Below are 57,671 nucleotides of genomic sequence, written 5' to 3' on the forward strand. Positions count from 1 at the left end.
TCCAGGACCGATACGGCGATCGTCGATTTCGATGCGGGCGCATCGATCACCGCGCTGGCCACGGCGGCCGGCTACACCACGGCGGTGGTGTCGGAGCCGCACCTGCTGGCCAAGACCCTCGGCGACGCGCTGGCGGGTAGCGGACCACGGCTGGTCGTGGTCCGGCTGAACGACCGTCCAGCATTTCCGCCGGGCGCGCACGGCTGATCTGGTACCCGAAGTAGTCATAAAGGAGGACGACGGCGGCGGGCCTGCGACGGGACCATGAGCACTGTGGAACGCGGGCTGCGCGTCCTCGGGGTGGCTTTCTGAGCGAAAGGAATTGGTGCTGTGAAGGTCTCGGCAGATCCGACGGCTCCGGTGTTGCGGTTGCGTGGTGTCACCAAGAGCTTCGGTAAGAAGGATGCGTCGGTGGTCGCGCTGGACAATGTCGATCTGGCCATCGGCGCCGGTTCGTTCACGGTGGTCATGGGGCCGTCCGGTTCGGGGAAGACGACGCTGGTCTCCTGCCTGAGCGGACTGTTGCGGCCGACCAGCGGGGAGGCTTTCTACGGCGACCGCAATGTGTACGAACAATCCGATCGCGACCTGTCCCGGATGCGGCTCGAGCACTTCGGCTTCGTGTTCCAGGAGTACGGGCTGCTCGACTCGCTGTCGGCGCGCGGCAACATCCTGCTGCCCGCCCGCGCCGCCGGGAAGAAGGTCGACGAGCAGAAGCTCGGCGCGCTGTGCGCGGACCTGGGGATCGCGCAGTACCTGCGGATGTTGCCCGACGAGCTGTCCGGCGGCACCCAGCAGCGGGTGGCGTGTGCGCGGGCGCTGGTCGCCGAGCCGGACGTGATCTTCGCGGACGAGCCGACCGGCGCGCTGGACTCGCACAACGCGGCCCGGATCCGGGAACTGCTGCGCCGGATCGTGGACGAGCGCGGGATCTCGATCGTCACGGTGAGCCACGACCCGCAGTTCGTCGAATACGCCGACCGGGTGCTGCTCATCCGCGACGGCCGGATCGAGCACGACCTGGTGGGCGCCACGGTGAAAGAGGTCGTGGCGTACTCGCAGGGCCGGGTGGCGGTGTAGCCATGCCACGGGCGCAGATGATGTTCGGTCTTGCCGTCGGTCAGCTTCGGCGGTTCCGGCGGCAGACCTTCCTGGTGCTGGTTATCTCTATCGCGCTGCTGGTTTCGCTGCTGATTCCGGCGGGGCTGTATATGTCGTACCGGGACAAGATCTCTCAGGCCATCGCGGCGACTGTGTTGCCGGGGGAGTTGATCGTCACCGCGAGCACGGCGCTGCCTGCCGCCGCGGTGACCGACGCGGTGGGTGCGGCACCGGGTGTGTGCGCGTTGTCGCAGTTCTCCGGTCAAGTGGTGATGTACGCGGGAGATGTTGCCTCACAGTCGATTCCGGGGTACTTCGAACGAGCAGACGGAGCCTGCGCCGATCCGGTCGCCGCGCCGGTGTTCGGTGCCGCTGACATCGTGGCCCACCCCGCGGCCGGCCGGGGCAGCGCGGAGGTGATGGGGATCGGCGGTGCGCGGAGTCCGGTAGAAACGAACAGTCCCGTGCTCGCGGAGGCCACGTCGGTGCGCTTCACCGATGAGCAGATGGCACGCGAGATCCTCGGCGCCGCAGACGGATACACGACGGTGGCGCTGAGCGGATCCGGTGCACGTGCGGCCGCCGACCGGCTCGCCGCCGCAGGCGCGACGGTCAGCACCCGCGCCGACTACCTCGGCGAGCTGACCTCCCAGCAGATCGCCGCGATCAGCTTCATCGGGGTCATCGCCATTATCTTTGCCGCGGTGCTGATCTGCGGTTTGACTGCGGCGCTGGTGTTCTCGCTGGTGCTGCTGGCCATGAGCCTGCGGCCGCAGTTCGACATCCTGCGGCGGATCGGGGTGCCGAACCGGGAAATACGGGCCGTCAAGGCTATTCAGGCCGGGGCGATGGTGCTCGCCGCCGCGGTCGTGGGCACCGTCATCACGCTGGTCGTCGACGCGTTGCTGCCCGCGAATCGGTTGCTGCTCGGGACCTTCGCCGTCGACGGTGTCGCGGTCGACGGGTGGACGTGGGCCGGTGCTGTGCTTGTCCTTGCGGCCGCGATCGGCGGCGCCTGGTTCCTCGGGGACGCGATCTCGGGTCCGAAGCGCGCGGAAACCACCGGTGCGGCAGCGCGACTCGCGCTTGTCCGCCGGGCGGTGCTGCCCGTCGTCGCTCTGGCCGCGATCGGGCTCGGCATCTGGTGCACGGTCGCCGAGCGCTTCGGCTTCACCGGGCTGGTCGTCGGTTACTGCCTGGTGCTGTTCGGGTTGTTCGTCCTTGCCGCTCCCGCGCTGCGGGTGTTCACTCCGTTCACCGAGGTGGGCGGGACGCGCGGGGTGCTGCTGCCGTGGTTCGGGCTCGGCAGCGTCGGCCGGGTGCGCACCCAGGCCGCAGTCGCCGTGTCCTGCATCGGTTTCACCGCCACCCTGGTCGCGATCATCTCGGTGTTCGCGACCTCCACCGACACCTCCATCAATCGCCAGATCGATGCGAACGTCGGCGCACAGATGGTGGTGGAGCCCAAGACCGGCTTCGCGATCTCGGCCGACGACGTCGCCACCCTGCGCGGTGCGCCGGGGGCGAGTGGTGTGGTGGCCGTCGCCCCGCAGAACGGCGTCGAGGTGTCGGGCCGGACGAGCAACGGTGTGGCCGTGGACGGTCCGCTCGGCAGCGGTGCGCTGCAGCTCACGATGGTCGGCGGTACCGCGACCGTGGACCGGGAGCACGCGATGATCTCTGCCTCGGAGGCGGCGAAGATCGGTGTCGCGGTGGGTGATTCGATTCGGCTGACGGCGGCGTCGGTGCAGGTTGCCGGGATCTATGCCGACGCGCCGACATTGGGTGACTTCGTGGTGTCGTCCGACCACGCCGCCGGTGCCGGATTCCAGTACGTGCTGATCCGCGCCGAGCAGCCGACGGCCGTCGCCGAGGTCGGTACGGTCGCGGCCGGGCTGCCGAATCTCGTGGTGCGCTCCATCGATGACTACCGGGTCAAGCAGAAGGCCGAGTCGAGGACCATCATCGCGGCGCTGACCCAGCTGTCCGGCGTGGTCGGGGCGGGGCTGCTGCTTGCCCTCGGCGTGGTGCTCGGCGTGCTGACCGGCGGCCGGGCCAAGGAATGGGCGACGTTGCGGCAGATCGGATTCAGCCGAGGGCTGGTGCTGCGCAGCGTCGGTGTCGAGGCGACGGTGGTCGCCATGGTCGGCGTCGTGGCCGGGCTCGCGGTCGGTTCGGCGTTCGGTTACGCGGTCTGCAAGTACCTGAGCTGGGCCGGGCTCACCGATGTCGTGCTCGATCCGGTCACCTCGGCCGTCGCCGGTGCCGGGTTGATCGCGGTCGGGCTGGTTGTCTATCTGCTCGCATGCTCGAGCACACTTCGACAGGTGCGGTGATATCGATGATGGTGACGGTCATTCTGACCTGCGAGGTCGCGTTCTGGATCCTCGCTGCGGGCGGGCTGCTGTTGCGGTACGTGGTGCGCTGGCGGCAGGCGAGTTCGGTTGTGCTGGCGATGGTTCCGCTGATCGACGTGGGTCTGGTCACCGCCGTGGCCATCGATGTGTACCAGGGTGCGGAGGTCGGCGGTATACACCGGCTCGCGGGGATCTATCTGGGCTGGACCATTGTCTTCGGTAAATCGACCATCGCCTGGCTCGACAGCTGGTTCGCGTACCGGTTCGCCGGCGCGCCGCGCCCACCGAAGCGGCCCAAGCAGGGCGACGAAGCGGTGAAGAACGAGACGAAGTCGTTCGTCAAGTGGTTGGTGGCGGCCGCGATCGCGCTGGCCGTGTGCTTCGGCCTCTCGGTGACGGTGGCCGACGCGCAGCAGGCCGCCGCGTTGCGCGAGGTGGTGCAGCCGTTGGGGCTCATCACCGTTATCTGGTTCCTGACCGGCCCGGCGTGGGTGAAGGGCTCGACGGAGGCGCGGCGGTGACGGGCCAGCGACCGCTGGCGATCGTCACCGGCGGCGCCCGTGGCATCGGCGCCGCCTGCGCCGTGCGGCTCGCCGCCGACGGTTACGACATCGCGTTCTGTCATCTGCGGCCGAGTGCCGCCGCCGACGCGGTCGCCGCCGACTGCGAGGCGCGCGGGGCGCGGGTGTATCGAGCGGTCTGCGACGTCGGCGATGCTGCGGCCGTCGCGGATTTCGTCGGGACCGCGCAGGATCGGCTCGGCGACGCCGAGGTGCTGGTGGCCGCGGCGGGAATCACCAGGGACGGACTGCTTTTCGGGTCCTCGGAGCCGGACTGGGACGACGTGCTCCGCACGAACCTGTCGGGCACGCGTCATGTGTGCAAGGCCGTGGTGCCCGCCATGATGCGGCGCCGGTCGGGCGCGATCGTCACGCTGTCGTCGGTGTCGGGGCTGACGGCGGCGCTCGGGCAGACCAACTACGCCGCGACAAAGGCGGGCCTGATCGGTTTCGGCAAGGCGCTCGCGGCCGAGGTCGCGCGGTTCGGTATTCGGGTGAATACCGTCGCGCCCGGCTTCATCGCCACCGATATGACCGAGGCGCTCGATGACGCCGCGGCCACCGCTGCTCGAAAGTCCATCCCGCTCAGGCGTTTCGGCCAGCCACGGGAAGTGGCGAACTTGGTCGCGTTCCTCGCCTCGGCCGAGGCCAGCTATATCACCGGGCATACGTTCTGCGTAGACGGTGGACTCACCGCCTGATCCCGATTTCCGGGTCCGTTAATTTACCTTTCTGGCTCGACGCTGCCCTTTTTCGGCCGTCCAATAGTCGGGGTTTGTGAACGTTGACGGTGTTGCCGGGGGTTGCCTAGAGTCGGATATGAGGGTTTCGAACGGTGAAACTCATTCGCCGGTATGGCAATACGGCATATCGCCGATCTGTCGATATGCTTTGTGGAAGGGAATTCGGGTGGCTGGTCTGCGGTCTAGATCCATTGGATATGGCGGTCGATTACGCGCGAATGTCGCGTCGGTCGGCGAGGACGGTCCCCGCATCACGTTGATCCCGTCGGTCGGCGAATATCCGATCTACGACGAGCTGTTGTATTCGATGATGACCGCGGACGAGGTGCGGGTCTCGGCGTTCGATCGCGCCGTCCGGCGCTGCGCGCCCGGGCGGACGGTGGTCGATATCGGGACCGGGGCCGAGGCGAACTGGGCGATCGTGGCCGCGGAGTCGGGCGCGACCAAGGTGTGGGCGATCGAAGCGCTGCCGGAGTCGGCGGAGAAGGCGCGGGCGGTGGTGGCGGAGCGGGGCTTCGCGGATGTCATCACGGTGCTCACCGGCGACTCGCGCGAGATCGAACTGCCGGAAAAGGTGGACGTGTGCGTGTCCGAGACCATCGGCGCCATCGCAAGTTCCGAGGGTGTGTGCGAGATATTCGCCGACGCGAAAAGGCGTTTGGTGCGCGAGTCGGGCATTTTCATACCGCACCGAGTGGAAACCGTTGCGGTGCCTTTCGATTACGCGGCGGTGCTCGGTGATGTCGGCCCGGCATTTCAGGCGGAATACGCGACCTATGTCGACCGGGTATTTCAGGCGGTGGGTAGGCCTTTCGATCTTCGCCTCTGCTGGACCGAAATACCGCCCGAGGGCAGGCTGGCGGAGCCGACCACGGTCGAGGTGCTGGAATTCGGTGTCGCGGAATACGAATACGCGGTGCACGAATCTCGGGTGCGGATAACGCGGCCCGGGCGGTTCGGCGGCATCGCGCTCGGGATCCGGCTGTGGGTGTCGCCGGACGATCGCGATCCCATCGATTCGCTGGAACAGCAGACGTCGTGGCTGCCGGTGTTCGTGCCCGCGTCGGTGGAGCAGCAGCGCGCCGTCGCGGTCGGTGACGAGGTGGCGTTGACCTTCACGGTCGGGTTGAGCTCGGACCGTATCCATCCGGACTATTGGCTGACCGCGCGCTCCGCCGATCAGTCCGAGGCCGAAATCGATTGGGATGGAACGTATCTGGGTGGGCTGGAGTTCCGGTCCAGCCCGTTCTATCGCGAGCTGTTCGCGCCGTATCCGGCTTCGTTTCGAGGAGAGTGAACGTTATGTGGAAGATGCGGATCGCATTGCCGGTGGTCGTGGTTGCCATGGCCGCCGGGCTGATCAACTCGGCACCCGAGGGGAGGGCTGAGCAGTCGCGCGGCGAGATCGGTTATGCCGCTGACGTTGTCGACGGGGCGGTGGTGTTGCGGACCGACGGCGGATCGCTGAGCGCCGATGCCACGAGCTTCCGGATCAATGACGACGACGGCCGAGCGATGATCGAACTCCCGCTGTCCTACGTTCGGGACGGCTTGCGCTGGCCGATCGCCGCGTCCGTCGACGGCAATACCGCCACGTTGCGGCCGAGTGTCGACCCGAATGCCGCAGTGCCCGAACCCGAGCCGATCGCCCAGCCCAGCGACATCGGGCTCGACCCGCGGTCGGCTGATTTCAACAACGCGCTCATGCAGTTCTCTACGCAGTTGAACGTCGGCGTGATGCTCGGCACGCTGCTCGGCACCGCTGTCGGCGCCGGGATCGGTTGTCTGGTGGGCGGTGTCGTCGGTGCGGCGGCCGGGCTGGTCGCCACCGTCGGCGTGCTGGCTATTCCCGGATTCCTCGGTGGTTGTCTGGCAACGGGATTGGTGGGATCGACGATCGGTGCGGCGGTCGGCACCATCGTGATCGGGCTGCCCATGGCGGTATTCGGTGGGTTGCTGTTCCTCGATGCGCTCAACCGGCCGCCGACGAAGTGAATTGCTGACTGCTGCAACGGCATTAGGAATGTGGATGATGTCGAGTGAGCTCGCGGTCGTCGCGGAGGGGCTGTGCAAACAGTACGGCGCCAAGAAGGCCCTGGACGGTTTCGATCTCGCCGTGCCGCAGGGCACCGTCTGCGGTCTGCTCGGACCCAACGGCGCCGGCAAGTCGACGTCGGTGCGGATCCTCGCGACGCTGCTGCGCTTCGACGGCGGGCAGGCCAGGGTGGCCGGCTACGACGTGGTCCGCCAAGCGGGCCTGGTGCGCAGCAGAATTGGGCTGGTCGGCCAGCATCCGGCACTCGACGAGGTGCTCAGCGGCCGCCAGAACCTGATCATGTTCGGCCGGTTGTTCCATCTGTCCCGGCGGTCGGCCGTGCGCCGCGCGGCCGAACTGCTCGAACAGTTCGATCTGGCCGACACGGGCGACAAACCGGTCAAAGCCTACTCCGGCGGCATGCGGCGTCGCCTCGATCTCGCGGCGAGCATGATCCTGGCCCCGGCGGTGCTGTTCCTGGACGAGCCGACCGTCGGCCTCGATCCGCGCGGCCGCAACGAGGTGTGGCAGGCGGTCCGCAACCTTGTCGCGATGGGTACCACCATGCTGCTCACCACCCAATACCTGGACGAGGCCGATCAGCTGGCGAACCGCATCAATGTCATCGACGCGGGCAAGGTCGTCGCGGAGGGCACGCCGAGCGAGCTCAAATCCCGAATCGGCGGCGACCGTATCGAATTCGTGGTGCACGGCCGGATCGCGGACGCGGCCGCGGCGGTCGCCCGGCTCGGCACCGCGGATCCAGTGCTCGATCTCGACACCAGGCAGGTGAGTCTGCCGGTCGCCGACAAGGCGAGCGCGCTGTCCGCGGCGGTCCGGGCCCTGGATGACGCGGGCATCCAGTTCGACGACCTCATCCTGCGGCGTCCCACGCTGGACGAGGTCTTTCTGCACCTCACGGGAAGCCAAGCTGAACAGGTGGTTACCGCATGAGCGAGCGAACAATGGACACGGCCGAGCACTCGCTCGTGCCCAGCGTTAGCGAGCGCAGCGTGATACAGCCTGCCGTGCACATGTCGGAGCCTGGCGTCAGCGTGGTAGCGGTATGAGTACGACTGCGCCGGTTGCCATTCCATCCAGTGGTGGCATCCGCTGGATGCTGCTCGACAGTTGGACACTCACGCTACGAGGGTTGGCGCACTGGCGGCGCAATCCGGGGCCGGTGGTCTTCGCCCTGGCGTTCAACATCGTCGTCGTGCTGATGTTCGTCTACCTGTTCGGCGGCTCGATGCGAGTGCCGGGCGGCGGCGACTACCGCGACTACCTGGTGCCCGGAATGTTCACCATGACAATGCTTTTCGGCATCGGCGCCACCGCGCTGGCAGTGACCACCGACGTCGACCGCGGCGTAACCGACCGCTTCCGCTCCATGCCCATCTCAGCGGCCGCGGTACTGATCGGCCGGGCAGCGGGGGACATGCTGCTATCCGTGCTGACACTGACAGTGATGATGCTGACCGGCCTGGTCCTCGGCTGGCGCCACCACGGTTCACTCAGCGACCTCTGCGCCGCAATCGCCCTAATCCTGTTACTACGGTTCGCCCTGATCTGGATCGGCGTCTACCTGGGCCTGGCCTTCACCAGCAGCGCAGCCATCATCGGCGTACAAACCGCCGAATTCCCGATCGGCTCCCTATCCGGCGTCTTCGTAGCCACCACCGCCATGCCCACCTGGCTACGCACCCTCGCCGACTGGAACCCGTTGTCCGCCACCGTAAACGCCACCCGCAGCCTATTCGGCAACCCAGGCGTAGTCACCGACACCTGGGTCACCGCCCACTCCACTTTGATGGCCATACTCTGGCCGGTAGCACTGCTACTGATATTCATCCCGTTGTCCATCAACGCCTTCCGCAACCTGAGCCGCTGAGCCCGTCCGCCAACGTGAGCTCGCCGCTCCCGAACGGCAACGCGCCTCGCCAGAATCCGGCGGGGCGCGTTTCGTCGTTTCCGGACTCAACTACCGACGACTTCCCACCGCTCGATGTCGGCGGCGGGCGAGGACTTGCCGTTCCACAGGTGGAGTTCGTAGTCGCCGTCTTTGAGTTTCGCCTCGGTCTTGTAGTTCGCGCTCGTGTCGGCGACGTACAGGGCGAAGGTTCGCCCGCCGAGGTCGGTCGTTTTGAGTGACGAGGCGATCGTCGTCGCGATCGGCCGCAACGCGTCGGCCGACTCGGCGCCCGGCACGCACAGGTCGAGGGCGACACCGACCAGGTTCTAGGATGCGGCGGTTACGAGATGCCCATGCGTTCCATCCCCCAGTCCAGCGCCGCGGGCTCGTTATCTGCCGAAATGCGCCGGGTTGAGTGCAGAGGTGGGGTTACCAGCGGGAACCGGCGCCACCCCTGGATAGAGCGAACTGTCCACCCCCAGCCGAACTCACGCCGGACCGGGTAGCTCTGGCCGCCTTTCGGCGGACGCAGGTTGCGGACCACACGCTCGAGATCCCGGCCCCACCAGCGCAGGCGAGCCACTACGCTTCGCATCGTCACCGGAGCCTCCCTAACACGTGATGAGCGCCGTCATGCTCTTGCCGTTCTCGGCCCGAGTGTATCCATCTGCGGTGTCCTCGTACATGTCGTACTCGGGCTGCCACGCACCCGGAATACAGTCCAAGGTATGCACCGCGAAATTTAGCCGGTGCGGGCTCGGCAGAGCGGTCGAGTCGTCCGCACGCAGCACCCACCCACTGCCGGACGCCTTGTGCCACAAGCGCAGGCGAATACGCAGATTCATGGGCGCGGTGCCGCATACGGCGTAGCCACCACTGATCACGGCCCCGTGCTGAACGAACGGTGCGGACGGTTGAAAGTTCCAGTTGCACAGGCTGACCGGAAAATCGGCACGTGCGACCGGGCTCGCCGTGAACGACGTGAGGTGATAGTCGCGCTGAGCGCAGCGATAGGAAATACATAGCGGTGCAATAGATTGCGCATGATTCCCCCCAAGGAATCTCGGCGTTGATCGGACCCGGAATGGTGTCCGTCTGCTCAGATACGCACCGCGCGGGCTGCGGTGCCCCCTCGGCGCGAGTAGAAATGTATCCCCGCTGGTCGGGGATAGCCCATCGAAATGCGTTGCTCTGGCAGTCAATTGGCAGGGGATGCCCGCGCGCCGTCATCTACGCGCGCACCGATGATCGCCGTCATCGTCATGTCCTTCGACTGGCCCGACGCCGCACGCTTCCGGCCGAGCCACGTCGGTCAGAGTGGACGACGACGCGCCGCAAGGTACGAGCCGCCGCGAGAACTCATCCCGTCGAATACGACGACGGGATCACCATGCGCATGATCTGCGCCCTGGCCGGGCTGGCCCGCGTCCTGGCCGAACTTCGCGAATTCCCACTGGTGATCGCCCCGCACGAGTCCCGCCTGGAGCTGTTCCATCCTCGCCCGACCCTCGCCCCGATGAAGTGGGAGGGCATTGCGGGCAAGCTGGGCGCCTGAACGCCCGGCGCGTACCCGGCAGGGCGGCCCCCGATTCGGCGCGACCACCATCGGCGCACCCGGTTGGCCTGGACCGATCCTGGGTTCATACGTCGTTAGCTGGGGGAAGCTGGTTGACGCCGAAGGCGATCAGTTGGCGGATCGGGTCATGGTAGGTGGTCCACTCGGCGATCTTGCCGTCCCGAAAACGGAATATGGTGAGGTAGTCGTTGCGGTAGGGGAGCCCTGTGCTGCGGACGAGCAGGTCACCTTTGACCGTCGCCAGCCAAGTATTCGGATCGAGCAGCGGCTCGATAGAGGTGACGATTTGCCGGTAGGAGTCGTACATCTCCAAGGCTTCCGCCGCTACGGCGCGTAGCACTTCCTTGCCCTTGATCTCACGCACGGAAACGATGGGGTCGAATGGAATGCGCGTCTGTAGATCTTCGGTGCACAGCTCTAGCACACCGGTCATGTCCTTGGCGGATGTGCGCTCGTAGAAGGTCTCGATGACTGCGCGCATCCGTGCCCGATCTTCGTCAAGTTGTGCGTCAGTTGTAGTCATGCATCGAGACTAACAATAAACACGATCGATCGTTCATATTGTTGGATGGATCTCATCTCGACGAACGGAAGTCGTCTTCAGGCGACGGTTAAGCAGGAGCGCCGAGCGGTGGGTGCTCGAGGACACGGGGCTTGTATTCGACGAGTCCGGCACGTAGCAGGGATCGGCACAGGCTCAGGCTGCCGATCGTGGTGAGAAGGCCCGAACCACTCGATTTCATGGCCCGGACGGCTTCGATGGCGTCGTCGCGGACGAGCGTGGAGTTGGTCCACGTCAGTGGCTCCTCGAGTGAGGAGGAGAACACCACCTTGGACGCTTTGGTGAGCCCGTCGACGGACGCCTCTTCTTCTGGCCTGAACTCGCCTTGGCTATCAGGGTTCTCGCCGGCGGGGTGTCACGAGCTTTGACTGGCCGGGAGCTACAAACTCATCGGTGCGGGCAGGCAAGCTACGCCGGTCACTGCGTAGGTAGTTTTGCCGCTTTCGGTCTGTGCGCCGACGATCGATTTCAGCCACGGTAGTTCGATCGGGCCGCGAATCTTGTGGCCGGTGATGAGGTCGTACTCGGCGTATGTCGGTGTGTTGTGGGAGTCGATGTGTGCGACCGTGGTGCCGGTGACTGTTGTTTGATGTCCGAATCCCGTTGCGTCGAGGTCCCATTCTTTGCGGACTTCGGATGGCTGATCCAGCGGTATGGAAAGTACTGCCCCGTCGTCGCCGTTGAACCAGTACAGCCGATCCCCGATCCGGGTCAGCGTGTTCGGCCGCGACCATGCGGAGTGCCCGGCCATATCCACGTGTGACTGGATGCGCGCGGCGGTGCCGGTATCGAGTTGCACTAACTCCAATCCGAGCCCGCCGGTCCGGTCGTAGCTTGCCTCGACCGAGCCGTAGAGATTGAACAGCGCCGAGCCGTCCGCCGAGCATGCCGAGGTCCGTGACTGGCTGCGGAACATGTTGGGCCACTGCCATTCACCGCGCAGGACGGGTTCGCCACCGTCGATGGGGAGTTCGAACAGTCGGTGTTTGATCATCGGTTGGTCCGAGGTGAGGTCATCGAAAGTGACGACGACCCCGAACGCGCGCTCGCCGCAGTGCGCCGCCGAGAGCATGATCCCGGGGACTGAACCCGGCAGTGGTGCTGTGTCCGGGGAGGTCAGGACGTAGTCGTGCCGGTACTGTGCCGCTGTTCCGCCGCGGGTGCCGGTGTTGAACCAGACCAGGCTTCGGCCGGAGGCGACATCGTGAGCGATGCCTTCGACCGCGTCCTGGTTGTTCGCGAGCATGGTGCGGCCGGAGGGACCGACGGTCATCACCGAATCGGCTGTGGCGAAGGTGAACCCGCGATTCCAGCTGACAATGCGTGCAGAGTCGATCGCGCCGCCCTGAAGTTTGCCGACGAGGTTGCCGTTGGCGTCGATGGCGAAGGCCGAGGTGTGGTCGGTCTTGGTCATGATCGGAGGTTGTGACGGACCGACCGTGACCACGGCGATCGCCTCGCTCGGCACCTTGGTCATCTCGGCCGCAGTGATCGGAGCAGAATCTTGCCCGCAGGCCGAGGTGGTGATCACCATCGCCGTCAACGCCACCAGGGCAGGTGCGGACGGCCGTACCACGCCGGCTCGCCTTCGGCGTCCAGGGGGCAGGACTCGGCTCGGTGTCATCGCCCCACCGTAGACGAGGAAAGCTCCTGTAATCGCGGACGGCGCAGGGGATTTCGATGCCGTCGTGGTAGGTGATGACGGGCGGGTTCGGAACTGTGCGATCATGAGAATTCGGCGGGTGAGCGGGCTGTGGGCATTGGAGTTCTCACTGTTGCCGAGGCTCAGGGGGTGCCGCGAGGATCAAAGGACTCGTGAGCGATGCAGGGGCTCGGGGACAACGGCGTGCACCACTGCCCGGCAGCGCGGGAATGAGCGGGTAATTCGGTAGATCACCCTTCGGTGAAAGGCGCGCGATCGTGACGTCGGCAACGCTCTCCAGATCTGCAACAGAACCACTGAAACCCACTGTCCAGCAAGGCTTTCTGGTTCAGCCCTTTACTCGGCACTGTCAGGTCGTCCAGCGCGACGGTGATCACGCCGTCATCGGTGTGTCGCCGGGAAACAGCTACTTCTCCGGCCGGCGCATCCGGGACCTCGCGAGGTGGGGTCTGGCGCACTTCGACCGGGTCGACATCGTCTACACCGATGTGTATGTGGCCGAAATGTTCTCGGCCACGGGATATTCCGAGCTCGATGCGCGCCGCAAGGCGGACAAGAATATTCGCGGTGTTCGCGCTAAAATCGTTGCGGCCGTTGATGATGCGGACCCGGGAGGCCAACGACTGTCCGCGAAGGCGATGTCGGAATTCCGGTCCAGCGAAGCGTACCGGGACCTGCACGCGGATCTGCTCAGGCGATCGGCCGACGACGAGGAATTCCGTGCGGTGTGTGAGGCGCTGGTGGCGCGGTTCCTGTCCTCGAAGGCTCAGGATGGGGTCGCACCCACCCCGCGCCAGCACGAGGTGTGCCTCGACTACATTCGCGCCGAGGTCCCACTGTTCCTGGACACGCCCGCGATCCTCGGCGTGCCGTCGTCGCTGAACTGCTATCACCAACTGCTGCCCATGGCGGAACTGCTGTATGCGCGCGGATCCGGGCTTCGCGCATCCCGCAATCAGGGACACGCCATCGTTACTCCCCTTGAAGGAGGCACCGCATGACGACCGTCGACACACCGCTCGCCTTCCCGTTCTCCGCCCGTGGCGACCGAATTCCCCACGAGGTCAACGCTCTTCGCGAAACCACGCCGGTACGCAAGGTACGCACCATCGCCGGTGACGAGGCCTGGCTGGTGAGCTCCTACGCCCTGTGCAAGCAGGTGCTGGAAGATCGCCGGTTCTCGCTGAAGGACACCTCCGCTCCTGGAGTGCCCCGCCAATACGCCCTCACCATCCCACCGGAAGTGGTCAACAACATGGGCAACATCACCGGTGCGGGCTTGCGCAAGGCGGTGATGAAGGCCCTGAACCCGAAATCGCCTGGCCTGGAGGAGTTTCTGCGAACCACGGCGACGCGGCTGATCGACACCCTCGTCGCCGAGGGTGCGCCCGCCGACCTACGCAACGATTTCGCCGACCCGTTCGCGGCCGCACTGCACTGTCACATCCTCGGCATTCCACCGCAGGATGCGCCAAGGCTGATGCGCAGTCTGCACATCGCGTTCATGAACTCCGCGGAGCCCATCGCCGCCGCCGAGCTCAACTGGAATCGGGATATCGCGAACATGGTCGAGCGCCTCGACGACCCGGCCACCTCGGGGCTGATGGCCGAACTCGCGGCATTGCGCGACGATCCGGAATATTCGCAAGTATCGGAGCAAATGCTGGCCACCGTCGGGGTCACCTTGTTCGGCGCCGGTGTGATCTCCACCGGCGGCTTCCTCACCATGGCACTGGTTTCGCTCATGCAGCATCCCGAACTGAAAGCTCAGCTGCTGGCAAACCGGGCGTTGATTCCTGCCGGAGTGGAGGAGTTGCTGCGCATCAACCTGTCCATCGGCGACGCGCTGCCGCGACTGGCGACCGAAGACGTCGAGCTCGGCGACGTCCGGATCGGCAAGGGTGAATTGGTGTTGGTATTGGTGGAAGGCGCCAATTTCGATCCCGCCGCGTTCCCCGAACCCGAGACGGTCGACCTGCATCGCCCCAACGCCAGTGCGCACTTATCCTTCGGCGGCGGTCAGCACTTCTGCCCGGCCACCGCACTCGGCCGCAGACACGCCCAAATCGGCCTGGAGGTGCTACTGGACCGCATACCGGGCTTGGAACTGGCCGTGCCGATCGACCAACTCGTGTGGCGCACCCGCTTCATGAAACGGATCCCGGAGCGCCTACCCGTTTTGTGGTAGCTGCCGATAGGTAGCCGCATAGGAGTGCGGTTTCCGGCACGCGGCGCTCGAGCACCCGGAGATGCGTGAACGGAGTTCCCCGGCGATCACATGTACCTGGTCGATCACGCCGGCGAGATCCTGGATCTGATCGAGCACGAATCCGCCCGCGACGGTTCGGACGTGTGAGCGCACCGCCCGAGCATTCGGGCGGTGCGCTCATCCCGGTATCAGCCGATCTTGCGCCGATAGGCCACCATCGCGACCGCGTAGGCGACGACGAGCAGGCCGGCCAACCAGGCGATAGCGATCCAGATTTCGTGTCCGACCGGCTGCTGATCCAGCAGCGCCCGAATCGAGTTGACGATGGAGGTCACCGGTTGGTGCTCCGCGAAGGCCCGCACCGACCCCGGCATGGTGTCGGTGGGGACGAACGCCGAGCTCAGGAACGGCAGGAAGATGAGCGGATACGCGAACGCGCCCGCCCCCTCCGTGGTGGAGGCCGTCAGTCCGGCGATTACCGCGACCCAGGTGAGCGCGAGCGTGACCAGCACCAGCATCCCGACCACGGCGAGCCAGGCAAGCACCCCCGCCGACGAGCGGAAGCCCATGATCAGCCCGACCACGACGATGACGGCCACCGAAACGGCATTGGACACAAGCGAAGTCAGCACGTGCCCCCACAGCACCGACGAGCGTGCGATCGGCATGGAGTGGAACCGCTCGAAGACGCCGGCCTGCAGGTCGTTGAAGAGCCGATAGGCGGTGTAGGAGATGCCGGTGGCGATCGCGATGAGCAGGATCCCCGGCATCAGATAGTTGACGTAGTTGTCGGTGCCCGCCTTGATGGCGCCGCCGAAGACATAGCGGAACAGCAGCAGGAACGCGATCGGATTGACCATGACCGTGATGATGGTGTCCACGCTGCGTGTCACGTGACGAAGGGAACGCCCGAGCATCACCCCGGTATTGCTGATGACATGTGCACTCACAGCCGCTCCTTCTCGGATTCGCGTGCCTTGTCGTTGCCGACGATGGACAGGAAGATTTCCTCCAGCGTGGGTTGGCGTTCCACGTATTCCACCTTCGCGGGCGGGAGCAGCTTGCGCAGCTCCGCCAGGGTGCCGGTGACGATGATCGTGCCCTCGTGCAGGATGGCGATCCGGTCGGCGAGCTTCTCCGCCTCGTCCAGGTACTGGGTGGTGAGCAGGACGGTCGTGCCGCTGGTGGCGAGGTGCTGGATCACCCGCCAGACTTCGATGCGCGCCTCCGGATCGAGGCCGGTGGTCGGTTCGTCGAGGAACAGGACCGGCGGGTCGCCGATCAGGCTCATGGCGATGTCGAGCCTGCGGCGCATACCGCCCGAGTACGTCGATACCCGGCGCTTGGCCGCGTCGGCGAGGCCGAATCGTTCGAGCAGGCTGTCGGCCACACCGCGTGGGTTTGGCACCTGCCGCAGTTTGGCGATCATCACCAGGTTCTCCCGGCCCGTGAGGATCTCGTCCACCGCGGCGAACTGCCCGGTCAGGCTGATCGATTCGCGCACCTGCGCCGACTGCGACATGACGTCGAATCCGTTGACGGTCGCTGTGCCCGCATCCAGCCTGAGCAGGGTGGACAGGATCCGCACGATGGTGGTCTTGCCCGCGCCGTTGGATCCGAGCAGGGCGAAAACGCTGCCGCGGGCCACGGTCAGGTCCACGCCCTTGATGACGTGCAGGTCACCGTAGGACTTGTGCAAGCCTTCGATACAGATCGCCGCGTTCTGTGTTTCCATACTTCTGCATCCCTCTATGTGATGGTCGCAGCGGACAGATCTGCTCCGAGACCGGTGAGTCCGGCGTAGGTGAGTTTGTCCATCAGCGCACCCTCGAAATTCACCGTCCGAATGGCGGCGCGGTATTTCTTGGTCAGCGCGCGGAAGGACACATCGCGCAGCGTCGCCCGCCGGAACGAGACATTCTCGAGCGCCGTCTTTTCGAAGTTCACGCTGACGAAGGTCGACGCGTCCAGCTTCAGGCCGCGCAGATCGGAGCCGGAGAAGTCGACACCGGTAAAGGTGCAGCCCTGGAAGACGGTGTGCCGCAGGTCGGTGTTGCGGAGCCGGACGTCGGTGAGCGCGGCGTCGACGAACCGGGTCTCGATGAGTCCCGACGTGCTGAAATCGGTGCGTACCAGGGTGGCTTCGTGGAAGCTTGCCCTGGTCAGCTCGGTCGACGTCATCGTGACATCGGTCAGATCGGCGCCGTCGAAGTCCGCGTCGGTCAGATCGCTGTTCTTGAACGAGCTGCCGGTGAGGTCGGAATGCGAGAAATCGCTGCCGCGCAACGCACTCCGCTCGAATTTTCCGTTCCGCGCCGCGACATGGGTGAGATCGCTGCCGGCCAGGTCGCTCTCGTCGAATCGGGTCATCATGCGCCGTTCGAGTAGCCGGGAGAGATTGGCGACCTCGTGCACCGTCTGCTCGATATCGCCGATGCTGTCGATGGTCAGCTCGAAGGCCGACGCGTCGTCCTTGCCCTCGGCGCGGAGCTCGCGGAACCGTTCCCGAAGGTCCGCCAGGAGGTCCGCTTTCAACTCGCCGACGCTTTTCGCGCCCTCGTACGGCGCGAAAACGCCGTCGACGTACTCCTGTAGTTTGTCGTTCATCGTTGTCTTCCCCTCACAGCAATGTGTCGAGCACTCGCTTCGCGTACTCCCAGCCGGACTTGTTCCTGGCGTAGGTCGTTCGCCCTTTTTCGGTGATCCGGAAGTATTTGCGCCGCCCACCCTGTGATTCGTTGCCCCAGTACCACGTGATGTCGCCCTCGGTCTCCAGGCGTCGGACGCTGGAATACATGGTGGCTTCCTTGAGCTCGTATTCACCCTGCGAGCTCTCGGCGATCAGTTTGACGATCTCGTAGCCATAGCGATCCGCTTCGATCAGCAATCGCAAGATCATCGTGTCTGTGTGGCCACGGAGCAAATCGGATGTGATCTTGCTCGTGCTCATATCAACACCTCCGCCGATAACGTTATGTCCAAGTACTGTGACCGTCAAGGTACTTTATGAGTCATAGTAGATTGACGGCGGTGGTCCGCACGGCGAGCCGGTCGACGATCACCACGTCGGCGCCGGCCAGCCGCAACTCGCCGGCCAGCATCAGACCCGTCGGTGTGCACCCTGCGACGTCGTTGAACCAATTCCACGCTCACGGAAGGGGATCAGCCGGTCAAGAGGTGGACCGAGGCGTCCGCTGGCGCGGATGTTCTCGACAGCTGTCGCTAATGTGCACCCATGGATGCGCCAGAGTTTCCTACGCTTCGCAGAGGCAGCTGGATCGGACGGCTGCGACGAGGCGGTTGTGGGCGTGGGCCGAGTCTTCGAGGAAGCGACTCGGTGCGGCGATTGAGCACCGGCTTGCCGGGGCGTGCTTCGGCGTCGGTCGGATCGAGGGTGAGGATCGTTTGACTGCACAGATCTCGGATATCGACTCGGCGAATGTCCTGCGGCTGAACGTATTAGGGCCGGTCGAGGTGCGCCTGGCGGAGCGGCGGCTGGATATTTCGGCGCCACAGACGTTGGCGATTCTTGCGATTCTCGCGGCTGAGTCCGGGCGGACGCTGTCGACGACGGAGTTGGCTGCGCGGCTATGGGCGGATCGGACGCCTATCTCGGCGGTCAATGTAGTGCGTAATCATGTGCATGATGTGCGCAGGCAGTTCGATACGCATGGGCATGCGGGGGCCGGGGCGGAGTGGCTCGGGTCGACCATCGGCGGGTATCGGCTCGGGCTGCCGGTGGAATCGGATGTGGCTGCGGTCGAGGAGTTGCTGGTGGCCGCTGAAGCCGACCGCGCCTCGGGTGCGGCTGATCTGGCGAACGAGAAACTTGTTGCGGCGAAGCAACTGTGGCGGGGGGATCCGCTGGTGGGCGTGCCTGGGCCGTGGGCGGATAAGGAGCGGGCGCGCCTGGACGGGTTGCGGTCGGCTCTGAACGAGGCTGCGATAGCCGTCACCCTGGACCTCGGTCGGTATTCGGCCGCTGTCGCGGAGTTGGCGGCGCTGGTCGCGGCCGAACCGCAGGGGGAGCGGTGGTACGAACTGCTGATGGTCGCGCTGTACCGGGCGGGGCGGCGGGCCGAGGCGCTCGAGGTGTATCGGAACGCGCGCCGGCTGCTCATCAACGAACTCGGTCTGGAGCCGAGCGAGCGGATGGTTCGTCTGCATCAGGAGATCCTGTCGGCCACGCCGCAGGTTTATGCGGGTGAATTGGTTTCTCCCGAAAGGGATTTGCATTCGCCGCGGATCCCGGCGCAACTGCCACCGGACGTCGCCGATTTCGTCGGGCGAGACGATCTGCTGGAAGAACTGACCACGGTGCTCGGTACGGACTCCGGGCGTGGCACGGTGGTCGCGATCACCGGGATGGCCGGGCTCGGAAAGACCGCGCTCGCAGTACATCTCGCGCATCGAGTGCGCCGATCCTATCCGGATGGCGTGTTGCATCTCGATCTCGGCGGTACGGACGGCCAGCCGCGCTCGACCGACCTGCTGATCGAGGCGGCATTGCGCGCGTTCGGTTTCGAGCCGAGCGAGCTGCCGCTGGACCGGACGTCGCGAACGGACCTGTGGCGCACCATGGTTGCCCGCAAGCGGGTACTGCTGTTGCTCGACAACGCGCGTGACGTCGAGCATCTCACGCCATTGCTGCCGGGCCCTGGTACGGCGACCGTGCTGGTGACCAGTCGTTCGAGTCTGGCGGAATTGTTCGGCGCGCGGCTGGTCCCGCTGGATGTCCTCACCCCTGACGCGGCGTGGACGCTGCTGGAGCACGGGGTTTCGACGCGCCGGATGTCAGCGGAACCCGATGCGGCGCACGAGATCCTGCGCGAATGCGGGCATTTGCCGCTGGCCCTGCGCATCATCGGTGCGCGGCTGGCGAGCAGGCCCACCTGGCCGCTCGCCGGGGTCGCCGAGCGGCTGGCCGACGAGCGCGGTCTGCTGGCCGAGCTCACGGTCGGCAACACCAGCGTGGAGCTCGCATTTCTGGCTAGTTACCGCAGCCTCGCCCCGGAGCTGGCGAACGCGTTCGTGCTGATGGCGTTCTCGGACGCACCCGAACTGTCCGTCGCCGCCATTGCCGCGCTGCTGGATCGGGATCGGGCGGAAGCCGAGCGGTTCTGTGAAGCCCTCGTCGATCTGGGCATGTTGCAGACGCCGGAACTGGGTCGTTATCGGTATCACGATCTGCTGCGGCTGTTCGGTCGCAAGATGGCCGATGCCGAACAGCGGCGAGAGTGGCCGCAGGCTATGCATCGGCTGGCCGACTTCTATCTTGCCAGCGCGAAAAACATTATGGATCTGCGCGATCCGGGTTTCGGCTCTGATCAATACGCTGCTACCAGCGCGGCTGGGCAGCGGTTCACCACCGGGCAGCAGTGCGCGGCATGGGTTTTGGTCGAACATCGTGCGGTGGTGGCGCTGTATCGACAGGTTGCCGAGGGCGGCGATGCCCGAACCTGCACGCTCGCGGTCGATCTCGCGTTAGCGCTGGCGGTGGGCGGGGATGTGGGTGAGCAGCAGCCTGAGGTGGCGCAGGCCCTCCAGTCGCTGAGCCGGGCGGCCGAAGCCGACGGCGAACGCCGGACCGTGGCAAGGGCACATCTGGCCGCCGCGATGGCTTGGCTGGTCAGCACGGGAGATCTGAGCACCGTGAGCGCACTGCGTGACGCGGGTGCGACCTTGCTGGACCTGGACGATCATGCCTGCGCCAGCATGGCCGAGATCATGATCGGCACCGCCATGGCCTATCAGCGCGACATCGATACGGCGGTGGAACATTTCCATCGCGCTATAGAGCTGGTCAGCCAGGATTGGCCTGCGAGTCAAGGCATCATCTGGGCGACGATCGCTCGCGTCAACTGCGAGGCGCACCGCTGGGACGCGGCCGTCGAGGCCGCCGAACAGGCCCTGCCGTTCGCGCGCCAGGTCGGTAACCTGCGGATCGAGTCGATGGCGTTGCACGAGTTGGGATTCGCGAAACTGCACTGTGGTGATCCGGAGATGGCTCTGGGGTTGTGCGAGCGGGCGTTCGACGCGGCGCGCCGGGATGGGCGCAGGCATCAGGAGGGGTGGGCGCTGGCCCGGTTGGCCGAGGTCATGCTGGACAGCGAGGACGCCGATGCGGCTGTGCTGGACGCCGGTGCGGCTGTGCTGGTTGCTGATGAGGCTGTGCTGGTCGCTGATGAGGCTGTGCCGGTTGACGGTGCGGCCGCGCCGGTCACTGATGCTGCGGTGCGTGCACGCACCGAGGTCTCGGCCGCGGAGCAACGCGTGCGGGCGATGCAGGCATACAGCCGTGCTCTGGCCGCTGTCGGCCGCGGCGAGGAGGCGGCACCGATTCTGCAGAAGGTCGCCCAATGGACCAAGCGCATGGGGCTTGCCGCGCCGGACGCCGACGCGCCGGTCGCCAGCTGACGGGCACCGTTCGCGCTCGGCAGAGTTGAGTCGTGCGCGGCGTCGGCAGGGTTCGCCCATGAGCGCAGTGGGGCGTGAACCCGCGACCACTGGATTATGAGTCCACGGCTCTAACCGACTGAGCCAGCCCGGAGCGCCCCGGATTCGACTGCGCCACCTCACAATCCGTCCGGCTCGATCGCTAGTGGGCCGCTCCGCAGTCCTCGTGGTGTGGGTGCTTGGCATCGGTGCTCCGGGGTGAGGCGTCGGGCGGCGTGGTGCCGGTTACTGCCGTCGATCGGCGCTCGAGTTGCCGTTACGGCCGGATGCGCAGCGATTCAAGACGTTCCGCGAGTTCGGTGACGGCGTTCTCTGCGAGCACACCCGGATACCTGGTGCGGGCGATGGTGACGGCCCGCTTTCGTCTGTCGGCCGCGGACTCACCGCGACGGGGTTCGATCTCGAGCCGTCTGTACAACGCGAACACTGCGGTGGCCACCTCCTTCTCGTCATCGATGAGTCGCTCTTCGAACAAGGCGTTGATGATGAAGCGGCTGTTGAAGTCGCGGTTCAAAGTGATGGCTGCGGCATAGTATTCGAGCACCCTGTTCGACAGCAGCGACAGCGGGAGACCCGGGGGTGCGGGGGCGAGGAGCTCGTCGGGCACGGCCAGACGTGCCGCTAGTTCGGCGACGGCAGTCTCGTCGAGCATGCCCGGATGGTCGCTGCGGGCGACGGCGACGGCGCGCCTACGTCGGTCGGCTGCGGACTCGTCGGCGCGGCGCTCGACTCTGAGCCTTTCGAACAACAGATCCGTCGCGCGTCGTACCAATACTTCGTCGCCGGTAAATCCGATTCTCCTGAGATCGTCGGCTATGAAGCGGCTGTCGACGTCGCGGTTCGAGGTGCGGGCTGCGGCATAGTATTCGAGCACCTTGTTTTGCAGCGGCGGCAGCATGGTGGACGGGAGTGCCGGGGGTGTGTCGGAGGCCCTGTCGAGCAGGCCCAGCCTTCTGGCTTTGGTGATGATCTCGCTGCGCGGGTTAGCGAAACCAGTAAGCCTGAACAGCTTGTACAACCGCTTGAGAGCGTCGTCCACCAGATAATTCCGAGTGCCGGAGAATCCGTCCGCGCGCAGGCGGGCTTCGATTTCGTTGTTTTTGTATCGTGCCGCGACATAGTTCAGGAGAGCATGCTGATGGGGTGTCAAGGCGATGCCGGGAATCGGGGCTGTGTACAGGCCGCCAGTGGACGTGAGTCCCAGCTGGTAGCCGTGTTCGGGGTGGTGTCGGAAGAACGAGACGGGTTGGCCCGGAACAGGTGTCGTGATGACCGAGTGCCGGGTGAACCCGGATTCGATGTCTACCAGGTTGGCGTGGATCAGTTCGGCGGCGACGCGGAGTCGGAACGGGAGTCGAGGGTGTGCCGAGGAGCGGCTGTCGGTGGTGTGACCGGCGTGTAGTGCATCGATCTCGCGCTGAAGTAGTAGCTCGCGCTCGTGCCTTATGCGGTCGCGGAATTCGGCGGCGCGGGCGGATTCGATGTCGATCGGGGTGTTGCGGCGGAAAGCGGGGTTGTTGTCGAATTCCTGGCGGTGGGCGTTTTCGTGAATCTCTTGGGCGTCGAGGTGGTCGGCGGTGATCTGGTCGATGTAGTGGTCACGGTTGGCGTCGAGATGGTGTGCGATATCGACCTGAAGCCGCTGCGGGTCGAGACCGTGGACGCGGGCGAAGGCAGTGAACGGGTCGCGGTGGATGGGGAGCCAGTGGGGCGGGGTGGGTGCGTGGATCGTGACGTGCGGCGGGACGTAGATGCTGAGGCGGGGCAGGAATTGGGCTTTGTCGAAGAAGCCCGATCCGTGGGCGCTGCGAAATTCGAAGTCGCCGTTGGCATGCAGGGCGGCGGTGGCGCCGTCGGGGAGGTGCAGTGTGGTGTGGGTCAGGAGGGTGAGCTGGTTCAACCGGTCGGTGAGATCGGCGATGGTGGTGTGGGTGGTCGGTCCGGATGTGTCGGGTGCGGGGCGGTGCACGACCGTTGCTGCGCAGGTTTCGAGGTGGTCCAGGAGGAAGGCCAGGATCTCCGGGCCGGTGCGGATAGGTTCTTCGTCGCCGGCGCCAGAGCTGTTGTTCCGCACGATGAATCCGCCGTCGGCGGTGATGGTCAGTCGCAATCGGGTGTAGGTGTCGGCGACGTCGGGGTGGAACCCGCTGAGGTAGATGTGGGTGCCGGGCGGGTAGTCGCCGACGCCGGTCAACAGGTAGAGGTTGAGGTCTGCGGGCAGGATGTCGAGATCGGCAAACGCTCGAGTCTGTTGCGGCTGGGCAGATACGGGTGCGGCGGGGCTGTCGGGTACGTCGACGGCGTGATGCGGTGCTGGTGCCTGCGAGCTACTGCCATCGGAAGGTCCAGCAGCCGGGCCGGCTCTGCCGGTCGATCGGTATCCGGCGACGACATCGTCCGATAAGGTACGTGCCACATCCGCGAGCGTGTCCTTCGGGCGCGCCTGGCCGACGCTATCTCGGAGCCACCGGTCTTCGTGAACGCGAAGGTCGCCTAGTATCCCCTGAATCGCGGTGTATGTCATGATTTTAGTGATATCGGGGAGATCCGGGCTTTCGACGGCACCGATGATCTCCTCGTACGAAATTTGTCGGTAACCGTCTTTGCAAATTTCGTAAACGTAGTTGAATATCGCCTTGTGTAGTTTCTCTTGCCGAGGTGGCCGCCTGGACCAGTGCGCCGCGGGCCCGCCATCTTTCCAGAATTCAGCGATGGTACCGGAGTCGGTCTTTCCCTGCAGGGCGCGAGCGAGCTCAGCGACCGTGGCTCGGGCATCAGTGCCGCCTTCCGTACTTCGTACCCAGTCAACTCGGGGTATCCCAAGCCTGTTGAGTATCTCCTCGCATGCGGCCCTTATTCGAGCCGGAGTGATCTCGACAGACTCTCCGCCGTCGAATACCTTGCCTCGAAGGGCAGCGGCAATCGTTGCATAGGAACTGCCGGCATGGTCGTCTCCTAGATTTTCGAATACATGAGCGAATACCGCTCGATGCAGGGGCCGGAGCGAAAGCTCGGTGAACCTCTTCTGGTCGAGCCGATGCTGCGCGCGAGCCTGCGCCACCAGCTGGGCGAGCATGACGTCCCTGTCCCAGGTGTGCGGGATGCGGAACTTGCTGAATAGAGAATTCACGACATCCCTCAATTTGTGCCTAGCAGTAGGCATTCCTACAGCCTCGAGGTGAGCAAGAATTTCATTTTCCTTGTACCCCTTGGCGACGCAGTGAAGTACCTCGTCTTCCACGGGCTCCAGCGTTACGTGCGCAGCCGAGTCGGTGGGGTGCGCGGCAGCGTCGGGCATATGGATATCTGCAGCGTGGGTCGGTGCTGGTGGTGGGGCGTTGCGGCCGTGCGGTGGGGAGGCGGTGTCGGGGCTTGTGCCGGTGGTGTTCTCGGGCCCGTAGAGGCCGTACGCGGCGGGGCCGCCTATTCCGATCGGGTTGAACTTCGGTAGATGTACGAGACGGACCGCGATCATTCCGAGGCGGGGAATGGTGCCATCGGGCGGGTCCTTGCGGGTCGGGTCGTCCTCCCAGGTCGTGCTGCCCGGAGCCTTGCGCATCTTGACGCCGGTCGGCGAAGTCCAGCGCTCCTCGCCGCCGTTGGGGTCCCGCCAGAATCTGCCGGAATCCGCGGAGAATTTTTCCTGCCCGCCGTCCTGGTCGTCGCGGATCCGGGTGCCGTCGGTCTGGACGGTGTACTTGGATCCGGCTGCGGGGACTACGTATTCGATACCTTTCTCAGGAGTTGGGTAGGTGCCGTTGTGTTTCCACGGGTTCTCGAGCAGGAGCCCGATCGGCTTGCCCTTGGCATCGCGAATTACTCCGAGGACCGCGTACGTGTGGCCGCCCACCAAACCGGGTACCAAAGTCACATTTTCGTGGCCCTGCCCGAATTCGTGGGTGCCGAGGGTGACCGTGCCGCGCTGCAGTGCCCAGTCGATCCGGTCGGCGATCGCCTCGGCGACAAACATATAGGCGTCGTCGAGCAGCCGGAGCTCGGCCTTCCCGGTGTACATCGCGTTGAAATAGCGCAACAGGGTCTTCTTCTCGGTTTCCCATCGTCCCGGCAGTCGCTGGTCGAGGTAGCGGCGGAAGCCGGCGGGTGATTCGAGATCGTCGGTACGCATGAACTTGTCCCACGCCGTGCTGCGGGCGGGATCCTTCTTGTCGGGGTGGGCGGCAATTATTGCCTGCCACCGGGTGCTGCGCAGAGTTTCGTACTGGGATTCGAGTTTGTCGAGGGCGTCGCCGAAGTCGCGGTGGGACTCCGGGTTTCCACCTATCAGTCGCCCAAGGGTCTCGAAGTCCAGGTCGAGCAGGAAGAACACAGCCTGGACGACGCGGGAGGGTTGCGGCAGCATGCCGTCTGTGGGGTGGTGGAAGCCCTTGTCGAGATAACCGAAGACGTCCAACTTGCTCATGTCCGAGCTGAGGCTCACGTGGTAGCCGAGGTGCCCGCCGAGGCGCTGTGCGATGGCCTTCGCGATCATGGCGGGCCACAGCGGCTGCCCGAGTTCGTGGTAGACGTAATGCCCGATGTTGGTGTGGGGTGTGACGGGGATGTTCTTGTCGACGAGTTCCCACTCGATGGTGCCGTTGATGCGGAGCCGGACATAGACGGTGTCGTCTTCGTTTTCGTGCAGCATCTCCTCGATCGATGCCGGATCGTGGTGGGCCTTCTGCACGAGTGCGGCGATCAATGCGCAATTGCCTGCCGCGCCCTGTCTCGCGTCTTGCGGTTGTGGTCCGTACGGGCCGTACAGCTTCTCGCTCCGGCGGTCGCGCGGCATCGGCAGTTCGGGCAGCACGTGGTTCGGGGCTTTGACGGCGAGCCAGTCCCGATCACCTTCAGGTCTGGCGATGTACCGAAATTGTCCTGGCTGGGGCATGGCGATGAGGTCTTCTCCGTACCCCACCGAGATGGATTGCTTTGTGCCGCTGCGGTCTTGGCCGAGGAGACGAATTTCGCCCGTTACCTGCCAAGTCAGCGTGCCCGGGGCGGTACCCGTGCCGGGCTGCCAGTCGAAGTCGCTCACGAGCTTCTCGGGAACCGTGTGCCGTCGTCCGTTCGGCTCTACCAAGTCGTAGTAGGGGAGACTTCCGTCTGCCGGGACTCTCAGCTTCGCGGCCGCGCGACCGGTGGCCGGTAGCGTGATGACCTCGCCGCGGTCGTTCACGAGAGTGAGGGCGGGACCACCATCGGGGTGATCGATGCGGCCGGTTTTGACCGAGACCGGGATGGTCGGAAACTGTTTGGCTTTCAGATTCTGCCGGTATTCGGCGGGTGTGGGGGGCTGGAGTCCCTTGCGGTCGAATGAGGTTCGCGGCTTGTTCGTGGAGCTGTTCCGCTCGGATCGGAGCTGGCCGAGCAGGTGATTGCCGAAGTAGGTGTCGCGGCCTTTGGGTTCGGCCGGGGGAGCGCGGCGACCGGGCCGGGCGGGTGGGGCGGCGGAGGTTGTGCCTGCGTCAGGATGGCCCGGTGTGGGGCTCGTCGCGAGTGGGTCGGGATGGTCGGGCCCGTAGAGGCCGTACGCGCCAGGGCCGCTCAGGGCGAGGTTGTCGAACTTGGGCAGGTGTTTCGCTTTGACGGCGAGGATGCCGCCGCGGCGTGGGATGGTCATATCCGGCCGGTCGAGGTCCGGAATGGGCCGCCATACAGTGTCTCCGGGTTGTTTCCAGGTCCGGGTGCCGTCCCGGGTCGTGCGGTATTCGGTGCCGTCGGTGTCGATGTAGTACCGGGTTCGATCGCGGGCATAGCGGTATTCGGCGTAGCGGATTTTACTCGGATCGGCGGAGTCCGGGTGGGGGTCGCGGCGATACCGGGTGCCGTCGGTCGACGTTCCGTACTGGGTGCCGTCGGGCGCGGTGCGGTGACGGGAGCCGCCCGCGGGGACGGGGTGCTCGGGTCGTGGATCGAGACGGTGTTCGATGCCGTCGATCGGCTTGGCATAGTTGCCGTGGTGGTCGTGGGGGTTTTCCAGGAGTAGCCACGTGCCGGTCGCATCATGTTCGATACCGAGGATCGCGTAGAAGTGCCGGGGGAGCAGGCCATGCACGGGCTTTCCGAATGATCGGGTATCGATGGTGACCTTGGTGCCGCGGTCGAGCGCGTAACGGATCTGCAGGGCGATCGCGTGCGCGGCGATGTCGGAATCGGCGGTCAGCACCCGCGACTCGGCGTCGCCGCCGTAGGCGTTGGCGATATAGCGGGTGAGTGCGTCCTTCTCCGCATCCCAGCGATGCGGGTCGCCGGGGAAGCGCTCGTTGAGGTCGGGCGCGAGGATCTCGTCGAGGTAACGACGGAAACCATTGGGGTACAGGATATCCCGGGTGTCCTTGAACTGTTTCCAGGCGGCGTCGCGGGCATTCTCGTCGTTCGGGTGCCGCGCGAAGATCGGCTGCCACGCCGCCTCGCGCCGCTCGGCCCGTTGCAGCGCCCACGAGGTGAAAGTTCCAGCGAGCCTGCGGGAGAACTCGGGGTCGGCTCGGCGATCGTCGGGCAGGTGGGCACGCACCAGACCGTGCAGCGTATCCATGTCGAACCGGAGCGGGTTCAGAAACGTCGGGTCGTTGAGGCTGCGGATCGGTTGCGGTCGGCGGGTCTGCTCGACGTCGACCATGCGTCCGTCGACCCAGGCCCGATACGCTCGCCCGGCCGGCGACCGGTGAAATCCCATGCCCAGGCGTTCGAGCACCCGGGCTGCGGGAATGTTGCCGGGGAAGCCCTGGTAGCCGTCCTCGCCGTTGAACAGCTTGGCGTAGGCCTTCTCGATCATTACGGCCCACAACGGTTCTCCGCGTTCGTGGCGCGCGAAGTGACCGATGTCGGTGCCCGGCGTGACGTAGATCTTCTTGTCCACGTGCACCCATTTGGGCTCGCCCTCGACGAAGAACCGGACGCTGACGATATCGCCGTGGTCCTCCAGCATGTCGATGATCGCCTGCGGGTCGAGCTCGGCCATCTGCTTGAGCGGAGCGACCAGGCTGCAGTCACCGGCCGCGCCCTGACGCGCGTCCCGGGCTCGGGGCTGTCCGTCCGGAGCGTACAGCTTGTCCCCGCTCCGGTCGGCGAGGACGGGCAACCCGCTGAACAACGTGCCAGGAACAGCGACGCTGTGCCAGGGACCGTCGGTTTTCCGCAGCTGCCGCACCGGTCCGGACCCGTCACCGGGCCGCACCACCAAGGGTGCGTCGTACGGCAGCTGGACCAGGGTCGGCGCGGCCCCGTCGCCGGCGAGGATCCGGACCTCGCCACCGGTGTCGGACAGGTCCCAGTACAAGGTGCCCGAATCGCCGGGATCGCTGTGATCACCGACGAAGTCGCGGGTCAGGTCGATGTGGACGAATTGCGGGCCGTTGTCGCGTTCGATCCGGAACAGCGGGCGTCCCTGCGGCGGCTGCACCAGCTTGGCTTCCACCACATCGGCGGCCAGCAGGTGCTGTACCAAGCCCGTACGGCCGATCAGCGTGATGACCGTGCTGCCGTCCGGCAGCACGGGGTGCGAAATCTTCCCCGGCACACCCGGTTGCGGCAGCACGACGTCGCGCTCCGCGGGCGTGAGTTTCGCGAGGTTCTCCGATCGAAGATGTTCGGGCAGAGACGGTTTGTCCAGGGCGCTCAGGTCGTAGTCCGGGTGCCAGCGCTCCCTGGGCTCGGCGCCGGCGGATTCCTCGGAACCCAGTTGGTCGAGCAGGTCATGCCCGAAATAGGTGTCCTCGGCATCATCGGTAGCTGCCTGCGTGGCCGTGAGATCGCGGCTCGGAGGTGCGCCGATGCCGATATCGCCGAGGACTGCGGCGCCGTCGGCTTCGCGATCACTGGTGATGAGGACGGTGCCGTCCGGGTTGTAGATGACGGCGGTGATGGCGCGGAGATTGCCGGCCGGGTGCTTAGCGAGTGGGTAATGGAGTCCGGTGGTCGGCTCGTATACGAGGATGGTTCCCTTGTAGTTCTCGAAAACCACTGCGTGTGCACCGATTCCGTGTTCGTCGACGGGACCGTTGTAGGCGTCGACAACGATGGCGATAGCGCCGTGGTCGCGAAGTTGGTTCGCGATCGCGGCGTGGTCGGCGAACGTTCGTAGGTCGGCACCGGCATGCTGGTTGAACTGCGGGGCGCGCATGCCGCCCAGGCCGACGGAATTCTCGGCCGGCGGATCAATAGGGGCGTCGGGATTTTTGGCAGCGGTATAGTTCAGCGCTTCGATCGCGCAGTTCGGGTCGCGGATGCCGGTGGTGAGGGCCGGGGCGGTACTCGGACTGCTGACGGCCGCGGGCGTCGGACTGCTTACTGCCGCAAGCCTCGAACTGCTGCCGTCCGCAGGCGGCATGTCGGGGTTGCGGGCGATCCCGTGTCCTTCCGCTATCGACACGGACTCGTCAGCCTGGTAGCCATCCGGCGGCAAACCCCACCTTCGAGCCGTCTGAACAATCCCATCGAGATGCCATGCGCCACTGCGCTTCAACGTCGCTGCTAGGTGCTTGACTCGCTTTCTGACGGCAGCCGGACCAACTCCGAGTTCCGCACTGATATCGCGGACAGATTTCTTTCGTGCGAGGTGGTCGAGCAGGAACAACTCGTCATCCATGAACGGAATACGAGCGCCTGTCTCCGGGTCGACACCGTGGTACTCATAATCCAGATCGCCTGGTACCGGCTCTGCGGGCAATAATTTCCAGGCACGGGCCGTCCGCACCCCATCCAGATGCCCAGACGTTCCGAATTTGGCGTATATCCGGTCACAACGCATCCGCATCGCTGTGTCATTGACTGCTGAGTCTTCGCCTGCGGCGTCGAGTTCTCGAATCAGGTCCGAATATTTTTTGGGCTCCATATTCGGCTTACGTCGCGAAACCCGGGCAAGTAGTCTCAGCTGAGCGGGCGTGAACCGTTCGACCTTGCCCGAGTCCGGATGGACTACTGTCTTGTCCGCGAATGAATAGTAATCCATGTCGCCAGGTTGTGGTTCCTTGGGCAGCGCCTCACATTGACGACCCACCCGGACCGCGGCTGCGGGATTGCGTGCAGAGTTTTTCAATCCCAAATTGTCGTACAGTCCTTCGGCGAGATATTCGACGACGCTTTCGGAAACGTCGTGTTTCATCAAGGCGCTGAGCGCCGCGGCTATCTCCGCATAGGGTTTGGGTTGAAAGTTCTGGTTGCTACGTGCGAGTTCGGAGAGCACCATATGTTGCGGAGTGGAAACCGCACTCGAATCGCAATCCACGTCACCCGGTTCCGGATGGCGTGCCAGCAGGCCCCACAAGCGTGCCGACTGGACCATAGCGGGCACATTGCGTGCCGCTCCCGTCAACTCGAACATATTGTACAGCAAATGAACGCTTTTTCTCACCCTTTCTTCGGCGCGCTTATCATCGCGACGCTCGCCGAGTTCCTCGGCTACATCTCTGTAGATCTTTCGCTCCATATCGGACTTTCGCCGCGAGAGCCGGTAGATCAAATCTACGTCGGCGGGCTGGAACGGCACCGGCGTGCCGAACACCGGATGCCGACCGAAATACACAAAGTCCACATCACCGGGCCTCGGACTGGACGGCAGCCACCCGTTATTTCGGGCCGGTCGCCAGTTGGACAATCGCATGTCCTGACCGGTCAACCCCGATTCTTCGTCCACGAGGCTTGCGCGCTCTTGAAGCTGCCAATCTTGGATGTTCAGGATGTCGCAGATCTCCGGATTGGTTTTGCCCTGTACCGCCAGGTCGAAGATTTCCCGCAGACTATCCGAGAGCAGACCGGGGACAAATTCGCCACGTCTGACCACGAACACCTCGACCGCCCCGATGTCCCGCAAGCGCATGCTCATGCCCATCGGCGACACCACGACCGACGATCCCGCGCCACTCTCCTCGACATCGAATTCACCGTCTTCTCGCAGCAGAACCGTCACCACCAGCTCGCCGGCGGCCGACGTCTCACGCCACAACAACCGCGTCCCCGGCCCTACCTCACCAGCAGCGTTCACCTGCAAGAACTGACCCGCATCCCACACCCGGCGCACCCCGGGACCCACCATCGGTTGCACCACCCGCACCAGCCCCTGGGCGCTCAACGGCGGCGCTTTGTGCTGGAACACATCCAATTCGACCACCCGGCTACCGGCGTCCACGCCTACCGACGCCCGGAATACCTCCGCCCCGCGATCGATGAACTCCAAGCGCGTACCTACCGGAAATTCCACCCCGGAGAACTTGTCCTTGAACACTCGCCAACCGAATTCATCGACCCGATCACCCCACTCTGCGGACACGGGGTTGTGGGCGTCCTCGATCACGATGCCGGACGGCGGCGGAGTTGCTCGATGCTCCGGGTCGTGCGAGATGTGCTGGGTGTCGGCGCCGCCGCGGAGCGGCTGGGTGGAGGGGTTGGTGGTGGGTGGGGTGTGGGTGGTGATGGGTTGGCCGTTGGGGTGGATGGCGACGTGGTAGTGGCCGTCGCCGATGTTTTCGCGGAAGAGGCTGTGGGTGGGGGTGTTCGGGGTGCCGTGGTGGAAGTGGTGGGTCGAGCGGTCGGAGTGGTGGATGTCGAGGTTGAGTTGGAGTGTGCGGGCGAGTTCGGGGAGGAGGAGTTCGGCGGCGCGGTCAGCGTATTGGGCGTTGAGGAGGAGGTTTTCGAGTTGGGCAGGGGTGGCATCGCGGAGTCGTTGGTAGCTGGTGTCGCGGTGTTGTTGGTAGGCGTTGTGGCGGTCGGTGTCGGAGAGGTCGGGGTGGAAGTCGGTGGGTGGGTTGCCGGGCATGAAGTGCTCGGGTGGGGTGGGGGAGGTGTAGTCGTCGAGGGTGGTGGTGCGGGTTTGATAGGCGGTTTCCACTGCGTGGGCGCGTAGGGCCATGTGTGCGTCGGGGTCGTTCATGCCGGTTATGCGGGCGAAGGCGTGGAACATGCAGTTGCCGTCGCCTGGTTGTGATTCCCAGAGTCCGTTGTGGGGTGCGGGGATGTTGTCGATGTGGGTACGGCGCGTGGGGGCGATGGTGGGTTGGGTGGCACCGTCTCGGTGGGTATGTGGACCGGCGGACTGGTGAGCGGGGCCTGCCGCAGCGCTGCCACTGTCGAACGCACCCGAACCGTCACCGCTCGTGGTCGGCACCGGCAGCCCCCACGCCTGCGCTACCCGAGCCAGCTCGCGAACATCCCGGTTATCCCCCAACTTCAACTTGGTGAACAGGTTCTCTATGCGCTTCCTTGCCGTCGGGGCGGTAATTCCGAGTGCGGCTGCCATCGCGGGCGCAGCGGCTGATCCTGCCCGTATCAGCCGAGCGATCAAACTGATCTCATCGTCCATAAACGTCACAGGAGTGGGAGACGTCGGATCATTGCCGTGATACTCGTAGTCCAGATCGCCCGCTACCGGGTGTTCCGGCAGCAAACCCCAGACACGAGCCATCCGTACCAGACCGAGATAGCCACGGTCAGCACCCCGCAACGGCAACTTGTCATATATTTTCCGGAAGCGTGTTTTCAGGACACTGTCCGTGTTCCGGGCATCCCCTGCCGCTTTGAGGTCCTCAGTTATATCACTATTCTCTTTGGGCTCCATATTCGGCTTGCGTCGCATGATCACGGTCAGCAGATCTATCTGGCCGGGTATGAACCGCACCACCGCGCCAGTCGCCGGATTCCGCACAGAGTGCACGTAATCCAGGTCGCCTGCTTCCGGCTCTCGAGTCAGCAGCCGCCACGCGCGAGCAGTTTGCACCGCGACCAGATGATCACGATCTCTGCCTGTCAGACCGAATTTATCGTATATCGCAAGAACAAGATCGCGGACCTCATTCGCAGTGGTACGAGTACCGCTGGAAGCATTGAGCTCATCGGCGATGTCCTGATATTTTTTGCGCTCCATATTTGGTGTACGCAACGCAATTCGGGAAAGCAGATCGACGTCACGGGGTTGGAATGGAACGGGCTCACCGGATATCGGAAGCCGCCCGAAATGCATATCATCCGCAGCATCGGGCGCCTGAGGCATATCTCGTTGCACAGCCACGGCTTCCACCGCGTCCACACTCAGTAAGGACGGCCCCAGTTCCACCGCTGACAAAACCATCGGCGCACCATCGTCGGGCCCGTGGAAATCGAACCGGCCGTCTGCCCGCGCCACCGCCGACAGCACCCGGTCCCCGCCCCTCGGACGCCACGACACCACGGTCCCCGTACCGAATCCACCGGCAGCCGCCACATGCAGGAACCGACCTGCCTCCCATACCCGGCTTACACTCGCACTCTGCGCAGGTTGCACTATCCGCGCGACAGCCTGGGAACCCAACTGCGGCAACCCTTTCCGCAAACCCTCCCGGAACGCCTGCACACTCACCTCGGGGCTGTTCTCGCCCTCCCCGACCCGGACATGCCGAGCACCGTCGCTCGCCTGCACTACCCACGCCGTGAATGCTCCGCCGGCCGGATCGGTGAACTCCAACCGCGTCCCCGCCGGAAAATCTACCTCCGAGAACTTCTCCCTGAACACCCGCAAGCCAAAGACATTCCCCCGGCCCGCATCCGAAATAGCCTCGGGCGCAACGGCAGGCGGGGTGAGTCCGGTAGCACCGCCGCGGAGGGGTTGGGTGGAGGGGTCGGTGGGCGTGGTGGTGCGAGTGGCGGGTAGGTCAGTGCCGAGAGGGCTGCCTGACTCCGGGTAGCCGGGCGGATTCACGGAGCGGTCTGTTGCCGCCGCATAGTCCGGCAGCTGCTCGTGTGCGGCATCGACCGCTCCCGCCATCGACATCCGGCCGGGCACTGCCGACGCACGCGCGGGTTCGAGGATCACCAGGTCGGTAATGCGGCGCTTGTCCATCCACTGCTCCAGCTTCGCCGCATTCACTCGCCCGGCGAGACCACCGAGAGTGGGATTGTCGAGATCGTAGATGCGGAATTCATCCGTATTTCCGATGCGCCGGACCGCTAGCGTTCGGACATCGCGGGCGTCGACCATGTGCTGGGAATTGGCCATCCACACCCGTGCATCGGCCGGCAGGTCCCGGATATCGGCGTTCTCCCTGGGCCGGTGTACGGCGCTCTCGCCCAGACTCAGTTGCGCCCACCGAACCCATTGGGCCGCTGTCTGTTCCGTGCTACCGGCATGCAGGCCGACGATCACGTCGATCGCGTCCTGACGCTGCGCCGCCGTGAGCGTGTTGTAGTCGAACCTGCTTCCCCCGGCGGACTCGTAGAGCAGCCAATGGATCGCCAGCCAGCCACCGAACCGGCCCACCACATGACCGGGGAGCTCTTTCACGCGGTGTTCAGGGAGGACCCAGGGGTCCTGGTTTTTGCCCAAGTCCACCAAGTGCAGATAAGGGTTGAGCATGGTCGAACGCTCCTGAAATGGCTCACTCAGCACATTCCGCCGGCGACCGTCGACCATTACGGTCGGTAGCGCTCGCGTGATCCCCTGGAACAGTCGGCCCATCCCGAACGTCGAAGCGTCGGGGCGCTGCTGCCGTGCGGCCCGGGCCAGTGACACCGGAAGTGCGCGATGCTCCTGCGTACGTTCTCGTGTGTGTGCTCGCTCGGTCGGCGGCGCGCCGATGAGGATATCGGCGAGGACACGGGCGCCGTCGTTGGACTGGTCCATGAAACGTTGTTCACCGGTGGGGGCGAAGACGAAGGCGGCGGTAGCACTGCTCGGGGCGAAGCGGTATTTGCCGATGGGGCGATCTTCTCTGGTAGCGGGGTCGTAAACCCGGATCTTCCCGTCGGCGTTGTACAGCATGAGGGTGTGCGCGCCGAAACCACGCTCGTCGGGGGCGGGGAGGACGTCGATGACGAAAGCTACCGAGTTCGGCCCCGCGTCGCGCAGTGCGTCGACAACGATGGCGTGCGGGTCGGGGACGTTCGGGTCGATGTGCTGCAGTGTCGCGTTGGCAGCGGCTTGCAATTCCGCGGCGTTCCAACCGGACAGTCCGACAACGTCTTCAGGGGTCCGGTACTGAAGGCGGGGGTTGAAGTTCTTTCCCGCGCGGAGTGCACGTGGTGCGCAATTGCCCGGGGGGTTGGTGGTCTGGAGAGACTGACCCGGCATGCCGAAGGCGAAGCGGGTGCCGGGGCCGTGCATCGTCAGGAGCACGAATTTGGTCAGCTGTTTGGCATTGAGGGTGAGGAAGCTGCTCGTACCGTAGGTGAGTCCGTCGATGGGCTTGGGCACCTCTGGGTTGGATTTCCACGGATTTTTCAGTACCAGGACGAAACCGCCGTCGTCGCCGGGGCGCACATCCAATACTGAATACACATGGGTTCCCACCAGACCTGGATATTCAGTGATGTTCTCCATACCTGAGCCGAACGTTCCGGCGCCCAGCAGGACTTTGTCGCCGCGGCTGCGAACGAACCGGACCAGATCGGCGAAGTGTCGCAGGGCCACGGAACTGGTCACGGTTTCCCTGGGATCGTTGATCCGGCGGAGGTAATCCAATGCGGCGGTGATCTCGGTCTGCCACTGCGCCTGCTCCGCCGGTTGCAGGTGATAATTAAGGAAATTCTGGAATCGTTCGACCGTGTCTTCTTCGTTGATACTCCAGGTCGGCTCCAGCTCGCCGAGCCGTTGCGCGAAGGCGAACACCGAATCGAGATCGGCATCGGGGCCGATCTGCTCGGCGAGCAGGTCGTACAGCGCATCTATACCGAATCGCATCGGATGCAGGTAATGGAACAGGTCGATACCGCTGATCGGCTGGCGTGCGGCTCCGGTATCGTCCACCTCGTACGGCGGTAGCAATTCCGACATCGCGCTGCCCGGGAGGCCCCCTACGATCAATTGGGCTTTGCCGCCGCGTAGCACCATATAGCCCTTCTCGACGAGCGCAGGCCACAATGCCCGGCTAGCATCATGGGCCGCATAAATCATTTGCCCGTGTTCGTCTGCGTAAAATTCTCTGTTGATCCGCTTCCACCGCGGGACGCCATGCTTGGTGAAATAACGCACAGCGAGGGTGTCGTCGGGATATTCGGAGATCATATCCCGGATCGACTGTGGTTCACTGGCCGGAATAACGATCAGCGGCGCTATCAGATAGCAGTCCCCAATTCGGCCTTGGGCCGCATCCTCCGGCACGGGTCCCGCATCGCCGAATACCGGGCCCTCGGCCCGCCGGATCGTGCGGCCGAGTTGCCGCAGCGTCTGCGCCGAGACCAGGGTCTTCCCATCCAGCAGCAGCTCGCCGCCGCTCCCGACATCGAGGGATATCGACGTGCCTGCCGGAATATGCATCGTGGTGGTGTCCGGCGACATCCGCCGGAGCCCCGCGAACTTCAGTTCGGCGTCCGGTGACGACCAGGTGGTCGGTGTCGTCCAGTGAAATACGCCGTCACTGTCCGCACCGAACACGGTCAACTCACCCAACAGGTTTCGATCCACCGAATGCACCGGGGACGTCGGGTCGTCACCGATCCACACCGCGAGCACACCCGAATTCTGCGGATCGACGACGCCGTGCAACTCATCACCCGGCCGCACGCTCAGCAATCCACCGTGCTGGTCCACGATGGCCAACCGGCCCGCCGGTGCCGTGATCGTCGTGCCCGGCATCGGCGATATCGGCGGCGGATGGACAGGCTCACCGAACGGCCGCACCGACACCGTCGTCTCGGCATGGATATCGGGCCGCAACAGCTCATAGGCCTTCTGCGCCAACGCCGCCCACAGCGCCTCGCCATCGGTATGTCCCGCATGCACCGGCAACCCCGACGAGTCGTGCAGCAGGCGCCGATCCACCCCCACCCAGCGCAGCTTGCCGTCGATGAAGAACCGCACTCCCACCGTTCCGTTGGCGTACTCGTGGAACATGTCCACTTCGCCCTGCGGATCCCGGGTGGCGAGCCTGCCGAGGTTGCGCATCAGCACCGCGTAGTCCGCCCAGGTACCGTCCCGCGCGTCCGACTCCTGCGGTGCCGGTTGCGAATTCACTGTCGTGAAGAGCGGACCCGTGTGCATGACCATTGCCGTGGCGGCCGCCGGTCCGCCCAGACCCAGTGCGTGCACGGCATTCTCCGGAAGGACGACTCGCCAGCTCATCGACTTGATGCGCAGCGCACCGGACCCCTCCGGCTGGGTCGGCAGCAGTTCGCCGGTTCCCAACTGCACCACTCGCTCGTCGTAGAACAGCAACTGGCCGGAGCGCCGATCACCCTTCGGTGTGCCATGCCACTCGCCATCGGGGGACTTGCGCCAGTCGAGGTAGCGGAGCAGTTCCGTGTGTACCCGATATGACACCCCTGGATCCGAACTCAACTGGATCCGCGAATTACCCCGCACCTCCAGCCCGTCCCACAGGACGCGGTCGGTCGGCCCGATCACCACCGCTTGCCCGTTCCGGGCGATCAGCACCGTATTTCCGGTATCTCCGATCGTGTCTGCCTGCAGCACCGGCAGATTCGGCGGCGCGGCCCAGGGATCCGTCCTGCGCCCGGCATCAGGATCGGCCGTGCGCACGGCTGTCACAGGTTCGTGTTCGAACAGCAGACGAAGGTGGTTCTCGATGGATGCGAATTCCCCGTCTGCAAGGTACCCGGGCCCTGGGCCCGCGTCCTCGGGGAAGTCCGCTGGATCGTCGAGCGGCGGTGCGTGGGCGGCGGAGCCGTCACCGTGGGTGGAGACCGCGGTTCGTCGGGGCGTGGGAGTTGTTGTGTCGCTGACGGGTTGGCGCACGAGTCGGCGGAAGAAGGTGCCGATGCGGTGGCGCGCGGCGGGTTCGGTGGACGAAGTGTGCTGGGACATCTGCGATGTCGTCGCGTCGCCCGGTGCGTGCTGGCCGCGGAGACGGGTTACGAAGTTGCGTAGACGTCGCGGCATGCGTCTCCGTGCGGGTTGCTCGGACGGGGCGGCGCTGGGGTGGACGTCAGGTGCGCCGATGCGGATGTTGCGTGGGAAACTCTGGAACCTTTCGCCGCGCAGGCGCATCGGGCTCACTTCGCCGGTCGGGGTGTAGTGGATAGCGAAGAGACCGGCCGATTTGGTGGGCTGCCCGGGAGCTCGGCGTATGGGTTTCGGAGCGTTGGGGTCGCTGGTGTCGATGTCGTGGACGTCTATGACGCCGCGGTCGTTGACCATCCGATAGGCGTGTGCGCCGATCCCGTTCGCGTTGACCTCGGGGTGCATGCTGACGATCAGGGTCTCTGCTCCCGGGCCGAGACGTTCCAGATGCTCGGCGATGCTCTGCTCGTCGGCGTGTGGGTGGAATTTGCCGCCGGCCCGCTTCTCGGCTGTTCGCCGTGAGACGCCGGGCAGATTGTGCCGCCAGCGGCCGAGCAGCATTTCGGTGCGAGACCGGTACCGCGGTTGGATTGCGGTGCTGCCGGTGTCGCGTTGGATGTCGGTTACCGCGCGGTCGAAGCAATCGTAGGGACCGGGTGTGGCGGCGCTCGGTCGATCGGTGACGGCCGCATGCGCGGCCGTGCCGTCACCGTGCGTGGAGGCCGTGGGAGTTGTTGTGTTGCTGGTTATTTGGTGCAGGATCCGCTGGAAGGCGGATCGAGCGGGGCGGTGTGAAGCGCGCACGGGAGCCGGGATGTGCTGTACCGCCGGCGATGTCGTCGCCTCCGCAGAGCCGCCACCGGGGACGAAGCCGCGCAGTCGTTGCAGCGCGCGTGATCTGCGTGACCGTTGCTCGTGCGGAGTGTGGGCGGGTGTGCTGCCGTCGGTTCCAGGGGTGCGTGAGATCCGGCGTCCGGTCGTGGATGTTGTTATGCCATCGGGGGTCTGGCGGGTGCTGTCGACGTGCGGGGTGTCGCTGGTGTGGTTGTCGCGTGCTGCGGGTTCGGTGCCGGGCGCGTCGTAGACGTGGTCGGTGACGTCAGCGAGGTCCTCGAACTGCCCGGGCTGCGGGTTCGTATCGGACAGCATCTCGGATGGACGGCTCATCTCGAACGGGTCCAAATGCGCACCCGTCTGCGATGTTTCGCCGTGCTGTTCGCGTGTCCTGGAATCTGGCGTGACGTCGGTCGGGGAAACGCTGCGCGATGGCTCCTCGGCTTCCGGGATAGAGGGCAGTTCTGTCGGCCGGAATTGCGGCGGCTCCCAGGTCGGTCCGGACAGCTCGTACATATCCGGCAGCCCGGAATGCAGCACTGAGCCGTTGGCCCAATTGTGGAAGCTCCTGAGGGGGAACCGGTTCGCTCGGAAGGGGTCGTCCCGCTGCTCCGGCGGTACGGAACTGTGCCGGGCCGGAATATCGATGGCGAATGTCCGGTGAAGCGTTGCCTGCCTGGAGGTTTCGGCCTCCCGCGCATGCTGCTGCGAACTGCCGTGCTGCCGGTTCTGCTCGTCGGTCCCGGAACTGCGCTCGTCCCTGGGCTGGCGGGAGTCGTCCTGCGTGAAGTCCTGCGTTTGCTCGGTCTGCCGCGTGGGATCCTCCGCGCGGATGCTGTGCACCGACTTGTCATCGGTGCTGTAAATCGATTCGCGATCGTAGGCGTCGTGGCCCGACTCGTCATCGAAATCCGTTACGGGCCGCGTGCGGTCCCCGGTGAGACGGACGTCGCGAACCGCTGCGTCGTCGGTGCCGTGCGTCAACTCGTCATCGATGCGCGTTGCGGACCGGATGATGTTCGCCAGGCGTCGGGGAGTCTCCGCTCCGGTGGGCGAGGTGTGGTCGGCGTCGATCTGTTCGGGTTCGTGCAGGGGTGGTTCGCCCGATCGTGCGGGCTGGTCCGAGTCGGTGCTACTGACCGACCCGTCGGAGCGGGATGGGGGTGGGACGTCGTCCGGAAGTGAAGTGGTACTGCGGACAACCCGTCGGCGATCGAGCGGGTTGAACCGGTCGGACAGTCGCTCGGCGCCGCGCTGACGCGCCGCGTCGATCTGTGCCTGCGACTGCGGCGACGTCGACGGTCCCCGGTCGACAGATTTCTGTTCGGGCAGCGGTGCGGACCAGGCGATGTCGGTGAATTCGACGGCGCCTGTGGGGGAGGAAGGTCGGACGGTGCCCGCAGGCGGGGCTCGGGGTGCGTCTCCTGCATCGCGCCGGTGTGCCGTCTCGATGTGCGATGTCTCGCCCAGCTGCTCGGCCTCGAGCGTGTTTCGTCGCCATTCCTCCACCTGTGCGAGGCTGTCGGACTTGTAGACCTGGTCGACAGTTCCCGGTTCCGCCGAGTTGTCCAGTGCGACATCATGATGGGAGTCGGAGTGGGTGTCGACCTCGGTGATCTGTGTCAGCTGATGCTCGAATTCCGGTGCGGGGGCGACGGTTTCGGCTGGCTCTGTACTGAGGTCCGGGGATATCGTCGGCGGACCGGTAGTTTCTGTCGGATCGGCTCCAGATTTGGGCTCCGAATGTTGCTGTACCGCTTCGGCATCCGGCTGACTATCGAGTGCGCCGAACCCCCGCAGCGGCGGCAAGGCTTGAATCGGCACCGTCGAAGGAGGTTTCGAGATCGAGCCGTCAGCACTGCCCGAAGGTTTCGAACGCGGCAGTGACACAACGGAGCCCATCCGACCCACTCCGTAGTTGGACGGCCGCCGTGTCCCGGCGAGCACCGCCGGCGCGGGCAGTGCCGGCGGCCGCGGCGGGCCGATCTGCTCGCGCGGAGCGAGCGCCTCCAGCAGGTCGGTGGTGTGCCCGCGGACAATGCCGGTAGCCCGGAGTTTGCCTTTCGGGCCGACGATTTCGGCGACTCCGACGCCGACGAACGAGTGGCTGTCCCGTCCGTCACCGGCGGGGGTCTCGGCGGTCGTGCCCTGGCGGAGCAGATCGTCGTCCTGCCGGGCCGTGCCACTGACCTGCTCGACGGCACCGTGGTAGCCGCCCAACTGCACATTGGATGGGTTTGTGTTGGTGGAGTCCGCCGTGTAGGCGTTGGTGAGGCCGATAGTCGGGCGGAAGCCGAATCCGTGTCCGGCCGTGCTCTTTTCGCCGGTCTTCCTGGTTCTCTTGTGATGGATGGCGATATCTCGGCTGGTCGAGTCGATCTGCGGCGCATAAATAGTGAACTTCACGGACACGCCCTCGACCGTCTCGCCCTCGGCGTGCTCCTGTGGGCGGGGCATCTGATCGCTCTGGCCCGAGATGCCGAGAAAAGCTGCGGTGGCCGCGGGCCCGAGCCGGGTGAGCTGATTCGAGGCGGCCAACTGCTTCAGCAGGTTGAAAACGCCCACCGAGGAATAGGTTTGCTGGCCGGTGCTCCGAGTGGGATCCGTGCGGCGCAGGGACGGATCGACTTGCCGGAGTGCGTCGGCGATTTGCCGTGCGCCCGAGAAGTAATTGAGCGAAATCTCGTTGGTCGGCACCCAGGGCGCGGCGCTGACCAGGGCACGCAGCTCGGCCGGGATCTCCATCTCGATGGCGATGGTGCCCGGTGGGGCAGCTTGGCGGGGCACGGTGGGATCGGAACTGTAGATGGCGGGCGGGATGCGTGGGGTGATGGCACCGTTTCCGGTTTCGGAGGCATGGAACCACAGCAGGGTGTCGAGCCCCACCGAGTCGCGCACGGTATTCGACGGCAGCGGGAGATCGCTTTCGTTCACCCGGAAGATCCCGTTCTCCCGCCCGAGGAATGCTTCGATATCGGCACCCATGGACAGCAGGTTCTTCTTCAGGTCCGCGGTCACGGGACGCCGGCTGACCTCGATATCTAGCCGGTACAGCATCGGGTATTGGATAATCCGCCCGCTACTCTGCGTCCACGACGCGTCAGCGGTTTCGGCCGTTCGCTCGTTGCTCTGGATGGCTTGTTGCTCGCCGGTGAAGCTGAATGAGGTCTTCACCTCGTTGTTCAGGCTGGGATTGAAGGTCGCCTGGTGGCTCGTGACCCGCTTCTTGCCGATTCCGGTGGCACCCACGATGGGCAGGGCGCTGCTGTCGGCGCCGGTGGTGCCGAGCATGGTGTCCAGGGCGGAGGGGTGGGTGACCTCTCGGCCGAGAACAGTGCCGAGGTCGACACTCGGATCGAGGCGAGCGCTGATCGTGAACGTCACCAAGGATGAGATGGCCGAATAAGGCCAATCGCGGCTGATGAAGCCGAAGGTGATGCGACTGTCGGGCCCGTCGTAGACGAGGGTACGCAGGCCGAAAGTGGTGCCGAGCGTGCTCATCACGGACTCGAGGAAGGGGAGGTAATTGCTCGAATTGATCCGGCCGGCGCCCGCGGCTAGTCGCATAACGCGGTCCACCACAAGGTTTTTGAGGACATCGCGGCTGCCGGTGGTCTCATCATCGGGCCTGATGGTGGCCTTGACGACGGCGCCGTAACCGAGATGGCCGCCGGTCTCGAGGAAGCTGAGGGGCAGGGTTCGGTCGGGTTCCGGGGCCGGAGGGATCCGGTAGTCGCTGTTCGCATGGACAATCGCGGCCAGTTCGGGGATGTCCTGCAAGTCGTGGTTGTCGAGGAAGAACTCCACCCCGTCGGGTACATCGAAGACGCGAGTAACGGTGCGAGGCCCGCCAGGAAGCATATTGACGAGGGGATTGATCGTGCCTGACTCGAACTCGAGGACCACCGTCAGGTCGCCACCCCACAGGTGCACAAGTTCGTTGGAGTTGCGGACCCGGTTGGAGTACATGCTGTCGGAGGCCGTGATGTGGTCTTCGTCGGTCCAGCCGTACTGATAGCTGCCGGCCGGCACGACACTGCCGTCGGCGGATTCGCCCGGCCGGCCGGCCGGGGTGACGCCGAAGCGGTGGCCACGTTGGCGGGCTTGCGAGCGCTGGAATTTACTCTCGCGCTTGGCCCAATGCTCCAGGTTCTTCTTACGCCGCCCCAGATACCTGGGATTGGTCAGTACAACCCGCAGCTTCCACTTGTACCTGGTTCCGGCCAGGAGACCGTCGGAAAAGAGGCCCTCGCCGGTGAGGCTGTCTTGCAGGATCGGCAGCGCATTACCCATCATCTGCTCCGGCGCGAAGGCGGCATGGACGGCCTCGGCGACCTTCGACCAGGGATCCGTGGCGGGCTCGCCGAAGGCGTGTCGCCAGACCCACCGTCCGACACCGGTGGCCTTATCCACCACCCACTCCGCCTTGCCGACCAGATCCTGGCTCACCGCCGACCAGTCCACCGGCGCAACAGGTTCCGCGGCGAGCTCGAGCTGATCGGACGGAAACGCACCCGGCATCGGACGGTCGGGCTGGGGCACAGTGCTCTGCTCCTGCTGTGTGTTGGTGTCTCCCGGCTCCGGCTCCGGCTCCGGCTCGGGCTCGGGCTCGGGCTCGGGCTGCTGCTCGCGTTCCTGCGGCTGCGCATTCCGAGGCTGCTGCACCTGGACGTCCTCCGGTACAGAGTCGAGAACCTGGACCTCCGATCGCACCAACGACTCCGGCGGCAGTTGCTCATCGGCAGGGTAGGCACCCGGCAGTGTCTGCTCGGGGGCATCGGTCTGCTGGAAGCGGTCCCGCAGATCGTTGATGGCGGCCGCGGAGGCTGTCCGCAGGTAGTTCAGGTAGTAGTTGCGGAGATCGCTGACAGCGCCTGCGGCGGCCTTGCGGAGTTCCTTGCTGACGATGAAATGGTTCATAACGGCGCCGTCGGGAACCCGCAGGACCCCGTTTTCGAGGGTGCGGTCGCCGGTTGGCAACGCGAGCCGGCGGGTGTCGGCTGCGGTGAGCTCGCGGATGGTGGTCGGCGGGCGCGGCGCGGCGGTAGGCCGTTCGGACAGCATGTCGTCGGTGGGGATGGCCACGCGGACACCGCCGTTCGCGGTGATCGTCTCGTCGGGGCGGCCTCGTTCGATGAACCGCACCTTGTGGATGGCGGACAGGGTGACGACCTCGAGGCCGGCCGAGCTGAGGATGAACTTCTGCTCGCCGAAACCCGAGCCGGACCCCCGGATCCGCTTGTTCTTGCGGGAATGGTCATAGACGCCGGTGACGCCCACGATCGGAGTGTTCACCGCGACGTTGAAACCGCCGTGATAATTCTCCCACGGAGATGCCGCCGAGAATTCCTCGCCGCCCGACAACGCAGAACTGATGACGTTATACGTCTGGGCCTCGTCGTAGGTCCGGACGCGGGCGACGCCATCGTTGGAATCATCTGAGAGATAGTGCCGTTCGGTGACGAACTCGATCCCGAAGCGCCGGACCCCGGTCGGGGTCTTCAGCGTGAACCAGGCGATGACACCGCCTTCGATCGCCCCGGGCTGCATCGATTTCAGGCCTGTCGGGCCGAACATATCGTCGAACTTGCGACGATTATCGAGCTGCTGTTCGACAGTGGCATTATGGGTGAGCCAACTCAGCAGGCCCGCAGTGTTGTTCGCGGACGGGATGAAACCGCGATCGGCGAGTTCCTGCCTGGCCTGCGCGATCAACTCCGCGGCGCCGTCGACGCCCATCGGTGTCGTGTTCATTCCGTACTGCCTTAAATTCGCGACCTCCGACGGCAGGTACAAAGTCTTGGTGAGATCGGGAGCGTGACCGAGGTCTTGCAGCGACGGCACCAGCATTTGCACCGCGTAGTCTTTCCCGCCGTGCAACGGCGTTCCGACAGCGGGCGCGACCGGGGGACCGAACGGACGAACCAGCGTGACGTGGAAGGTAAACCTCGTCGTTACGTTCAGGAAGTTATTTCCCGCAAGACGCAGCGAATGTTGCTTCTGGGCGTCGTTCTGGTAGCTCAGGCCGTGACTGAACTCGCGAGATGCCCCGCCCCGGAAGGTGAGTCGACCGCTCGGGGGTGCGTGACCGGTGTCCTCGGCGATCGCGTCGGCGCCCAGTTCGAAGGTCACCGCCACAGAGCCACCGAGCATCTCGGTGATCGTCGAACTACCGTGCAGGCCCACCTGCCGCACCAAATAGGATTCGAGTCGGCTCTGCGTCGCGGTCGGGCCGGTGATCTCCGTACCACCGTTCGCTTCGACGACGATATGCAGATACCCCGGTTCACCGGATTTTGTCCGTAGGATCGGTGAGGACAACCCGAAACCAGGGTCCTGGGCGTCGGTGCGCGAGGCCGAATCACCCCACATCTTCGGGAAATTGTCACAGAATTGTTCCTCTTCGAAGAACTTCAACAGCACTTCACGGGAATCTGTGTCCAGATCGCTGAAATAGGACCCGAACGAGGCGTTCGTATCAGCGCGGAGCTGATCGATTGGAATGCCGAAGACACCGGACAGCGGAAATTCGCGCTGCAGCCGTTCGATCGGCGCAGGAATCGTGGCGGCATCACCCGGATCGATCGCAGGCAGCTCACCACTCCTGGTCATGTACAGCGGGAATTGGGCTTGCAGCGGCGCGGTGAGGACCGTCGCCCAGTCGTCTGTCCGCACCCGGAACACGTCGTGCCACCCGTGACCGAGGCGGATCTGCCACTCCCCGAGCAGGTCGTAGAGCTCGGACGGCCCCAGACTGCGCAGCTTCGCAATGACCTGCAGCGTCGTATCGACGGTCATGTTGGTGGACAACTGGTTGTAAACGGCGGCCAGCTGCCCGGTCAGCCCCACCCGCCGGAGCAGTCCGAGACGGACCGGCCAACCATGAGCGTAGGAATACGCGCCGGAGCGCAGGTTGGCAGTGCTGTGCTTATTGCCGTGTTCGGTAGCACCGGAGTCATATCTCTGATTGCCCACCGGAGGACCGTCACCGACCGGCGCCATCTGATTGTCCGACCGGCGCACGACGCGGGGTGCAAGACGTAAGAACGCCGGATAAGGGTTGCCCCGGTGCAGTGCACTCACCGGCTCACCCGACTCGCTCATCAGTTGGCGGAATTTCTTGACAGCTGTTTCCAGCGCCGGCATGACGGCTGCCGCGAATTCCGGGTCGTAGCCGAAGTGCGCCTCGACCATTCTGATGATGTGCTCCCGCAGCATCTCCATCTGGTCACGGGGAACCGGCAGCATGTGAACCAGGTTCTGGAGGCCCTCGCGCCGGGAACCGAAAGCCTGGAGTGCGGGATTCAGACCGCTCAGGAACGTGACCTCTCCGGTTTCGATCGTCTCGCGCAGCGCTCCGAAATAGGTTTCGCCCTCCGCAGGCTCGAATACGTGCCTGGGCTCGTCGAACAGGCCGGGCAGCAGATAGTCTTCCGGACCGTCGAAGATCGAGGCGGACCCGCCGAAACGGCCCCCACCCATCACCTCGGTCAGGAACTCTCCGAAATAGAGCTCGTCTCCCGAATCAGGCTCATCGAACAGGTGCCGCAGCGCATTGTCTTCCCAACCGTCGAGTGGCACATCCGACCCGTGCAACAGGGTGACCTTGTTGGCAGCGTCCTCCGTGGGCGGCGTGACGACAATCGACGGAATATTCGTATCGGGCGATATGCCGCTGCGGTTGTCGTCGGGGCCGAGTGCGAAGCGCGGTCCGGTCTCGGGGGCTAGCGGTGCGGCCTGGGGCGGGCGGTGAACCGTCGTCACGGTGAAAGTGCGGTCCCCGTCGCGGATGTGCTTACGGAGGAAAGCAGGGATGGCGGTGCCGGGGACATCCGTCAAGTCGTGCGGGGTGTCGAGATCGTGGTAATAGCGGTATCGGAGAGCGAATTTGTTGGGGCCGGTGACGGCGAGTTCGAGCCTGCCGTTGACATCGGCGACAAAGAGGCGGGTGCCCGGCAGGTAGGAAGGAAATCCACGGCCGGTCTCCGCGGCGATGGCCATCTCCTCGGCGAGGTCGCCGAGAAGATCGCCGGGACGGTCGAAGGTCTGGACCGTGTGGCCCGGCGGCGGAATGATTTCACCGTCAGGCGCGTAGCAGACAGCGCTGACGGTGGCGAGCTCACGCCGGGCAACAGGCGGGAACGGAGACTCCTCGCCGGTTATCAGATCCGCCCAAGTGATGGTGAGCTCAGGACCGGCATTGACAATGGCGAGCAGGCCATGCCCACCGATACCGGTTTCCCGGTCGATGTTAGGACTGGTATAGGTGTGGCCGACAAGAGCGTTGGCGCCGGGCCCAAAGCTACGGATCTGCTCGGTAATGATGCTGTGGGCAATGTCGGCGTCGGTGCCGTAATCATGTAATGGTGCACCCGCACTGAACTCGACCCCTAGTCGCGACATTCCCCGAAGTCCGGCGCGCGGCGGGACCGTGATGTGCCGACTGCCATTACCACGGTGACTACCATGACCATGCTTGATCGCAGCAAGAGTCAGCGGAATGCACTCATTACCAGGCGAGCCGCTGCGGTGTGGAACAGTGGACGCCGAGCCGGTAGGACGTTGGTATACGCCGGTGTCGTCCGTAGCTACCGAGGTCGGGTGTTCGGGTAGTGGTGTGATAAGCGCAAGGAAGTCATACTTACCGAGTTTGCCCCGCCTGACGATCCGGTTAGCTTCGGCGATAGCTAGATCCACCTCTTCGTCGCGACGCCTAGCGAACGCACCGTGTCCACTCCGCCTGACGTTCCGATTACCTATTCTTTCCCCTTCGTCGAAACCGGATACTACAAACGCTCCGGGATTCGTGCTCGCATTCTTGATGCGTTGCATTGCCCTCGAGATCAGCGATTCTATCGAGTGTGTACTCACACGAATTCGATCACGTGCAAGTTGACGGCGAATATCCTCGGGTTCTGTTTTGCCGCTGGCAAGGCACTGGATAATATGGTTTTCCAGGGTCCGCGTCGGATGGGGTGCTTGATTTGTGAGTGCTGCGACGCGGTCGTCGATCAGGCCTAGGTCATGGGCGATAGCCAAGATCGCCGCACGACTCTTACTCAGATTATGTTCATTGATCCTGAATTTTGTGTACAGGTTGTTCAGTGCTTCGTTCACCAACCTCCGGACAGCATCATTGGATTTGTTGCGCAGGATATGATGATCGGCAATTTCCGCGAGATGATCGGCGATGTCCTTGACTCTGGTATAGCCAGCGACGATGTACTGGATCAACTCATGCTCCAGGGACCCATTGTCGACCGCAACCGGCTCCCCGGGGCCCGGCGAGTGGTCCGGGGGCGGGGTGATGGCACCCTCGCCGAGTTGCATCTCTTGGCGGGCTTTGTTCGCGATCGCCTCGCTGTGGGCGAAGGGGTCGGTCAGGAGGGCGGGGGTGAGAGTGAGGCCGAGGTCGTGCGCTGCTGTGATCAGAATCGTTTCGAGTGCCTGATAGGTGATGTTGAGTTGTGTGACGATTTGGTGGTTCTTGTTGCCTCCGAGGACGCGGCGCAGGACTTTATTCTGCATGGGTACCAGTGTGATTCGGGGTTGGGGTTGGGGTTGTGCGATCGGGCGGGTGTCGGTGCCTGCTGCGTCGATCAGATGCCACCGGCGGGCTTCGGTCAGGGCCGAATCGATATCAGAAACTTCGAGTTCTCGATATACGCCGCTGAGCGCGACCTCGTCTATTTCGCCGCCGGCAGCATACCGCTTGAGAGCAGCTTTCTGCTCGTACGACATTTTGGGTCCGGGAATTGTTGTCATGTAGGGGTTGCGGTCGGCTGTTCGCCCGTGTTGGTAGGTGTGGTTGTCAGGGTGTTGCCGGATGTAGTGGACGGCGGTGCCGGGGGCAGGGTCGGTGATGAGGTTGTGCCGGGCGGTGCCAGGTTGGATGACGACGACGTTGGTTTTGGCGTATTCGGCGACGAGATGGAATACGAATGGGAGGCCGGAGTATTCGGTAGAGAGGTTGTCGGTGGCGCGACCTTCGTGGAGTGCGGCGATTTCGTTGTCGAATGCGCGGCTGCGTTCACGGGTCACGCGTTCGTCGAACGCATCGGCGCGGGCACGTTCGGCAACGAGTTCGGTGTCGGTGTAGTGGGTTGGGGCGTTGAGGAATTGACGATGGTGTGCGTTTTCGTGGGCTTGTTCAGTAGCGAGGTCGCGGGTGGTGATCTTGCCGAGGAACTTGCCGGGGTTTTGCTGGAGGTAGCTGGCGAGCTCTGGGCCCAGCAGATCCTGCTGGCCGTCTCTGCCGAGTGCGCGGGCGAGTGCAGCGATCGGGTCGGCCTCGCCGGGACTCCAGTCGGCGGGGGTGGGCACGTGGATGGTGGTGACGTCGCCGGTATCGAAGGTGTCGAGGCGGTTGAGGAAATTACCGACGTTGAGGAATTCGGGGAGGGCAGGCAGTCCCGATTCGGTGGGGGTGTGGATTCCGATCTTGCCGTTGGCGAGGACGGTGGCAGTGCTGTTGTCGGGGAGCGTGATTTGGGTGCTGGTTGGCAGGATGTGGCGCTGAATTCGGTCGGCGAGTTCGCCGATAGTGGTGGCGGTGACGGGGCTCGAGGTATCGGTCGGGGGGCGATGGACGCTTGTTGTGGTGACGGTGTTGTTGATGTGGTTGTCGAGGACGCGGAGGATCCAGGTGCGGTTGAGAGTCAGACCATTCGAGGGGGTATCGACGTCGTCGTTACTGCGGTATCGGATGGTGAACTCGTTGGGGCCGTTGACGACGATCCGAAGTCGCCCGCGATGGTCGGTGAGGTAGATGTGGGTGCCGGGTGGGAAGGTTGCCAATCCGCCGCCCATGGTTTCGGCGATGCTTATATCCCAGGCGAGTTGTGTGCGGAGTTCGTCCGGGCGTAGGGGCTGGATATGGTTGTCGGCCAAAGTATTCGGAGTATGGGGTCCGAGACCGAAACGTGGTTCGACTGACCGAGCTTGCCCAGCACCGTCGTCGGTTGCCGGGTCTGGTCCTGGTGCCACGGGTGCGGGACCGGGCTGGAGCCGGCCCTCCTCGAGGCCCTTGAGCACCGCTCTTTCGCATCTTTCTTCCGGAGTCTCGCCGTGTCTGGTGTCGATCTCGAGGTCGTCGAATAGTTTACTCCTCAGTTTCATTGCTGACCTCAGGGCCATCTCCAGGTCGGCGGGAATCTCTCCGTTATTGAGGTAGCGGACAATATCTTCGCTCTTGGTGAAGCCTTTCTGAAAGCCCTGAAGCACCTTCGCCCGTTTTTTCCCGAGGGGCTTGGATGCCGGGACACCGGTGTATTTGGCGTATGCGGCGAGGTGGCGCTGCCAGCGAGCATGCGCTGCGGTGTACTCGTTGTGTTCACGCAGACGACGGGCTGCGGTAATGGCGTCTTCGTCGAGTATGTGCCACCGGCGGGCTTCGATTTCGGCAGCGTCGAGGTCGGAAACTCCGAGTTTGCGAAACGCGCCATCGGCGTCCCCGCTGTTTCTCCCGGCCATCGCTCGCCGCACCGAATCACCCCTGATCTTAGGGTGTTTGTTGCTTGCGATGAGACCGTCGGCGATGGCTGGGTATGTTTTGTAGCCGGCGGCGTAGTGCTCGATCGCGTCTTTCTCCAGGCGGGAGAGTTTGGGGCCAGGGATTGTTGTGACAGCGCGGGCATCGAAGAGTATTTGCCCGTGCTGGTAGGTGTTGCTGTCGGGGTGTTGGCGGAGGTGGTGGATCTCGGCGCCGGGGGTGGGGTTGTTGATGACGAGCGTGTAAGCAGTGCCGGTCCGGTGGATGGCGTGGTTGGAATTGGTGCAGATGGCGCCGATGTAGAAGGCGAAAGATAGGCCAGGGTATGTGGTGGAGAGGTTCTCGGTGGTGCCGCCGTGGCGGATTGCCTCGATTTCGCGGTCGAGTGCGCCGTCGCGTGCGATGGCGATGCGATCGCGGAACAGGGCAGCGTCGGCGCTGTTTATGTGGGGTGCGGTGTAGACGAAGAAATCGAGGTAGTCGGTGGTGATGAAGGGTAGGTAATCGTCGCGCCGGGCTGCGAGATAGTCGGCGATCTCGGCGCGCAGCTCCGGCAGCTGGCTGAGGTCCTTGCCGAGTGCGTAGGCGAGAGCCACGATGGGATCTTGGCTGTCGTCGCTCCAGCCAGTGGGGTTCGGGGTGTCGACGGTGGCGTGATCGTCGAGGCCGAGGCCTTCGAGGCGGGTGAGAAGTTGATGTGCGTAGACGGTGTCCGATTGGTCCGGATCGGTGTGGAGTTCGATGGCGCCGTTGGCGTATTCGATGGTGCCGTTGGCGTAGACGGTGGCGGTGGTGGTGCCGTCGGGGAGCTGGATGCGGGTGCCGACGGGCAGGGTGTTGTGGCGGAGTCGGCGGGTGAGGTCGCCGATCGTGGTGGGACCGGAGGTATCGAAGGCGGGTTGGCGGACGACCGCTGTGGTGACGGCGCGGTCGAGGTCGGGGTCCTTGATGCGGTCGCGAATGAGCGCGTGGACGTCCTGGCCGAAGAAGACGACAGGTGCGTCATGGCGGACGCTCGGGTCGACGATCGAGCGATATTCGACGGATACGCCGTGGTCCTCGGTGACGGTGAGCCGCAGTGTTGTTCCTTGGCGGTTGCTGAGGAGGATCTGAGTGCCGGGTGGGTAGCCGCCGTCGCGATCCGGTGCCAGGGTGCGGGCGAGGATGGGGTCTGTCAGCAGCACTTCGGGTTTGTCGAGTACCCGTGTGCGGTCGAGCTTGTGGTCGGTTGCGGGGGTGGTCTGTGATTCGGTGCGGGGCGCGGTTGCTGGTTGGTCGGGGTCGGTGCCGATGAGGGTGGTGGTCGGCGGTTCCGTCCCGGCGAACATCGTGTCTTCGATCGGCCGTGTCGGATCCGGATCTCCGAGGGCGAAGCGCACACCGGTGCCGCGGATGTGAAAGGTGTCGAATTTGCTCAGCTGCCCGAGGTCGATAATGAGCGTGCCGTCCTCGCCGTGGGTGACGCCTTCGATGGTCTTCCGCGCCGCGGGGTTGTAGCCCCACGGGTTCCGCAAGTGCAGCATGATCCGACCGTCGTCGCCGGTTCGCGCGGCCACATTCGAATATGCATGGCCGCTGACCCATCCTGGAAATTCGTTAACATTATCCATATCGTTGCCGAACGTGCTGGTGCCGAGAACGATCGTATCCCCGTAGGTACGGAGTTCCCGTATAAAGTCGGCGATATATCTTCCGGCGACCTTGCTGGTAAACAGTTGACCGGGGTCATAGGCGGCGGCCAAATAGGCCAGCGTGGCAGCTATTTCTGCTGACCACCGGGTCTGCTCGTCAAGATCCAGGTGATCCTTGAGAAACTTCTCGAATGTCTTGGATTCGGGGACATTCTTGTTGGGAGTCCATTCTCTCTCCCATTTCGATGCCAACGCTTTCTTGATACGCCGCGCGAACCCAGGCTCCGCCTCCTTGCCCATCTGCTCGGAGACCAGTTCGTGCAGGGTATCGACATCGAACCGCATCGGATGCAGGAACGTTCTCAGTGTAATGCTGCGTATCGGCTGATGGATGGATCCGAATTTGCTCTCCTCGTAAGGTGGCAGCAAATTGTTCATTGTAAATAGTATCGGGTAGGCCCGGAGCTCTTCGTAGTCGCTGCCGTGAGCGATCGCATATGCCTTCTCGGTAAGTGCCGGCCACAACGGGCGACCGTCGTTGTAGGCCGCATAGATCGGCCGCCCGTCGGCATCGGCCCACATATACCTGTCGACCGGCACCCAGAGCAGATCGTCGTCGTCGAATATTCGTACAATAAACTTGCCGCCCACATATTCTTGAATCATGTCCACGACTGCCCAGGCCTTATTGTCGGCCATATCCTGCAACGGCCCGATAAGGTGGCAATCGCCGAGTTCCCCCTGGGCCGCATCCCGTGCCACCGGCTGCGGTATCCCCTCGGGAGAACGGTTGAACAACGGACCGGTCGCTTGCACTCTCCTCCGCCCCAGCTGGCGCAGCGCGTCCCACGACACCTGCGTATCCCCATCTATCACAGCGTTGTCCTGCGGATCGATACCCAGGGAGGTCGATTCGCCGGGCAGCAGCTGCTGTTGGGTGTCGTCGCTTATCCACCGCAAACCCAGTAAATCCTTGTCGGACACCGTCCAGTGATATATGCCGTCGCGGCCGGGCGCGGTCATCTCGGTCAGGAGATCACGATGCACTGTGTGCGTCGGGGCCGCCGAATTGCCACCGACGCGCACCAAGAGGAATCGCTGATCTCCCGGGGCGTCGATCGCCTGCAGCCGGTCGCCGGCCCGCACGTTCAGCAGTCCGCCGCCGTTATCCACGATGCTCAACCGGTCCGAGGGCGCGTCGACCGTCGACTGCGGCATGGGTGCCATCGGCACCGAAGCCGGATCCAGCGGTACGCCGAACGGCCGAAGCGACACGATCGCGCCGGGTTGGAGGCGGAATCGAATGAGCTGCGAATAGGCTTTCTGCGCCAACGCGGCCCACATCGGCTGGCCGTCGGTATGAGCCACGTGCATCGGCAATCCCGACCGGTCGTGCCGCAGGCTCCGGTCGACCCCCTCCCAGTGCGGCTTGCCATTGAAGAAGAACCGCACCCCGACGGTGCCGTCGGGATATTCGTCAAACATGTCCACCAGCGCCTGCGGATCTCGCTCGGTGAACTCGGCCAAGTGGTCCACCAGCTCTTTATAGTTCTGCCGGGTTCCAAGCTTGGCATCGGACCGCTGCGGCGTCGGGCGCGAATTCACCTGTGCGAAAAGCGGTCCCACATGCATTGTCATCGCCGCGGGCAGGTCCATACCCAGCGCACGCGCCGCGACCGGCGGGACCGTGACGAGTGAGCCCTTCCACTGGAAACGCAGGCGGTCGTCCCACTTGGCAAGTAGGCGGTCGTCGTTGCGCGGCGAAGTCATCGTCGGCACCAGATCGGCGACTCCCAGCGCTGCTGCCTCCCCACTGGGAGTCTCGAACATCAACCGGGTGAGCGGCCGACCGTCCTGGTCCGGCATGAGCATGCCGACTCGCTCACCGTTCGTTTCCGGACCCCAGTTGAAAAGGCCGAACATGGTGGCGGACAACGGGAGTCGCATCCCGTTCGGATCCGAACCAAGCCGAACCGAATATCGGGCCGCCGAACCGCTGGTGCCCGGTATCTGGCGCCGCACCACCCAATCCGCAGGCCCGATCACCAATGCGCGGCCGGAGGCGTCTATCAGCACGGCGTTCTGGGTGTCTCGGATCGTGCTGACCTGAGTGACCGCCAAATTATCGGGCGCCGCCGAGGGGAATCGCCGCTGCCTCGTATGCGGCTTGTCCTTTCCTTGCCATTTCGCCAACCACCAGTCGTCGCGGAACAACTCCTGCTCCAGCTCGGTGAGTTCGAAATACTGGGGATCTACCGTTGTGCTGCGGTCGTTTCGGGCGCCGGCGCGGCCCGGGACGGTGGCGGTGTGGCGGGCGCCGGTGGGTGTTTCCTCGTATCGGTAGGTGCGGTTGCCGGGATTGTTCTGGAGGTAGTGGACCGGGGCGCCGGGACTGCGGTTGGTCATGACGTTGTGCCGGGTGGTGCCGGGTCCGGTGATGACGTAGTTGGTTCTGGTGTAACCGGCGGCGGCATAGGCGATGAAGGGCAGACCGGGGTGCGTGGCGGACAAGAACTGGTCGGTGGCGGTGCCGTTGTTGAGCGCCTCGACGAACTGATAGACGGCCGACATGCGTTCGACGGCGACGTAGTTGTCGAAGTCGATGCGGCGGACATGTTCGGCACGGGCCGCAGCGCTGTCGCGGGGGCCGGGGTCGTTGTCGAATCGGTGCCGCGCCGCGTTTTCGCGGGCTACCGCCGCATCGATGTCGGCTGTGGTCATGTGACGGAGATAGTCGTCGACGTGCGTAACGAGGTGCCCGGCGATCTCGCCGAGTAGCCGGGTGGAGGTGGTGCCGCGGGCCGCGGCGAGCGCGGAAATCAGCGGGTGGTATTTGCCGCTCGGTTGGTCGCCGCTCCAGTATTCGGGGTCGGGTGCGTGGATCGTGACCTGGGGAGGTGCGCGGCTGCCGAGCGCAGCGAGGAAGCTGGACGTAGGGAAGATGCGTGACGTCACGCCAGGCTTACGGAGTTCGACATCACCGTTGGCGAGGAGGGTGGCGATCACGTTGTCGGCGAGTTCGATTCGGGTGTCGGTGGGCAGAGATTTGTTTTCGAGCAGTTTGATCAGGCCTGTGCTGGTGACGGGACCGGATGGGCGGGGCGCAGGCCGATGCACGGCCATGCCGGTGATGGTGCGGTCCGGGTGGCGAGTGTGGTTGTGCAGGAACGCGAGAAGCTTGGCGCCGTCGAGGATGTCGGAGTACCCGCTGTTGAGGTAGCTGCGAACGAATCTGTTGTCGGGTGTGACGGTGATCCAGATCGTGTCATCCGGATCATGCAGATAGATGACGGTGCCGGGTGGATACGTAGCGAATTCGCCACCAAATGTCTTGGCCATATGTATCTCCCACCTGAGTTCGGTGAGCAATACCTCGGGATCGTCGAAGACCCGCGCGTCATCGCCTGTCGGAGTGTTGTCACGGAGGGGAGTGGTGGCGTCGGGCATGTCGATGTCAGGCGGATCCGCAGTCGGCGAAGCCAGCCCCAGAGTCCCTCCACCAGGCAGCAGCCGACCCTCTCCCCATGGTCTGGCCGATGTCGACGTCGGAGCAACCGACCTGCCCCCCGACGACTTCGGCGCGAAAAGGACCGCAGCAACACTCTCGGAATCTGCTGCGTCCGGCTCGAATTTGTAACGAGACGTCACCCACTCACCATCGGCCCCCACTACCTCGTCATCGATCCACACAACATCCTGATCATTCGTCATCAACAACACATGCCCACCCACACCGAGACCGTTGACACGGAACGTCCGCACCAACAACGCCGTCGAACCCGACCCCATCCGTCGAAGCTCCGCATCAATGACCCCACGATTCGGGAACCAATAGAACTCACCCGGAACCACCGCCCGGAAAGGCGCCTCCGGCATTCCACCAAGACCCACCACACGAGGCAGCACACCAACCTGCCCCGGACCGATACGCACCTCCAACCTCACCGCGGCCCGCTGGGCACACTCATTCCGGGGAATCACCAAACCGCGACCATCGAACACATCCGAACCGTCAACCCCCGCCGCCGCTATCTCCGCCGCCCACGCAGTGGCCACGCGCTGCAACCCGCCTTCCGACACCGCCCCCAACTCCCACTTGTCGGAAACGTCCTGCAGCCACGCCGGGACCCCTGTTCTATCTATTGCGAGCGGTTCGCGAATCTTTGCCGCACTATCGTCGCGGCCGAACCGGAGGAGCGCCTCGAACTCGTCACCGAGAAGCAGCATTTCTTTCCCTGACTCCGGATCGACCCGCTTGTGCACGTAATCCAGATCACCGGGCTTCGCAAACCGTGGCAGCACCCCAAGCGCGCGACCCTTCCGCACCGCATTCAGTGGAATGCGATTGCTCGCACCCCGCAGCCCGAACCGGTCGAACATCTTCATGAAGCGACCTCTGACCAAAGCCCGGGTGCTGAGGTGGGGGTTTTCGGCTCGGACCTCCCGGAATATGTCTGGGTAACTCTTGTCCGCCATATTATTTTTGCGCCGCATCGCCGCAGAAAGCACGGCTATCTCATCTGCCGTGAACGATACCGGCTCACCCGACACCTCATCCCGCCCGAAATACACAAAATCCACATCACCAGGCAACGGATCCGGCCGCAACAACCCCAATGCTCGACCCATTCGAACCGCACCCACTTCATTACGACGCGCACCTGTCAACTTCAACGTGTCGTACAGATTCCGCAGGCGCCGTACGGCATCGGCCTCCAGCGCACCCCGGAGCTCCTTCAGCGTCTTGCCCCGCACAATTAGTTCCAGCAAATCCAGCTGCTTACCCGCCAGTTGAACTTCAGGCAAATCCCGCCGTTGAACAGCGGTAACCTCCACCGCCCCGACGCCATGCAAACGCGTCGTCACGTCAGCCACCGACATCACCCCGGCACTGCCCTCCATCACATCGAACCGACCATCACTCCGCAGCATCACTGACACCCGCGACTCTCCACCCTCCGGCCCCTGCTCCCGCCACAACACCTGCGTCCCGGCACCGAAACCGACATCGCCCAACATGAACAAGAACCGGGCCGCCTCCCACACTCGGCCGACACCGGCGACCACCGCCGGCTGCACGATCCACGCCACACCCCCAGCACCCAACTCCGGCAAATCGCCACCCAAACGACTACCCTCTGCCAACGAGAACGTATACGGTCGACCATTGCTATCGATAAATTTGAATCTCGTTCCCGCCGGGAACTCAACCGTGGCAAACTTCTCCCGGAACACTTCCCAATCGAATACATCAACACGATCGGTCTCACTCACGCCCGAAAGATCATTGGATACATGAGGGGCGGCAGGCGAAACAGCAGCCGGTGCCGCCGACCCGTCAGCCTCCACCCCCGTATCCGCCGCCCACTCACGCCCTACCCGGCGCAATTCTTCCGTCCTGAGACTCAATTTCTTCGAAAGCGCGGTCAGGCGAGGCCGAACATACTCCGGACTTATTCCGAACGCCGTAGCTATCGTGGCACTACTCTCTTTACGCCCCCACCGGATGAGTAGATTCAATTCATCATCCATAACCGATATTTCAGTATTTGAGATCGAATCTAATCGCACATACACGTAATCCAGATCGCCGGGCTTCGCAACCCGCTCCAGCAGTCCTAGATAGCGACCCCTCTGCACCGCCTTCAGTACAGTACGATCGTCATCCTTCAGCAGTAGAGTGTCGAAAATTCTCTCAAAATGACGGTCGATCTTCTGGGAGCCGTCGAGGCGAGAATTGTTGGCCGCACTGAACTCCTTGCCTATATCGCTGAAGCTCTTGGCCTCCTTGTTCTTTTTGCGCCGCATCGCGGCGGAAAGCACTGCCATCTCATCGGCC

The 57,671-nt window shown here is 64.4% G+C and carries 21 protein-coding genes and 1 pseudogene (2 of these 22 only partly in view); 13 read left to right on the top strand and 9 right to left on the bottom strand.

Features of this window, described 5'->3' with window-relative positions; translation table 11 throughout:
• The 9 genes from ACFWF1_RS16400 to ACFWF1_RS16440 all read left to right on the top strand — a co-directional run.
• Nucleotides 1–207, top strand: the 3' portion of a protein-coding gene (locus ACFWF1_RS16400; protein ID WP_379282807.1) for a thiamine pyrophosphate-binding protein. Its footprint begins 1,386 nt before the window's first position; 207 of the gene's 1,593 nt are visible here — the last part of the coding sequence; its start codon lies off the left edge, out of view; its stop codon occupies nucleotides 205–207.
• A 123-nt stretch (nucleotides 208–330) separates the two neighbouring features.
• Nucleotides 331–1,080 (top strand): ABC transporter ATP-binding protein, encoded by a 750-nt coding sequence (locus ACFWF1_RS16405; protein WP_379282808.1) that lies wholly within the window; start codon nucleotides 331–333, stop codon nucleotides 1,078–1,080.
• Nucleotides 1,081–1,082: 2 nt separating this feature from the next.
• Nucleotides 1,083–3,437, top strand: coding sequence for an FtsX-like permease family protein (locus tag ACFWF1_RS16410; protein WP_379282809.1), 2,355 nt, complete (start codon nucleotides 1,083–1,085; stop codon nucleotides 3,435–3,437).
• A gap of 5 nt (nucleotides 3,438–3,442) precedes the next feature.
• The gene (locus ACFWF1_RS16415) at nucleotides 3,443–3,979 is read left to right on the top strand and encodes a hypothetical protein (RefSeq protein WP_379282810.1); all 537 of its coding nucleotides are present in this window, start codon (nucleotides 3,443–3,445) and stop codon (nucleotides 3,977–3,979) included.
• Nucleotides 3,976–4,719, top strand: a complete 744-nt coding sequence (gene fabG, locus ACFWF1_RS16420; protein WP_379282812.1) for a 3-oxoacyl-ACP reductase FabG — start codon at nucleotides 3,976–3,978, stop codon at nucleotides 4,717–4,719. The genes ACFWF1_RS16415 and fabG overlap by 4 nt, the downstream gene beginning before the upstream one ends.
• 208 nt (nucleotides 4,720–4,927) lie before the next feature.
• Nucleotides 4,928–6,058 carry a hypothetical protein gene (locus tag ACFWF1_RS16425; RefSeq protein WP_379282813.1) on the top strand — a complete coding sequence of 377 codons (1,131 nt, stop codon included), beginning with the start codon at nucleotides 4,928–4,930 and terminating at the stop codon, nucleotides 6,056–6,058.
• Nucleotides 6,059–6,063: 5 nt separating this feature from the next.
• Nucleotides 6,064–6,756 (top strand): hypothetical protein, encoded by a 693-nt coding sequence (locus tag ACFWF1_RS16430; RefSeq protein ID WP_379282814.1) that lies wholly within the window; start codon nucleotides 6,064–6,066, stop codon nucleotides 6,754–6,756.
• A gap of 34 nt (nucleotides 6,757–6,790) precedes the next feature.
• A complete protein-coding gene (locus ACFWF1_RS16435) occupies nucleotides 6,791–7,750 on the top strand; it encodes an ATP-binding cassette domain-containing protein (RefSeq protein WP_379282815.1) in 960 nt (319 codons plus the stop codon).
• A gap of 112 nt (nucleotides 7,751–7,862) precedes the next feature.
• A complete protein-coding gene (locus ACFWF1_RS16440; protein ID WP_379282816.1) occupies nucleotides 7,863–8,687 on the top strand; it encodes an ABC transporter permease in 825 nt (274 codons plus the stop codon).
• A gap of 86 nt (nucleotides 8,688–8,773) precedes the next feature.
• Here the strand turns inward: ACFWF1_RS16440 and ACFWF1_RS16445 are convergent, their stop codons facing one another.
• On the bottom strand, nucleotides 8,774–9,004 hold the full coding sequence (locus ACFWF1_RS16445; RefSeq protein ID WP_379282817.1) for a hypothetical protein: 231 nt from the start codon (nucleotides 9,002–9,004) through the stop codon (nucleotides 8,774–8,776).
• 1,094 nt (nucleotides 9,005–10,098) lie between these two features.
• On the opposite strand from ACFWF1_RS16445, the gene ACFWF1_RS16450 reads away from it, so the two are divergent.
• Nucleotides 10,099–10,263, top strand: coding sequence for a hypothetical protein (locus tag ACFWF1_RS16450; RefSeq protein ID WP_379282818.1), 165 nt, complete (start codon nucleotides 10,099–10,101; stop codon nucleotides 10,261–10,263).
• Between the two features lie 85 nt (nucleotides 10,264–10,348).
• Here ACFWF1_RS16450 and ACFWF1_RS16455 read toward each other — a convergent pair whose 3' ends face one another.
• Nucleotides 10,349–10,807 (bottom strand): nuclear transport factor 2 family protein, encoded by a 459-nt coding sequence (locus ACFWF1_RS16455; protein WP_379282819.1) that lies wholly within the window; start codon nucleotides 10,805–10,807, stop codon nucleotides 10,349–10,351.
• A 418-nt stretch (nucleotides 10,808–11,225) separates the two neighbouring features.
• Nucleotides 11,226–12,422, bottom strand: a complete 1,197-nt coding sequence (locus ACFWF1_RS16460) for a hypothetical protein (RefSeq protein WP_379282821.1) — start codon at nucleotides 12,420–12,422, stop codon at nucleotides 11,226–11,228.
• 344 nt (nucleotides 12,423–12,766) lie between these two features.
• On the opposite strand from ACFWF1_RS16460, the gene ACFWF1_RS16465 reads away from it, so the two are divergent.
• Nucleotides 12,767–13,510 (top strand): tRNA-dependent cyclodipeptide synthase, encoded by a 744-nt coding sequence (locus ACFWF1_RS16465; protein WP_379282822.1) that lies wholly within the window; start codon nucleotides 12,767–12,769, stop codon nucleotides 13,508–13,510.
• Nucleotides 13,507–14,697, top strand: a complete 1,191-nt coding sequence (locus ACFWF1_RS16470) for a cytochrome P450 (protein ID WP_379282823.1) — start codon at nucleotides 13,507–13,509, stop codon at nucleotides 14,695–14,697. Before ACFWF1_RS16465 ends, ACFWF1_RS16470 begins: the two co-directional genes overlap by 4 nt.
• A gap of 209 nt (nucleotides 14,698–14,906) precedes the next feature.
• On the opposite strand, the gene ACFWF1_RS16475 is transcribed toward ACFWF1_RS16470, so the two are convergent.
• From ACFWF1_RS16475 to ACFWF1_RS16495, 5 genes and pseudogenes are all read right to left on the bottom strand, one after another.
• Entirely contained in the window at nucleotides 14,907–15,635 is a 729-nt protein-coding gene (locus ACFWF1_RS16475; protein ID WP_379282907.1) for an ABC transporter permease, read from the bottom strand.
• A 29-nt stretch (nucleotides 15,636–15,664) separates the two neighbouring features.
• Nucleotides 15,665–16,453 (bottom strand): ABC transporter ATP-binding protein, encoded by a 789-nt coding sequence (locus tag ACFWF1_RS16480; RefSeq protein WP_379282824.1) that lies wholly within the window; start codon nucleotides 16,451–16,453, stop codon nucleotides 15,665–15,667.
• A gap of 14 nt (nucleotides 16,454–16,467) precedes the next feature.
• Nucleotides 16,468–17,325: a pentapeptide repeat-containing protein gene (locus ACFWF1_RS16485; RefSeq protein ID WP_379282825.1), complete on the bottom strand. Its 858-nt coding sequence runs from the start codon at nucleotides 17,323–17,325 to the stop codon at nucleotides 16,468–16,470.
• Between the two features lie 13 nt (nucleotides 17,326–17,338).
• Nucleotides 17,339–17,617, bottom strand: coding sequence for a PadR family transcriptional regulator (locus tag ACFWF1_RS16490; RefSeq protein ID WP_379282827.1), 279 nt, complete (start codon nucleotides 17,615–17,617; stop codon nucleotides 17,339–17,341).
• Nucleotides 17,618–17,747: 130 nt separating this feature from the next.
• A pseudogene (locus ACFWF1_RS16495) lies at nucleotides 17,748–17,846 on the bottom strand (FAD-dependent monooxygenase); the annotation flags it as partial.
• A 277-nt stretch (nucleotides 17,847–18,123) separates the two neighbouring features.
• Between ACFWF1_RS16495 and ACFWF1_RS16500 the strand changes: the two are divergent.
• Entirely contained in the window at nucleotides 18,124–21,135 is a 3,012-nt protein-coding gene (locus ACFWF1_RS16500; protein ID WP_379282828.1) for a BTAD domain-containing putative transcriptional regulator, read from the top strand.
• Nucleotides 21,136–21,430: 295 nt separating this feature from the next.
• Here ACFWF1_RS16500 and ACFWF1_RS16505 read toward each other — a convergent pair whose 3' ends face one another.
• On the bottom strand, nucleotides 21,431–57,671 hold the 3' portion of the coding sequence (locus ACFWF1_RS16505; protein ID WP_379282829.1) for a C2 family cysteine protease. 18,422 nt of this gene lie beyond the right edge of the window; the window shows 36,241 of its 54,663 coding nt (coding positions 18,423–54,663); the start codon falls outside the window, past its right edge — the gene reads right to left on this strand; its stop codon occupies nucleotides 21,431–21,433.

Origin of the sequence: Nocardia sp. NPDC060255 (assembly GCF_042727395.1) — a bacterium.
Taxonomy (GTDB): domain Bacteria; phylum Actinomycetota; class Actinomycetes; order Mycobacteriales; family Mycobacteriaceae; genus Nocardia.

Bases quoted from the DNA above. Each gene is read 5' to 3' on its own strand.
- ACFWF1_RS16410 (WP_379282809.1), top strand. From the start codon at position 1,083: ATGCCACGGGCGCAGATGATGTTCGGTCTTGCCGTCGGTCAGCTTCGG.
- ACFWF1_RS16415 (WP_379282810.1), top strand. From the start codon at position 3,443: ATGATGGTGACGGTCATTCTGACCTGCGAGGTCGCGTTCTGGATCCTC.
- ACFWF1_RS16430 (WP_379282814.1), top strand. From the start codon at position 6,064: ATGTGGAAGATGCGGATCGCATTGCCGGTGGTCGTGGTTGCCATGGCC.
- ACFWF1_RS16435 (WP_379282815.1), top strand. From the start codon at position 6,791: ATGATGTCGAGTGAGCTCGCGGTCGTCGCGGAGGGGCTGTGCAAACAG.
- ACFWF1_RS16440 (WP_379282816.1), top strand. From the start codon at position 7,863: ATGAGTACGACTGCGCCGGTTGCCATTCCATCCAGTGGTGGCATCCGC.
- ACFWF1_RS16450 (WP_379282818.1), top strand. From the start codon at position 10,099: ATGCGCATGATCTGCGCCCTGGCCGGGCTGGCCCGCGTCCTGGCCGAA.
- ACFWF1_RS16455 (WP_379282819.1), bottom strand. From the start codon at position 10,807: ATGACTACAACTGACGCACAACTTGACGAAGATCGGGCACGGATGCGC.
- ACFWF1_RS16470 (WP_379282823.1), top strand. From the start codon at position 13,507: ATGACGACCGTCGACACACCGCTCGCCTTCCCGTTCTCCGCCCGTGGC.
- ACFWF1_RS16475 (WP_379282907.1), bottom strand. From the start codon at position 15,635: ATGCTCGGGCGTTCCCTTCGTCACGTGACACGCAGCGTGGACACCATC.
- ACFWF1_RS16480 (WP_379282824.1), bottom strand. From the start codon at position 16,453: ATGGAAACACAGAACGCGGCGATCTGTATCGAAGGCTTGCACAAGTCC.
- ACFWF1_RS16485 (WP_379282825.1), bottom strand. From the start codon at position 17,325: ATGAACGACAAACTACAGGAGTACGTCGACGGCGTTTTCGCGCCGTAC.
- ACFWF1_RS16490 (WP_379282827.1), bottom strand. From the start codon at position 17,617: ATGATCTTGCGATTGCTGATCGAAGCGGATCGCTATGGCTACGAGATC.